Origin of the sequence: Roseospira visakhapatnamensis, assembly GCF_014197915.1 — a bacterium.
GTDB lineage: Bacteria > Pseudomonadota > Alphaproteobacteria > Rhodospirillales > Rhodospirillaceae > Rhodospira > Rhodospira visakhapatnamensis.
The window spans coordinates 1-55,329 of sequence record NZ_JACIGK010000025.1; the positions used below are offsets into that span (position 1 = coordinate 1).

The 55,329-nt window shown below is 68.3% G+C and carries 54 protein-coding genes, 1 tRNA gene and 3 pseudogenes (1 of these 58 only partly in view); 39 read left to right on the forward strand and 19 right to left on the reverse strand.

What is annotated here, in order from left to right; all coding sequences use genetic code 11:
• A partial coding sequence (locus tag GGD89_RS14630) for a LysR substrate-binding domain-containing protein (RefSeq protein ID WP_184046596.1) occupies positions 1 to 801 on the reverse strand: 801 nt, incomplete at its 3' end.
• 132 nt (positions 802 to 933) lie between these two features.
• Between GGD89_RS14630 and GGD89_RS14635 the strand changes: the two genes are divergently transcribed.
• Together GGD89_RS14635 and GGD89_RS14640 are read left to right on the forward strand one after the other, a co-directional pair.
• A complete protein-coding gene (locus GGD89_RS14635) occupies positions 934 to 1,839 on the forward strand; it encodes an EamA family transporter (RefSeq protein WP_184046598.1) in 906 nt (301 codons plus the stop codon).
• Positions 1,836 to 2,267 carry an acyl-CoA dehydrogenase family protein gene (locus GGD89_RS14640; protein WP_184046600.1) on the forward strand — a complete coding sequence of 144 codons (432 nt, stop codon included), beginning with the start codon at positions 1,836 to 1,838 and terminating at the stop codon, positions 2,265 to 2,267. The genes GGD89_RS14635 and GGD89_RS14640 overlap by 4 nt, the downstream gene beginning before the upstream one ends.
• 49 nt (positions 2,268 to 2,316) lie before the next feature.
• On the opposite strand, the pseudogene GGD89_RS14645 reads toward GGD89_RS14640, so the two are convergent.
• Positions 2,317 to 2,676, reverse strand: a pseudogene (locus GGD89_RS14645) (transposase); the annotation flags it as partial.
• Positions 2,677 to 3,245: 569 nt separating this feature from the next.
• Here GGD89_RS14645 and GGD89_RS14650 point away from each other — a divergent pair.
• A complete protein-coding gene (locus GGD89_RS14650; protein WP_184046602.1) occupies positions 3,246 to 3,908 on the forward strand; it encodes a hypothetical protein in 663 nt (220 codons plus the stop codon).
• 121 nt (positions 3,909 to 4,029) lie between these two features.
• Positions 4,030 to 5,079, forward strand: coding sequence for an IS5 family transposase (locus GGD89_RS14655; protein WP_184046604.1), 1,050 nt, complete (start codon positions 4,030 to 4,032; stop codon positions 5,077 to 5,079).
• 381 nt (positions 5,080 to 5,460) lie between these two features.
• On the opposite strand, the gene GGD89_RS14660 is transcribed toward GGD89_RS14655, so the two are convergent.
• Entirely contained in the window at positions 5,461 to 6,228 is a 768-nt protein-coding gene (locus tag GGD89_RS14660; protein WP_246423138.1) for a GntR family transcriptional regulator, read from the reverse strand.
• Between the two features lie 654 nt (positions 6,229 to 6,882).
• On the opposite strand from GGD89_RS14660, the gene GGD89_RS14665 reads away from it, so the two are divergent.
• The 8 genes and pseudogenes from GGD89_RS14665 to GGD89_RS14700 form a co-directional block, all read left to right on the forward strand.
• Positions 6,883 to 7,896, forward strand: a complete 1,014-nt coding sequence (locus GGD89_RS14665) for a TRAP transporter substrate-binding protein (RefSeq protein ID WP_184046608.1) — start codon at positions 6,883 to 6,885, stop codon at positions 7,894 to 7,896.
• A gap of 102 nt (positions 7,897 to 7,998) precedes the next feature.
• On the forward strand, positions 7,999 to 8,520 hold the full coding sequence (locus GGD89_RS14670) for a TRAP transporter small permease (RefSeq protein ID WP_184046610.1): 522 nt from the start codon (positions 7,999 to 8,001) through the stop codon (positions 8,518 to 8,520).
• Positions 8,521 to 8,522: 2 nt separating this feature from the next.
• The gene (locus tag GGD89_RS14675) at positions 8,523 to 9,806 is read left to right on the forward strand and encodes a TRAP transporter large permease (protein ID WP_184046612.1); all 1,284 of its coding nucleotides are present in this window, start codon (positions 8,523 to 8,525) and stop codon (positions 9,804 to 9,806) included.
• Positions 9,807 to 9,898: 92 nt separating this feature from the next.
• On the forward strand, positions 9,899 to 11,923 hold the full coding sequence (tkt, locus tag GGD89_RS14680) for a transketolase (protein ID WP_184046614.1): 2,025 nt from the start codon (positions 9,899 to 9,901) through the stop codon (positions 11,921 to 11,923).
• A gap of 130 nt (positions 11,924 to 12,053) precedes the next feature.
• Positions 12,054 to 12,821, forward strand: a complete 768-nt coding sequence (gene hyi / locus GGD89_RS14685; protein ID WP_184046616.1) for a hydroxypyruvate isomerase — start codon at positions 12,054 to 12,056, stop codon at positions 12,819 to 12,821.
• Between the two features lie 94 nt (positions 12,822 to 12,915).
• The gene (locus tag GGD89_RS14690; RefSeq protein WP_184046618.1) at positions 12,916 to 13,806 is read left to right on the forward strand and encodes a 2-hydroxy-3-oxopropionate reductase; all 891 of its coding nucleotides are present in this window, start codon (positions 12,916 to 12,918) and stop codon (positions 13,804 to 13,806) included.
• A gap of 117 nt (positions 13,807 to 13,923) precedes the next feature.
• Entirely contained in the window at positions 13,924 to 14,733 is an 810-nt protein-coding gene (locus GGD89_RS14695) for a shikimate dehydrogenase family protein (protein WP_184046620.1), read from the forward strand.
• Between the two features lie 252 nt (positions 14,734 to 14,985).
• Positions 14,986 to 15,711: pseudogene (locus GGD89_RS14700) on the forward strand (IS5 family transposase); the annotation flags it as partial.
• A gap of 107 nt (positions 15,712 to 15,818) precedes the next feature.
• Here GGD89_RS14700 and GGD89_RS14705 read toward each other — a convergent pair.
• A pseudogene (locus GGD89_RS14705) lies at positions 15,819 to 16,281 on the reverse strand (transposase); the annotation flags it as partial.
• A gap of 17 nt (positions 16,282 to 16,298) precedes the next feature.
• Here GGD89_RS14705 and GGD89_RS14710 point away from each other — a divergent pair.
• Complete coding sequence (locus GGD89_RS14710; RefSeq protein ID WP_425503045.1) at positions 16,299 to 16,472, forward strand: type II toxin-antitoxin system RelE/ParE family toxin; 174 nt, start codon at positions 16,299 to 16,301, stop codon at positions 16,470 to 16,472.
• A gap of 13 nt (positions 16,473 to 16,485) precedes the next feature.
• Positions 16,486 to 16,626 carry a helix-turn-helix transcriptional regulator gene (locus GGD89_RS14715; RefSeq protein WP_246423139.1) on the forward strand — a complete coding sequence of 47 codons (141 nt, stop codon included), beginning with the start codon at positions 16,486 to 16,488 and terminating at the stop codon, positions 16,624 to 16,626.
• 289 nt (positions 16,627 to 16,915) lie between these two features.
• Here GGD89_RS14715 and GGD89_RS14720 read toward each other — a convergent pair.
• Positions 16,916 to 16,989 (reverse strand) — tRNA-Gln (locus GGD89_RS14720).
• Between the two features lie 477 nt (positions 16,990 to 17,466).
• Here GGD89_RS14720 and GGD89_RS14725 point away from each other — a divergent pair.
• The 3 genes from GGD89_RS14725 (at position 17,467) to GGD89_RS14735 (ending at position 20,424) form a co-directional block, all read left to right on the forward strand.
• The gene (locus tag GGD89_RS14725) at positions 17,467 to 18,012 is read left to right on the forward strand and encodes a hypothetical protein (RefSeq protein WP_246423140.1); all 546 of its coding nucleotides are present in this window, start codon (positions 17,467 to 17,469) and stop codon (positions 18,010 to 18,012) included.
• A gap of 193 nt (positions 18,013 to 18,205) precedes the next feature.
• Positions 18,206 to 18,640 (forward strand): response regulator, encoded by a 435-nt coding sequence (locus GGD89_RS14730; protein ID WP_184046624.1) that lies wholly within the window; start codon positions 18,206 to 18,208, stop codon positions 18,638 to 18,640.
• Entirely contained in the window at positions 18,637 to 20,424 is a 1,788-nt protein-coding gene (locus GGD89_RS14735; RefSeq protein WP_184046627.1) for an Hpt domain-containing protein, read from the forward strand. Before GGD89_RS14730 ends, GGD89_RS14735 begins: the two co-directional genes overlap by 4 nt.
• Positions 20,425 to 20,430: 6 nt before the next feature.
• On the opposite strand, the gene GGD89_RS14740 is transcribed toward GGD89_RS14735, so the two are convergent.
• The 7 genes from GGD89_RS14740 to tssF all read right to left on the reverse strand — a co-directional run bounded on the left by GGD89_RS14740 (position 20,431) and on the right by tssF (position 28,399).
• Positions 20,431 to 21,735: a Ni/Fe hydrogenase subunit alpha gene (locus GGD89_RS14740; RefSeq protein ID WP_184046629.1), complete on the reverse strand. Its 1,305-nt coding sequence runs from the start codon at positions 21,733 to 21,735 to the stop codon at positions 20,431 to 20,433.
• A complete protein-coding gene (locus GGD89_RS14745; protein ID WP_184046631.1) occupies positions 21,728 to 22,534 on the reverse strand; it encodes an NADH-quinone oxidoreductase subunit B family protein in 807 nt (268 codons plus the stop codon). Before GGD89_RS14745 ends, GGD89_RS14740 begins: the two co-directional genes overlap by 8 nt.
• 39 nt (positions 22,535 to 22,573) lie before the next feature.
• On the reverse strand, positions 22,574 to 23,485 hold the full coding sequence (locus GGD89_RS14750; protein ID WP_184046633.1) for an FAD/NAD(P)-binding protein: 912 nt from the start codon (positions 23,483 to 23,485) through the stop codon (positions 22,574 to 22,576).
• Between the two features lie 53 nt (positions 23,486 to 23,538).
• Entirely contained in the window at positions 23,539 to 24,009 is a 471-nt protein-coding gene (locus tag GGD89_RS14755; protein ID WP_184046635.1) for a cyclic nucleotide-binding domain-containing protein, read from the reverse strand.
• A 12-nt stretch (positions 24,010 to 24,021) separates the two neighbouring features.
• The gene (locus GGD89_RS14760; RefSeq protein ID WP_184046637.1) at positions 24,022 to 25,260 is read right to left on the reverse strand and encodes a 4Fe-4S dicluster domain-containing protein; all 1,239 of its coding nucleotides are present in this window, start codon (positions 25,258 to 25,260) and stop codon (positions 24,022 to 24,024) included.
• Between the two features lie 131 nt (positions 25,261 to 25,391).
• A complete protein-coding gene (gene tssG / locus GGD89_RS14765) occupies positions 25,392 to 26,555 on the reverse strand; it encodes a type VI secretion system baseplate subunit TssG (RefSeq protein ID WP_184046639.1) in 1,164 nt (387 codons plus the stop codon).
• Positions 26,552 to 28,399 (reverse strand): type VI secretion system baseplate subunit TssF, encoded by a 1,848-nt coding sequence (gene tssF / locus GGD89_RS14770; protein WP_184046641.1) that lies wholly within the window; start codon positions 28,397 to 28,399, stop codon positions 26,552 to 26,554. The genes tssG and tssF overlap by 4 nt, the downstream gene beginning before the upstream one ends.
• Before the next feature lie 214 nt (positions 28,400 to 28,613).
• Here tssF and GGD89_RS14775 point away from each other — a divergent pair, with 214 nt between their 5' ends.
• On the forward strand, positions 28,614 to 29,234 hold the full coding sequence (locus tag GGD89_RS14775) for a class I SAM-dependent DNA methyltransferase (protein WP_184046643.1): 621 nt from the start codon (positions 28,614 to 28,616) through the stop codon (positions 29,232 to 29,234).
• On the opposite strand, the gene GGD89_RS14780 is transcribed toward GGD89_RS14775, so the two are convergent.
• From GGD89_RS14780 to GGD89_RS14790, 3 genes are all read right to left on the reverse strand, one after another.
• Positions 29,221 to 30,255 carry a lysine-2,3-aminomutase-like protein gene (locus GGD89_RS14780; protein ID WP_221238496.1) on the reverse strand — a complete coding sequence of 345 codons (1,035 nt, stop codon included), beginning with the start codon at positions 30,253 to 30,255 and terminating at the stop codon, positions 29,221 to 29,223. The two genes, GGD89_RS14775 and GGD89_RS14780, sit on opposite strands and share 14 nt — an antisense overlap.
• Positions 30,256 to 30,330: 75 nt before the next feature.
• A complete protein-coding gene (locus tag GGD89_RS14785) occupies positions 30,331 to 31,194 on the reverse strand; it encodes a hypothetical protein (protein ID WP_184046647.1) in 864 nt (287 codons plus the stop codon).
• Between the two features lie 171 nt (positions 31,195 to 31,365).
• Entirely contained in the window at positions 31,366 to 32,346 is a 981-nt protein-coding gene (locus tag GGD89_RS14790) for an HpcH/HpaI aldolase/citrate lyase family protein (protein WP_184046649.1), read from the reverse strand.
• Between the two features lie 369 nt (positions 32,347 to 32,715).
• On the opposite strand from GGD89_RS14790, the gene GGD89_RS14795 reads away from it, so the two are divergent.
• Positions 32,716 to 33,609, forward strand: a complete 894-nt coding sequence (locus GGD89_RS14795) for an IclR family transcriptional regulator (protein ID WP_184046651.1) — start codon at positions 32,716 to 32,718, stop codon at positions 33,607 to 33,609.
• Between the two features lie 7 nt (positions 33,610 to 33,616).
• Here GGD89_RS14795 and GGD89_RS14800 read toward each other — a convergent pair whose 3' ends face one another.
• From GGD89_RS14800 to GGD89_RS14815, 4 genes are all read right to left on the reverse strand, one after another.
• The gene (locus GGD89_RS14800; RefSeq protein WP_184046653.1) at positions 33,617 to 36,013 is read right to left on the reverse strand and encodes a nitric oxide reductase activation protein NorD; all 2,397 of its coding nucleotides are present in this window, start codon (positions 36,011 to 36,013) and stop codon (positions 33,617 to 33,619) included.
• Positions 36,014 to 36,210: 197 nt separating this feature from the next.
• Complete coding sequence (locus tag GGD89_RS14805; protein WP_246423141.1) at positions 36,211 to 37,035, reverse strand: CbbQ/NirQ/NorQ/GpvN family protein; 825 nt, start codon at positions 37,033 to 37,035, stop codon at positions 36,211 to 36,213.
• 220 nt (positions 37,036 to 37,255) lie between these two features.
• Positions 37,256 to 37,609, reverse strand: a complete 354-nt coding sequence (locus tag GGD89_RS14810) for a ribulose bisphosphate carboxylase small subunit (RefSeq protein ID WP_184046655.1) — start codon at positions 37,607 to 37,609, stop codon at positions 37,256 to 37,258.
• Positions 37,610 to 37,700: 91 nt separating this feature from the next.
• Complete coding sequence (locus tag GGD89_RS14815; protein WP_184046657.1) at positions 37,701 to 39,122, reverse strand: form I ribulose bisphosphate carboxylase large subunit; 1,422 nt, start codon at positions 39,120 to 39,122, stop codon at positions 37,701 to 37,703.
• A 182-nt stretch (positions 39,123 to 39,304) separates the two neighbouring features.
• On the opposite strand from GGD89_RS14815, the gene GGD89_RS14820 reads away from it, so the two are divergent.
• From GGD89_RS14820 to GGD89_RS14910, 20 genes are all read left to right on the forward strand, one after another.
• Positions 39,305 to 40,213, forward strand: coding sequence for a LysR family transcriptional regulator (locus GGD89_RS14820; RefSeq protein WP_184046659.1), 909 nt, complete (start codon positions 39,305 to 39,307; stop codon positions 40,211 to 40,213).
• A gap of 51 nt (positions 40,214 to 40,264) precedes the next feature.
• Positions 40,265 to 41,269, forward strand: coding sequence for a pyridoxal-phosphate dependent enzyme (locus GGD89_RS14825; protein ID WP_184046661.1), 1,005 nt, complete (start codon positions 40,265 to 40,267; stop codon positions 41,267 to 41,269).
• Entirely contained in the window at positions 41,266 to 42,429 is a 1,164-nt protein-coding gene (locus GGD89_RS14830; protein ID WP_184046664.1) for a DSD1 family PLP-dependent enzyme, read from the forward strand. The genes GGD89_RS14825 and GGD89_RS14830 overlap by 4 nt, the downstream gene beginning before the upstream one ends.
• A gap of 493 nt (positions 42,430 to 42,922) precedes the next feature.
• Positions 42,923 to 43,672 carry a hypothetical protein gene (locus GGD89_RS14835; RefSeq protein ID WP_184046666.1) on the forward strand — a complete coding sequence of 250 codons (750 nt, stop codon included), beginning with the start codon at positions 42,923 to 42,925 and terminating at the stop codon, positions 43,670 to 43,672.
• On the forward strand, positions 43,669 to 44,244 hold the full coding sequence (locus tag GGD89_RS14840) for a phage baseplate assembly protein V (protein WP_184046668.1): 576 nt from the start codon (positions 43,669 to 43,671) through the stop codon (positions 44,242 to 44,244). The genes GGD89_RS14835 and GGD89_RS14840 overlap by 4 nt, the downstream gene beginning before the upstream one ends.
• A gap of 11 nt (positions 44,245 to 44,255) precedes the next feature.
• On the forward strand, positions 44,256 to 44,435 hold the full coding sequence (locus GGD89_RS14845) for a hypothetical protein (protein WP_184046670.1): 180 nt from the start codon (positions 44,256 to 44,258) through the stop codon (positions 44,433 to 44,435).
• Between the two features lie 3 nt (positions 44,436 to 44,438).
• The gene (locus GGD89_RS14850) at positions 44,439 to 44,822 is read left to right on the forward strand and encodes a GPW/gp25 family protein (RefSeq protein WP_184046672.1); all 384 of its coding nucleotides are present in this window, start codon (positions 44,439 to 44,441) and stop codon (positions 44,820 to 44,822) included.
• Entirely contained in the window at positions 44,819 to 45,703 is an 885-nt protein-coding gene (locus GGD89_RS14855; protein WP_184046674.1) for a baseplate assembly protein, read from the forward strand. The genes GGD89_RS14850 and GGD89_RS14855 overlap by 4 nt, the downstream gene beginning before the upstream one ends.
• The gene (locus GGD89_RS14860) at positions 45,696 to 46,322 is read left to right on the forward strand and encodes a phage tail protein I (protein ID WP_184046676.1); all 627 of its coding nucleotides are present in this window, start codon (positions 45,696 to 45,698) and stop codon (positions 46,320 to 46,322) included. Before GGD89_RS14855 ends, GGD89_RS14860 begins: the two co-directional genes overlap by 8 nt.
• A gap of 3 nt (positions 46,323 to 46,325) precedes the next feature.
• Entirely contained in the window at positions 46,326 to 47,393 is a 1,068-nt protein-coding gene (locus GGD89_RS14865; protein WP_184046678.1) for a phage tail protein, read from the forward strand.
• A 44-nt stretch (positions 47,394 to 47,437) separates the two neighbouring features.
• Positions 47,438 to 47,560, forward strand: a complete 123-nt coding sequence (locus tag GGD89_RS20415) for a hypothetical protein (protein WP_281396726.1) — start codon at positions 47,438 to 47,440, stop codon at positions 47,558 to 47,560.
• A gap of 90 nt (positions 47,561 to 47,650) precedes the next feature.
• On the forward strand, positions 47,651 to 49,111 hold the full coding sequence (locus GGD89_RS14870; protein WP_184046680.1) for a phage tail sheath subtilisin-like domain-containing protein: 1,461 nt from the start codon (positions 47,651 to 47,653) through the stop codon (positions 49,109 to 49,111).
• 168 nt (positions 49,112 to 49,279) lie between these two features.
• Positions 49,280 to 49,789, forward strand: coding sequence for a phage major tail tube protein (locus GGD89_RS14875; protein WP_184046682.1), 510 nt, complete (start codon positions 49,280 to 49,282; stop codon positions 49,787 to 49,789).
• Positions 49,790 to 49,866: 77 nt separating this feature from the next.
• Positions 49,867 to 50,205: a phage tail assembly protein gene (locus GGD89_RS14880; protein ID WP_184046684.1), complete on the forward strand. Its 339-nt coding sequence runs from the start codon at positions 49,867 to 49,869 to the stop codon at positions 50,203 to 50,205.
• 105 nt (positions 50,206 to 50,310) lie between these two features.
• Positions 50,311 to 52,803, forward strand: coding sequence for a phage tail tape measure protein (locus tag GGD89_RS19765; protein WP_221238497.1), 2,493 nt, complete (start codon positions 50,311 to 50,313; stop codon positions 52,801 to 52,803).
• Positions 52,804 to 52,920: 117 nt separating this feature from the next.
• Positions 52,921 to 53,361 carry a phage tail protein gene (locus tag GGD89_RS14890; RefSeq protein ID WP_184046686.1) on the forward strand — a complete coding sequence of 147 codons (441 nt, stop codon included), beginning with the start codon at positions 52,921 to 52,923 and terminating at the stop codon, positions 53,359 to 53,361.
• Positions 53,361 to 54,416, forward strand: a complete 1,056-nt coding sequence (locus GGD89_RS14895) for a phage late control D family protein (RefSeq protein WP_184046688.1) — start codon at positions 53,361 to 53,363, stop codon at positions 54,414 to 54,416. Before GGD89_RS14890 ends, GGD89_RS14895 begins: the two co-directional genes overlap by 1 nt.
• Entirely contained in the window at positions 54,413 to 54,664 is a 252-nt protein-coding gene (locus tag GGD89_RS14900; RefSeq protein WP_184046690.1) for a tail protein X, read from the forward strand. The genes GGD89_RS14895 and GGD89_RS14900 overlap by 4 nt, the downstream gene beginning before the upstream one ends.
• Before the next feature lie 81 nt (positions 54,665 to 54,745).
• Positions 54,746 to 55,078 carry a hypothetical protein gene (locus tag GGD89_RS14905; protein ID WP_184046692.1) on the forward strand — a complete coding sequence of 111 codons (333 nt, stop codon included), beginning with the start codon at positions 54,746 to 54,748 and terminating at the stop codon, positions 55,076 to 55,078.
• A protein-coding gene (locus GGD89_RS14910) for a glycoside hydrolase family 19 protein (protein WP_184046694.1) crosses the window boundary here: on the forward strand, positions 55,075 to 55,329 show its beginning. It continues 453 nt past the right edge of the window; the window shows 255 of its 708 coding nt (coding positions 1-255); the start codon lies at positions 55,075 to 55,077; its stop codon lies beyond the right edge, outside the window. Before GGD89_RS14905 ends, GGD89_RS14910 begins: the two co-directional genes overlap by 4 nt.

Below are 55,329 nucleotides of genomic sequence, written 5' to 3' on the forward strand. Positions count from 1 at the left end.
GAGGACACTGAAGCCGAGGGGGGGCAGGTCAAAGGTCGTCACGTCGCCGTTACAGATGCGGTGCTCCTCGGACATTTGATCGATGGGCAGGACAGAAAGCCCCAAACCGGCCGAAATCGCCTCACGCACGTTGGCATAGCTCTGCCCTGTATAGGCGATACGCCACGGCGTTCCTGTCTGCTGCAGACGGGACAGCATCAGTCGGCGATAAACGCAGCCCTCATGGAAGGCGACCAGAGGCAGTTCCGTTTGCGTCCAGTCGAAGCCCGGCCGGGCGATCCAGGCCAAGCGCTCGACCGCGAGCGCCTCGGGTGGAGGGGCCTGGTTCGGTTCAACCACGGACTTGGTGAGGACGAGGTCCAGTTCACCCTGGCGCAGGCGATTTTCCAGTCGGGACGAGGTATCCGAGGTCGTCGTAACGCGAGCGCCAGGATGGCTCTTCTCAAAGCGTGCGACGACCTGGGTGAGCCCGCTTAGACTGAAGTCATCCATCACCCCCAAGCGGACCGTTCCTGAACACGACGGGCTGGCGCTCACCGCGCACAGCTCGCTCGCCAGGGCGAGAATACGGCGCGCATAGGGCTCGACGTCCTTACCGGCGTCGGTAAGGCCACGAAAGTGCCCTCGGCTTCGCAGGAACAGGCTTTCCCCGAGAATTTCCTCGAGCGCCCGGATTTGATGCGTCACGGCACTCTGGGTGCGCAGAAGGGTCTCGGCGGCGAGGCTGAAGCTCTGTGCGTCGCAGACCGCGACGAAGACCCGGCACTGTTCAATGGAGAGGCGACGGTCGCTTCCTTCCATAATCAAAATCTTTCATTCCGACAGCAAACATATTCATTTTATAAATTTTTGTCCTCATTTCAACCTAGCCGCGCTCGATGAGAGGAGGATAGGTTGTCGAACTCACACACGCTCACCGTAGGCGTCGTTCTCGTGGGACTGGTGTTCAGCCTCCTCTGGGCGTCAGCCTTCGTCGTCGGAAAGGTGGCATTGCAGTACACCGACCCGATGACCCTGCTCAGCGCGCGATTCCTGATAGCGGGCATCACGATGGTGTTCGCGTCTTGGGTGCGTGGCGGGACTCGGCCTTTCACAACCCCAAGGCTATGGCGGGATGGACTCGTTCTCGGCCTCCTGAACAACGCTCTCTATCTTGGTTTGTCGTTCTGGGGACTGCGAACCATCTCGCCCGAAGCGACGATTCTGATCGTCTCGCTGGCGCCCTTCATCACCTCGGCGCTGGCGATGCTACTCGGCGCGCCACATACGGTCCTGCATTTCATCGGCATGGGCGTTGGATTTCTTGGCGTCTACGTCGTGCTGTCCGCGCGGATGCTGGGGGGCGAGGATCATGTAGGCATGTTCTTCGTTCTCGTGGCGACGCTGGCGTTCTCGTTCGGGACGTTGTGGTATCGGCGCTCGGCCACCCATCACGATGCGGTTACGCTCAATGGTGTGCAGAACGTCATTGCTGGGCTCATGCTCGCGCCGTTCGTGCAAGATTTCGTCGGCCTCGTCTCGGCCTTTGAAAGTGTCCCTTTCGTAATCAGTTTTCTTCACCTAGTTCTGGGTGTTTCGATTCTCGACTTCCTCATCTGGCTTGCCTTGCTACGCCGGATTGAGGCGGGGCAGGCGGCCAGCTTCCACCTCCTCAATCCCATCTTCGGCATTGCCTTGTCATGGTTGCTGATCGGCAGCGACATCCATCTTTCGGATCTTGCCGGGGCGATTCTGGTGCTGGCTGGCTTGGCGCTCATTATGCGTGCATCAAGAGTCAACAGGCCGACGCGTTCGGGTCGCTGGCGTCTTCCTCTCCACAGAAGGAACAAGACCTCATGAAAGAGCTACTGACGCAGGTACACCAAGACCTTGTTGAAGAGGTCCGCTCCGTCATGGCCGAGCATATCATACCCCGGCGGGACGAAATTGAGGATTCTGAGACGATCCCGGATGACATCTATCGTCACATGGCACGTGCGGGGTGGTATGGCGTCGCCATCCCGCAGCAATACGGAGGCCGTGGCGCTGGTCATCTGGCCAGACTCTTGATGATCGAAGAAGCGGCCCATGCCAGCGGCGCGATTGGCGGGGCGCTTCAGTCCGCCATTCTGGGCACCGCCATGCTCCAGTTCTATGGAAGTGAGGGACAGAAACAGCACTGGCTGCCGCGGTTTGCCCGCGGCGACGACGTCTGTTCGATCTGCGTGACCGAGCCCGGCTCTGGTTCGCATGTGATGGGTATGAAGACCACGGCGCGGCGCGGCTGACCTGCGTTGAAGACAGGCTTTCCAGCCCGAATTCCTTCATCACCTTGGCGGCATCGCGGGTGGAGACGCCTTGGACGTACATCTCGGCGATCGCCAGCATGATGGCCCGCGAGGAGCGTCGCCCCCGCTCCAGGGACCGCGGGAAGAACGGCTCGTCGCAGCCCCGGCTCTTGGGCACCTGCACGGTGACGGTGCCGGCGGGCGTGTCCACTTTCTTCGGCTTGTAGCCGTTGGCGTAGCCCTGGCGCGCGTTGCTGCGCTCGTAACGGCCGGCGCCGAGGTGCCGGTCGCGCTCCATCCGCATGGCGAGATTGAAGAGCGCGGTGAACGCCTCGGCCATGCCCTCCGGCCCGGTCTGGATGAGCTGTTCCATCAGCGCGGCGATAACCTTACCCTGGGTGTCCTGCATCCGGTTCCTCTTTTTGGCGATTGAGAAAGCCGGAATGGAGGGTAGCCCATCCGTGGGGCGCGCCCCACGGATGGGCACGCAGGTGCGCCCCCACGAACAAAATTTCCAGACCTCAGGTTACACAGCCCTCTACTTCGATGACCCAAATTAGCATTGACATAAAGATGTGTGAATCTGGTAGTCCCATACGTGGGGAGGGTTAGTGAGGGGCAACAGCATGCATGGAAACGCACCGTTTCGGGGGTCACTTCTTCCGGCGCCCCCTTGCCGGGGGAACGAGGCGAGGAACACGACCATGCCGACGCGGGGGTCCCGTGCGGTGACGGAATGGACTACGGAGCAAGCCCAGACCCGAACGTGGAAGGATCGGCGACGAAGAGATCGAAACTGTTTCTGGCGGCGCTGGTGACGGCACGCTGAACCCTGGGAAAGTCGTGGAAATCGAGGAGGTGCATCCCCCGGGAAAAGTGCATACGTAGATCCGAGACGAACCACCTCTGAGTGTTTGTCCCAAATATTATGTGGTGCGAAGTATGACTGGATTTCCATGACTCGGAGTTGTAATGGCCATGAATCGTTTTCTCAATTACTTATTTATCGTTTTTGTTGTTTTGGTAAACATAACAATTGCATCGGCATCCGAACTTGAATCAGAAATACAGAGTATTTTTCAAGAAGAAAATCTGGTATTTTATTTCAATAATGCATCTACCGACGATATACATAATATGAAAAGGCAACTTATGCTTGGCGATCGGCATGTATGGGTGCGTTTTCACAAAAATATTAGTACACAACTTGAGCATATTTTAGATATTCCTATTCCAGGTTACGGAATTATTACTTCATATGCTACGAAATCGAATGAAAGAGAATTGTCATGGATTGTTTCGTTTTATTTTGATTTAGGAGTTATTTTGAGTGTGAATATAAGCGTCATTTGTATGGATGTTCAACATTGTGAGGTTGGGAGGTTTTCTCCGCATTTTTTTAGAGGCAGAGCAAATAGAATTGAGTTCCTAAATAAACGATGTGGTAAAAATTTTAATCTATTTTTCAAAAACTTGTTCGAGGCGTTACGGCCTCAGGACTACTTCATGGTAAAAGAAGAGGGGTGTTGTTACAATTTTTTGTATCTGCCGGAAGATATGATTTCAGGTATTTTGACAGCGGGACAAAGAGTCATGATCACTCTGAGGAAGAACGAAGACGGAAGCGTCGTAGTCGAATAAGGAGGAACACAAGATGGTATCACTGAGTCTCGAGGCGTATAGAGGGCACCTCGAAAAACGCTTGGGGTCGAATCCCGTTTTGATAGAATCCGGATAGGTTTAGGCCACAAGGGGCGATCCGATGGGTCAGATGGGGTTCTTTGACGTCACGAACCGGTACGCCGGCCTGGATGCGAAGGCCGACCCGCTGGTGAAGCTGGCGGAGGTGGTTCCGTGGGAGGACTTTCGGCCCCGGCTGGAGGCCATCTGGCGCGGGTCCTCGGCTGAGCGGCGCACGAAGGGCGGGCGCACGCCCTGGGACGCGATCGTCATGTTCAAAATGATCGTGCTTTGCGCGCTCTACAACCTGTCCGACGAGCAGGTGGAATACCAGGTGCGCGACCGGCTGTCGTTCATGCGCTTCCTGGGCCTGGGCCTGGAGGACCGGGTGCCCGACGCGACCACGGTGTGGCTGTACCGGGAGCAGCTTGTCCGGGCCGGGGCGGTCGAGGATCTGTTCGCGCGGTTCGACGGCTATCCGCGCGACCAGGGCTTTCTGGCGATGGGCGGCCAGATGATCGATGCCTCCATCGTGCCGGTGCCGAAGCAGCGCAACAGCCGCGAGGAGAACGCCGCCCTCAAGGCCGGCGGGACGCCGAAGGGCTGGGACGACAAGCCGGCCAAGCGGCGGCAGAAAGATATCGACGCCCGCTGGACCAAGAAGCACGGCAGGAGCCATTTCGGCTACAAGAACCATGTCTGCGTGGATCGCCGGCACAAGCTGATCCGGCGCTACGAGGTCACGGACGCGGCCGTGCACGACAGCCAGGTGATGGAGGCGGTGCTTGACGCCACCAACATCGCCTCGGATGTCTGGGCCGACAGCGCCTGCCGTTCGGCGGAGACGGAAGAAAAGCTGGCGGACCGGGGCCTGAGGAGCCGCATCCACCGCAAGGCTCATCGCAACCGGCCCCTGGGCGAGCATGAGAAGACGGGCAACCGGACCCGCTCAAAGGTCCGCGCCCGGGTCGAACACGTCTTCGGCGCGCAGACCAACGACATGGGTGGCACCCTGGTGCGCAGCATCGGTCTGGCCCGGGCCAAGGCCCGGATCGGGTTGAAGAACCTCGTCTACAACATGAAGCGGGCAGCTCAGCTGACCGGCATGCCCGGCGCCCCTGCCCCTGCCTGATCGCTGGCCAGGGGAGACGTGTGTCCGAACGGAGGGCAAAATGAGAAACGGTTAAAGAACATGGCGCTCACGAAGGCGTGAAATTCGCTCCTCACGGTGTTCAGGCTTCCGCCGAGGTCGCCAACCCGGCCAAACAGCCGGTTATTCGAGGTGCCCATCAGAAATATCCATGTTTTTCATGGCGGCTGTCATCTCTGGTGGTCTCCCTCGGACAAATGGGTGTCCACGGAAACCGGGGCCAGATCAGGGACGTCGCCAAACGCTTCAAGGAACCACGACATGGTGCCTCCCGCCTGATGCAAGGGAGTCCCCTACAGAATCTATTTCACGCTCGACCGCTACCCCGATTTCTCAAATGCGATTCCCCTGTTTACAATGGGGTCATGACTGGGGCGCGTCGAACGCTCCGCAATCCAGCGCATTGAGAAAATTCTGGCGTGTGCGTCCGATGTGGACCTTCAGGATGTCTCCCAGTCGGTCCATGTGACGCTCTGAAAAGCAGTGGACGATATCCCGGTGCTCTCCCAACGAAAGTGTCTGATCGGCCGGATGGTTCTTTGAAAGATTGTTACGAAGCGCGGCGACTCGTCCGGACATCAGGCTATAGGCGTCCTGGAAATACTTGTTCCCGCAATGATCGAAGAAGACCTGGTGTAGATCGTTGTCCAGCGTGACGTAGGCGAGGCCGTCGCGCTCGGCGAACGCGGCTTCCATTTTCTCCAGGCAGAGGGTCAGGTCCGCCGCGGTCGAGACATGGGCGCGGCGCGCGCACAGTGGCGCCGCGGCGAGTTCCATGGCGATCCGGAAATCACACAGACGTTCAATGTCATCGGGCGTCGGCCGGAACACGAAGCTGCCACGCTGCGGCGCGATTTCAATAAGACCCTGCAACTGAAGCAGACTGAGGGCTTCGCGCACCGGCGTGCGACTGACCTCGAAGGATGCGGCCAGTTTCTCCTCCGACAGGGCTTCCCCAAGCTTCAGTTCAGCATTGACGATGGCCACGCGAAGCCGTTCCGTCACCGCGTGAACCAGGGTGTTGGGCCTCGTCAATTTCAGAGAGCGCACCGAAATTTTCTCCCGCTTTTCATGACGCCATATCCAAGACCGTGATCCGACACCGTGGAAGGCTTCGGAGCGCGAGGCCATCCGTCGCTAACATACGCCCAACACACCACCGTTCAACCGAATGTCTGATCATCGGGCCCGAGAACCGGGCCGTTGCGCCTCCTCAAGGCCCGCCACGGGTCTCGAGTCGGGAGCGTGGAGGAGCAACCACGATCGGCGGTGGATGAGGGGCGAGACCAGCCGTCCTGGGTCCCACCACGACAGGGCCCGAGACGGACGCCACCCGGTGCCACCAGGGGGCGCCCAAACGACATGAGGGGGACAACCGGCACTGTCCCGCCGGTCAATCGGGGCATCCCATGGTCATGATTGAGGACCGCTGTTACACAACAACAGTGAGTCGGCATGATGGCTCGCGAGATCGGGTCATCTTCTGATTGATCATAGATTTTAGAAAGCACTCATTATACCTGCTCCAAGCTATGGTTTTCTGGATATTACTTGCCCCGAAGGTATGCATTCATTTGAGGATTTTACCATATCGCGCACTGATAAATGGTGATGCCCGGCCCACTTCTTGACGGCGGGTCGGGAAGCAGTTGCAAAACCTTAGCAATTCTGTTATCGTACCTTACATTCAGATCGCCACGGAGGGCGTCGATGCTCGAAGCGCCGTCGTGGGGCGCATCTGCTGTATAGCCGGCCCGCGATGTCGGCTCTTTGGGAGGACGGTTGATGACACTTGGTGCTTTTGCGCCGACTGCATTGGTCGCAGCGGCCTTGACGTTGACTGCCTATGGCCCCGCGTTCGGAGAAACCACGCTGCGCTTCGGCCACGTGAATGGATCCGGCGAGATCGCCGCCGATCTGTTCGAGGAGTTTGCCGAGCGCGTAAAGGACAGAACGGATGGAGAGGTTGTCATCAACGTCTATCCGGGAGAACAATTGGGCAAGGAAACGGAACTCGTCCAACAAGCCAAGCTTGGCGCCGTCGACATCACCGCCCCGTCACTGCCGGCTGCCAGCGTCGTTCTGCCGTCCCTGGAAATACCCAGCACACCGTTCCTGTGGGATGACTGGCATCAGGCGCGCGCCGTCATCGAAGGCAAGGCGATGCAGCCGATCTGGGATGAACTCGCCGATCAGCACAATCTCATTCCGCTGACCAAGACCTGGTATTGGGGCTGGCGCAACCTGACCACGCTGTCGGTGGCCGTCGAACAGCCCGAGGATATGGTCGGCCTCAAGATCCGCGTTCCCGAGTCCCCGGTCTGGGTCGAGATGGTGAATGCCATGGGCGCGGCGCCGACGCCGGTTCCCTTCAGCGACGTCTACACGGCGCTCCAGCAGAAGACCGTTGACGGCCAGGAAAACCCGATCCCGACGATCTTCACGCGCCGATTCTACGAGGTTCAGGGTAACCTCGTGCTGACCCGCCATATGCTCCAGAACAACACCATCCTGATTAACAAGAAAAAGTTCGAGTCCCTGGAGCCGCGCCACCAGACCATCCTGATGGAAGAGGCTCATGCGGCTTCGGCGCGGAACACCTTGCTTCAGCAGGCGCGGGAACAGTCGATGCTTGAGCAGATGCGCGACAGCGGCGGCATCACGGTCATCGACTCCCCCGACCGCGCCGCGTTCCGGAAGAAGACGGCGATTGTGATGGACAACCTTCGGGACCGGTGGGGCGCCGAGAACATCCAGCGCATCCGCGACGAGATCGAACGGCTGAACCAAGCCATGTGAGGCTGGACCAACCGAAGCATCCACTTCAATCATGACGGAGGCCGGCGCTTCGAACGTTGCCGCCGGCCTCCGGACCCGCTCTTGTTCGGGGGGTGACGTGTCATGCGAAGAATGGTTATTGTTATCGACGACGCGGTTGTTTCTATAGAACAGGCCCTGAGTTCCGTTTTGTTTCTTTTTGTTTTTCTGACCCTTGTTTCTTCTGTTTTCTTTCGTTACGTTCTGCAATCGCCGTTCACCTGGACCGAGGAACTCGTGACCATCACCTTTTCCTGGGTTATCTTTCTCGGTGCCAGTGCGTGTCTTCGTGATCACGCCCTTCTGCGCGTGGACGCCTTCATCCACCTGCTGCCTCAGCCCCTGCAGGCGGTCGCGGGCGCCGTTGCGGTCGGTATCCTCCTCGTTCTCCTGGCGATGCTGATCTACTACGGGTTCACCTACGCGATCGCTGTCCGGGGCGACCTGTTCCCCATGCTGCGCCTGTCGATGGCCTGGGCGGCGCTCGCCCTGCCGGTCGCATCATGCCTGGCCGTCCTTCACGTTCTCCGACTGGTGATCACCGAAGGCTTCCGCCGGACCCTGATGTCGGTCACCGAGATGGGCGACCTGGCGGAGCAGAGTTAGTCATGGACTTCGCTCTGACACTCCAGATCATCGCCGTCCTCGCGGCGCTTCTGGTCATTGGTGTGCCCATCGCCTATGCGTTGGCCGGCGCATCGATCTTCTTCTTCGTCACGCAGGACATTCCGCTGTCCATCGCCACGCAGCGCATCACGGCCGGTGTGCAGTCGTTCCCGCTGCTGGCCATTCCCCTGTTCGTGATGGCCGGCGCCCTGATGAACGAGTCCGGCATCAGCGAGCGGCTCTTCACCCTGACACGCGCCCTGGTCGGGCACATTCGGGGCGGCCTCGCGCAGGTCAATGTCATCGCCAGCTTTCTCATGGGGGGCATTTCCGGGTCATCGCTGGCCGACTGCGCGGCGACCACGCGCGTTTTCGTGCCGCAGATGGTCCGCAACGGGTACGACAAGCCGTTTTGTGTCGTGCTCACCGCCTCGACCGCCACCCTGGCGCCGATCGTGCCGCCGTCGATCCTGATGGTCGTGTACGGCTGGCAGGCCAACATCTCCATCGCCGACCTGTTCCTGGGCGGCATCGTGCCGGCCATCGTCATCACCATGATCCTGATGCTGACCGTCAGCATTGTGGCCTGGCGCCACAGGTATCCCAAGGACGAGGCCTTTTCCCGGCAGCGCCTGACGGAGGCGTTCCGGCGGTCCACATGGGCGCTGGCGATGCCTGTTCTTATCCTCGTCGGGTTCCGGCTGGGCGTCCTGACGGCGACGGAAGTCGCCGCCGCCGCCGCTGCCTATGCCATGTTCGTCGGTCTTTTCATTTACCGAACGCTGAAGTGGACCCGCATTCCCGAAGTTCTCAAGATCACCGTCAGGGATTCGTCCGCCATTCTCCTCATCGTCGGGACATCGGCGCCCTTCGCGTGGGTCATGGGCATCGCCGAGGCCCCGCAAGCGATGCTTCATTTCATCACCGGTATCTCGACCGACCCCATCGTGGTGCTGCTGATCCTCAATGTCTTCCTGTTGTTGATCGGCACCTTCATGGAAACGATCTCGGTGATCATCATCCTGATCCCGATCCTGATGCCGTTGCTTGAGACGCTGCAAATCGACCTGACGCACTTCGGGTTGATCATGATCTTCAACCTCGTGCTGGGGCAGCTGACGCCCCCGCTCGGCGTCCTGATGTTCATGACCTGCTCGATCGCCAAGATCAGCATCGGCCAGTTCCTGAGCCGCTTGCTGCCCTTCTTCTCCGCGCTGGTCTTCGCCCTGATCATCATCACGTACATGCCGTCGCTCACGCTGTTCCTGCCGAACCTGTTCCGCTGAGGTCTCCGTCTGGGCCGGCGATGAGGCGGTGATCCCGGCACGCCCACTGCTCACACAAATTCGTACCTTAGGTTCCTAAAGACGAGGTTAGAATGGACACCCCATCCTCTTTCGGTTCCCTGAGCGGCCCGCGCCTGCGCCGCATGGCGAATGCGATCCGCGCCCTGTCGGTCGATGCCATCAACAAGATCCAGACCGGGCATCCCGGCCTGCCTCTCGGCGCGGCGGATGTGGCCACGGTCCTGTTCACCCAGCATTTGAAGTTCGATCCCGTGCATCCCGACTGGGCCGATCGTGACCGCTTCGTGCTGTCGGCCGGGCATGGATCGATGCTCCTGTACGCGCTCGGCTATCTGTGCGGCTACGAGGCGATGACGCTCGACGACATCAAGAGCTTCCGCCGGCTGGGCAGCAAGGCCGCCGGCCATCCTGAACTCGACCTTGCGATCGGCGTCGAGGCGACCACGGGTCCCCTCGGCCAGGGACTGGCCATGGCCGTGGGCATGGCCCTCAGTGAACGGATGTTGCGCAGCCGCTTCGGCGCCGACCTCGTCGATCATCACACGTACGCGCTGGTCGGCGATGGCTGCCTGATGGAAGGCATCTCCTACGAAGCCGCCGCGCTGGCGGGTCATCTGGGCCTGGATCGTCTGATCGTTCTGTTCGACGACAACGGGATTTCCATCGACGGCCCGACCAGTCTGGCCACCTCCGAAAACCAGCAGGCCCGGTTCGAGGCGTGCGGATGGCACTGGCAGGCGGTCGACGGGCATGACCCCCAGGCCCTATCCGACGCCATCGACGCGGCGAAGCGCGCCGACCGTCCCAGCATCGTGGCCTGCCGCACCACCATTGGCCTGGGCTTGCCCAACAAGGCCGGGACCAGCGCCGCCCACGGACAGCCACCGAGCATGGAGGAGGCCGCCGCCGCCCGGTTGGCGTACGAGTGGCCCGATGCGCCGTTCGAGGTGCCCGTCGACATCCTGGCCGACTGGCGCGAGAGCGGCCGTCGTGGCGGGGCGGACCACACGCGGTGGAGGCAACGCCTGGCGCGGGCGGACGACACGACGCGCGCCGCGTTCCAGGCCTGGCAGTCGGATGACCTGCCGGAGGGCTGGCGCGACGCGATCAAGGCGTGCAAGCGCCGCTTCAGCGAGGCCCGACCCACCGAGCCAACGCGCCAGTCCTCCAAGACGGTGATGAGCGCCCTGATCCCCGCGATTCCCAATCTCATCGGCGGATCGGCGGATCTCACCCCCAGCAACCTCAGCCGGCCGGACGGCATCACACCCGTTTCGCGCGACAATTTCGCCGGTCGCTACATCCATTTCGGCATTCGTGAACATGCCATGGCGGCCGTCACCAACGGTATCGCCCTTCACAAGGGGTTCCTGCCGTTCTGCGCGACCTTCCTGTGCTTCTCGGACTATTGCCGGCCCGCGATCCGCCTGTCGGCCCTGATGGAACAGAAGGTCCTCTACATCCTGACGCACGACACGATCACGCAGGGACCGGACGGCCCAACCCATCAACCGGTCGAACACTTCATCACCCTGCGGGCCACGCCCAACCTGCTCTTCCTGCGTCCGGCCGACGCCATCGAGGTTGCCGAGTGCTGGGAACTCGCGCTGGAAACCCAGGACCGGCCCGTCGCCCTGATCCTGACGCGCGAGGCCGTGCCCCCGGTGCGCGAGGGCTTCACCACGGACAATCTCTGCCGGCGCGGAGCCTATGAGTTCGCGCCCGCGTCGTCGGGCGCGGCAAGGGTCACCCTCCTGGCCACCGGATCGGAGGTCGCGGTCGCGCTCGGCGCGCGCGCGATCCTGGAAGAGAACGGCGTGCCGACGCGGGTGGTGTCCATGCCCTGCCTGGAGATCTTCGATCAACAGGACGAGGCGTTCCGCCGATCCATCCTGGCCCCCGATACCCTGCGGGTGTCCATCGAGGCCGCGACCACCGCCGGCTGGGAAAAGTACGTCGGACCCGACGGTGTGATCATCGGGCTTCGCGGCTTCGGCGCGGCGGGCATGCCCGACGAATTGATGGACCACTTCGGACTCACGCCGGAGGCCGTCGCCACCGTCATCGAGGACAAGCTGGCCCAAACGAGGGCCTGACCGACGGTCTGAACCCCGAAGGGCGGGTGCGGGTGAACCCTCCGCCCCCGCGAGCGCCTTGCCGGCGCCGGGCCGGACACGGAGGTCGAGGACCAGTCTCACGCACGGATCGTATTCAGGGAGCCGAGATATGCCGAAGTTTGCCGCGAACCTTTCGATGCTGTTCACGGAGCGGCCGTTTCTGGACCGCTTTGGCGCCGCCGCCGAGGCGGGGTTCAAGGGGGTTGAGTTCCTGTTTCCCTATGATTTCGAGGCCGGGCAGATCGCCGACTGCCTGAAGACACACGGGCTCCGGCAGGCCCTGCACAACCTTCCGGCGGGCGATTGGAGCGCGGGGGAGCGCGGCATCGCGTGTCTGCCGGACCGCGTCGGCGAGTTCCAGGACGGCGTCGGCAAGGCGATCACGTACGCCAAGGCCCTGGGGTGTCCCAAGGTCAACTGCCTCGCCGGCAAGCTGCCCCCGGACATGGACCGGACGACGGCAAGGGAGACCCTGGTCGCCAATCTGCGGTTTGCCGCCACAGAGCTGAAAAAGGCCGGCGTCATGCTGGTCGTCGAGGCCATCAACACCGCCGACATTCCCGGCTTCTTCCTGTCGAACACGACACAGACCTTGGGCGTTCTGGACGAGGTCGGGTCGGACAACGTTTTCTACCAGTACGACATCTATCACATGCAACGCATGGAAGGGGAGTTGGCCGGCACGCTCAAGGCCAACATCGGCCGCATCGGCCACATCCAGTTGGCGGACAATCCGGGTCGGCACGAGCCGGGAACGGGCGAAATCAACTACGACTTCCTGCTGCCCTACATCGACACGCTCGGCTACGACGGCTGGATCGGCTGCGAGTACGTGCCCGCCGAGGGACTGGGCTGGATGCAGCGCTTCGCCGCCTGACGGCGTCGAGCTTCAGGACGTCACCGATCGCCACCAAACCAAACGAACGACATGCGGCGCGCCGGTCCCCCCGGCGCCAGGAAAGGCAAGGGACATGAGCAAGCTGGGCTTTGTTGGACTGGGAATCATGGGCGCGCCGATGGCGGCGCATTTGCTTTCGGCGGGCCACGAGCTTTTCGTGAACACGCTCGGGCCCGTTCCGGAAACGCTCACGGCGGCGGGCGCGACCGTCTGCGCCAACGGTAAGGACGTGGCGGACCGCTCCGAGATCGTGTTCATCATGGTGCCGGACACGCCGGACGTGGAAGCGGTGTTGTTCTCCGCCGACGGTGTGGCCGAGGGACTGTCGGCAGGCAAGATCGTGGTCGACATGAGCTCGATCTCGCCGGTGGCAACGAAGGCGTTCGCGGCCAGAATCAACGCGCTCGGCTGCACCTATCTGGACGCGCCGGTCTCGGGCGGCGAGGTCGGGGCGAAGGCGGCTTCGCTGACCATCATGGTTGGCGGACCGGAAGCGGCCTTCGAGACGGTGAAGCCCCTGTTCGCGGTGATGGGCAAGAACATCACCCTGGTGGGCGACAACGGCGCCGGCCAGACCACGAAGGTCGCCAACCAGATCATCGTGGCCCTCACGATCGAGGCCGTTGGCGAGGCGCTGCTTCTGGCGTCGAAGGCCGGGGCCGATCCGGCCAAGGTGCGTCAGGCGCTGATGGGGGGGTTCGCGTCCTCGCGAATTCTGGAGGTGCACGGCCAGCGGATGATCGAACGCAACTTCGACCCGGGCTTCCGCATCACGCTGCATCAGAAGGACCTCAACCTGGCGCTGGACACGGCGCGGGCCCTCGGCGTGGCGCTGCCCAATACGGGCACGGCCCAGGAACTGTTCAATGCCTGCGCGGCCCATGACGGGGCGGCCTGGGACCATTCCGGCATGGTCCGCGCGCTGGAACTGCTGGCCGACCACGAGATCGGCCAGACCGCCTGACCGGGGCGCCTATCGGCGGCGGATGACGATGCCTCATCCGCCAGCCGGCCCCGGTCAACGTCGATGACCGATTGGCACAAGTCACGACCTCTCTCCCATGACCAAGGCTGGAACACAATGAAGCCCGTCATCAGCGGTACGACCAAACTGTTCGGCGTGGTGGCCCACCCCATAGACCACGTCCGCGTTCAGTTTCTGTTCAACGAGTATTTCGACCACCACGGCATGGACGCGGTGTTCATCCCCATCCATGTCACGCCCGACGCGGCGGCCGCGGCGATGGCCGGGTTCCGTGGCATGTCGAACCTGGGCGGGCTGGTGATCACGATCCCGCACAAGTTCCGGTTCGTGGACCTGGTCGACGAGGTCATGCCGGCGGCCCGCCTGGCGGGCGCCACGAACATCATCCGGCCGGAGCCGGACGGCCGTTGGGTGGGAACCAACCTTGACGGCATGGGGTTCGTCAACGGCCTGGCCGACCGGTTCTTCGCGCCGGAGGGGCGGTCCTTCCTGGTGGTCGGCACCGGCGGGGTGGGATCCGCGATCGCGGCGACGCTGGCCCAGTCCAAGGCCGCCCGGCTGACCATCAGCGACGTGGACCGCCCGCGCGCCGAAAGCCTGGCGGCACGTCTGCGGGCGGCGGTTCCCGGCGTTCCGGTGACCGTCGAGGGCGGCAATCCGGACCCCGCCGGCTATGACGTCGTCGTGAACGCAACGCCTTTGGGGATGCACGACGACGATCCGCTGCCGATCGATCTGGAGCGCCTGACGGGCAAGACCGTCGTGGCGGAAGTGGTGCAGGTACCGCCGGAGACCCCGCTTCTGAAACAAGCCGCCCGGCGTGGCTTCGACACCCTGCAGGGTGGCAAGATGCTCGACCATCAGTTTATGGGAATGGCCCGGTTCTTTCGCGTGGCGCCATCTTAAGTGTAGCGCGGCGGCGCCGAGGTCTCCGTCGCGCAGGGATCGATGTCGGTCTTGTCGGTCATGCTCTCTACCTCCTGGGGACCCCCAAGGTAGCGCAGCGCGGTGTCTCGCCAAACCGTGCCCCACCCCACAGAACAACGGCCACGATCTGGCTGCGGATCGTCCTGTCATAGATCCGGATGATAAGACCTCTTGGCGCGTAGACATCCTGCATGGTTTCGCGTCCTTGGTCCGGGGGGAGACGGGGCCCGGATGCCGGCGCCGAAGCGCGTGGGACGGCCGAGGACGACGGACCTGCGCGATGTGCTCGACGCCATCCTGTACATGGCCGCGACCGGGTGCCAGTGGCGGATGGTGCCGAACGACTTTCCGCCGGTCTCCACGGTGCGAGGCTACTTCTATGACTGGCGCAACAACGGCGTGCTTCGCACGATCAACCATCACCTCGTGATGGCGGCGCGGGAGGCGGCCGGGCGGGAAGCGAGCCCGACGGCCGGCGTGATCGACAGCCAGAGCGTCAAAACCACGGAAAGCGGGGGGATTTCAGGCTACGACGCCGGCAAGAAGATCAAGGGGCGCAAGCGTCATATCGTCACCGACACCCTGGGGCTGCTGGTCGGCCTGGCCGTCCACGGTGCCGACATCCAGGACCGGGACGGGGCACCCGGCGTGCTGAAGTCCATCCGGTCGTCCTACCCCTGGCTTCGCCATATCTTCGCTGATGGCGGCTATGCCGGACCAAAACTCAAAGGAGCGTTGGAGAAGATCGGACGCTGGACGATAGAGATCGTCAAACGCTCCGATGCCGCGAAGGGGTTCGAGGTGGTGCCCCGGCGCTGGGTCGTCGAACGCACCTTCGCCTGGCTCGGACGCTGCCGACGCTTGGCCAAGGACTGGGAAAAAACCATCCAGAGCGCCGAAGCCTGGCTGCTCATCGCCCACATCCGGCGCGTCACCCGCCTCCTCGCAAAAACCTGACCGGCTTATCCCCCTGCGTCCGGCAACCCCATGATGTTGGGGTCGCATGGGCACGAACTGCTCTCCATCATGGACCGACCTGAACCAGGGGGATAAGCCTCAAACCTGATATGCCTCACGAAGTTTCGAATCGGACTCTTGGAGACGCCCGACATCCCCAGGGCCTTGACCGGATCGTCCACCGACCGGGTGGAGGTGCCCTGGATAGAGGCCTCCTGGATGACGGCGGTCAGCGCCTTCTCGGCCATCCGGCGCGGTTCCAGGAAGCCCGGAAAATAGCTGCCCTTGCGCAGCTTCGGGATACGCAGGTCCACGGTGCCGGCACGGTTCGGCGGGAAAACGATTCACTGGATCGTTTTCTTCCCCGCCTCACCCCCAGACGCGGTCTCGGTAGCCGTTGCGCTGGGTCAGGCGCTCGGCCGGATTGCGGTCGCCGTGGCCGGCGCCGGTCTTGGCCTCCACCTCCAACTCCATCAGCTGCTGGGTGGCAAAGCCGATCATTTCGCGCAGCACATCGGCGTCGGGCGTCTTGGCGACCAGCGCCTGCAAGTCCATCATGGTATCGGTCATCGTCGGGGCTCCTGTGGTTGGGTTTCGTTTGGCGACAAAACCCTACCGGAGTTCCGCCCGGCAATCGGCTTGAAGCCCTTAAGGGTGATCGCGCCGGACAACACAGCGTACGGTTCAACAATCAGTGGCGTATCTGCTTTGTGTGGTCGGATGGCGGTGCGGAACACGTTGAGATCGTGGACTATCACTGACGGGAGACAGGACATGGACCCACGCGACCTTCCCCCGGTGCATCCGGGCGAACAGCTTCGGGAAGAGTTCATGGCGCCGCTGAACCTATCGGCCTATGCGCTCGCCAAGGTAACCCATGTGCCGGTGAGCCGCATCCAGGCTGTAACGCATTGATTTTATTAGAAGAGAACGTAACGCGAAAACTGACTAACAGCCTTGTATTCACAGGAACCCAAACCGACTCTTAATCAGCGGGTCCAAGGTTCGAGTCCTTGTGCGTCCACCAATTAGATCAAGGGGTTGCGAGATCTCCTGCAACCCCTTTTTCATGTCGAAATCCCTGCCGATTTTTGCCAAATCGACGGCCGCGCTACAAAAACACCGCGCCAACGCAGTTTGCAAAACCGTCTGCAAAACTAAGAAAGGCTTGCTGACCTTTCAGTCTGCAAGCCTTTGAAATTGTTGGCTGGGGGACCTGGATTCGAACCAGGACTGACGGAGTCAGAGTCCGCTGTTCTACCGTTAAACTATCCCCCAGCAGGGAACCTCGGCGCCGGCCGAATGGTTGTTTCGTCGCACCGGTGGCGACGCGGTGTCGCGGGGCGGACGGCCTGGGCTTGTGTCCAGGGCCCAGGGCGCGTCCGCCCGGAAAGGTCTTGTCGACACCCCCTCTTGACGAGGGCGAACTCTGTACCATGGTCCTTCGGCGCTTGGGAAGGGGGCATGGACGGTTTTCTTCACGTCGCCGGGGTCCGGGGCCCCCTCCGGATCGCGCGAGCGCCGTATGGAAGCGCGGTTTCATCTTTTGGGAGCGCGCTCGTCCGTGGGATTCCCCCGTTTGCCCGCAAGTGTTATGATCCCCTGGTCCGTGGCCCCGTGCCGCCGCGCGTCGGCGTACCGCCCGTGTCTTCCGAGACGGAGCGCCGCAGGCGTCCACCCCGGCCCCTCGGTCCGACCGGAGGCGGTGCCACGCGCCATGTCACGCGCCCCGTCGGACGTCCTGGAGGTCTCGCAATGAGTCAGTCGGTCGTCAATCGCCCGTCCTCCCAGCCTCGGGACGCCGTGCCGGTGGAGGACGTGGACCCTCCCCTCTACGAGACCTTCCGCGCCCGGGCCGAGGGCACGAACATCAATCCGGAAACCCTTCTGGCCACCGATTATCTCAATCATTTCAATGAAATCGTGATGCTTCTGGACATGGTGCCGGACATGCCGGATCTGGTCGAGGAGTGCAAGGCATGGCAGCCCAAGAGCTATCAGGCGCATTTCGCGGACAGCTCCTTTCGCGACAAGGATCTGGCGGTGGAAGCCTACGACCACTGTCCGGCGCGGTACCGGCGCCCCTTCGACGCGACCATCGAGCATATGAACCAACTGGCCCTGGCCTCGGTGGCCCGCATGGACGAGGCGCTGGCGGAGGGCAACACCGAGGTGGTGCGGTTGAAGGCGCAGGCGGCCAGCCGGGCCTTGCAGCGGCTGATGGACGCGGCCAGCGCCATCATCCACGGTGCCCAGAGCACCCTGCATCAGGACGAAATCGACGCGATCCTGGACAAGTAGGCGCGCCGGCGATGATGCATGCCCGGGAAGACGGCCGGCCGGCGCTGACATTACTTGCGTGTCCAAGGAGCGGCCTTGCATACTGTGAGAGTGTTGATCGCCACGACCGCCATCACTCGGATGAGGCGGGGTGTATGCCTTGTGGGCCAATCGGCTCGCGGGTCCGGTGACGGCGGGGAATCGGCCAATGGTCATGTCGGTGTCGAAAGAAGACGGCCTGAGTCGCGTTCTGCTGGTGGAGGATGATCGCGACGTACGGGCGATCGCGGAACTGGCGCTTGTGGACCTGGGGGGCTTCGAGGTTCTGACCTGCGCGACGGGCGCCGAGGCCCTGCGCAAGGTGGACGGCTTTCAGCCCGATATTCTGCTGCTCGATCTGGCGTTGCCCGACATGGATGGGCTTGATCTGGCCGAGGCGCTGGTTCAGCCCGACGCGCTTCAGGTGGTGTCGCCGCCGCCGGTCGTGTTCCTGACCGCGCGGCCGGAACGGGCCGAACAGGCGGCCGAAACGCAGCCGGGCATCATCGGCGTGCTGGCCAAGCCGTTCGATCCCATGACCCTGGCCGGGGCGCTTCAGTCCCTGTGGCTGACGTGGAAACGCGACCAGGGGAGGCGATCCCGGGGATGACGGAGGACGGCTCACAGGCTGATCCTGATCCGGTCCTGGGGCGCATCCGACGCATGGTGGCGGACTATCCGGCGGGCGCGCGGGCCCGCGTGGAGTCGCTGGCGCTGGCCGTGGCCCGCCTGCGGGCAACCGGGGGGACCGACGTGGCGTCGCTCTCCGACGCGATGTCGCATGCCCACAAACTCGCGGGGTCGGCGGGATCCCTGGGGTTTCCGGCGTTGGGACAGATGGCGGCGGTGCTGGAGGTCCTGCTCCGCGCCCGGCTGGAGGCGTTCGGCTCGGCCGATCTGTGTGTCGTCGGGCGGGACCGGCCGGGAGCGGCCGGGAGACCGGACAAGACGGCGGCAGGCGAGACGGCGGATCCATCGGGGACCGATGTCCGGGATGAGGGGGACACGACCGGAGACTCCGCGCCGGGAACCCCGGTCGTGGATCAGGCGCGGCTGCTGGTGGAGCGGCTGCGCGCGCAGGCCGCCGGTCTCTCCACCGACGTCTCCACCCTGATGGTGGCCTTGTCGGCCGAGGCGGAGTCCGGCGCCCTCCGGGCACGGGCGAGAGGCCGCCATGCCCTGCTGGTGGGCGCGGAGGACTCCCACGCCTGGCCGGACCTGACCACGCGGCTGCGGGCCTACGGCTGGTCGGCGCGCGAGGTGCGGGACGGGACCGACCTGGAGGCGCTGGCCGCGATGCCCGACGGTCCCGATCCGGCGACGATCCTGGTGGACCTGGACGCGCGCCCGCAGGCGTCGGCGGTCCTCGCCCGTCTGGCCGATGACGCGGGACCCTGGGCCGAGGTGCCGTGGTTCCTGGTCGCCGGGAGCCCGTCGGCCAAGGTCCGGGGGGAGGCGGCGAAACGGGGCGCGGCCGGTGTGCTGGCCGCGCCGGTGTCCGCCGAGAGCGTGCTGGACCGCCATGCGGCCGTGCGCGCCGCGCGTCGCGAGGACATGCCCCGGGCCCTGATCCTGGATCCGGACCCGGCCCTGGCGATCATGGCCCGGCATATCCTCGACGAGGCCGGCCTGTTGACCGAGGTGGCGACAGACCCTGATGCCCTGTGGGCGGCGGCGGATGGGCCGTCCGGCGCGAGCGGCGTGGACGTGGTGGTTCTGGCGGAGCGGCCGGGCGCCGGTGGCCCCCCGGAGACCCCGGATCTGGCCCGGGCCCTGCGCCAGGATCCGGTGTTCGACGGGACGCGCCTGGTGTTGGTGCTGCCGACGGCGCCCCCGGATGGACTCACCGGGGCCTGGGCGCCCTGGGTCGATGTGCTGCTGGTCGGCCCCCTGGATCCGATTCCCTTCGTGACCACGGTTCTCGCCCAGGCCCGGCGAGCCCAGGACCTGCGCAGCCGTCGGCCGCTGGAGGGCGCGGGACCGCTGTTGACGGTACCGGCGTTGGCCGACCTGCTGGCGGACCTCATGGTTCGGGCGCGGCGGCTGGGCATGCCCTTGACGGTGGCGTGGATGGCCACGGACGCGGACCAAGGAGAGGCGGCCGCGCGGGACGAGGCGGTGATCCGCCTGCTGCGGGAGGCCCTGCGGCCGTCGGATCACGTGGGGCGGGGACCGGGGCGGGGGCTGAGTGTCGTATTGCCGTTCACCCCGCTGGACGAGGCGCGGGCGCTGGCCGAGCCGTTGGCGGCGCGGCTGGAGACACTCGTGCCGGGGGCGCGTCTGGCGACGGGATGGGCGACCCTGGAGGACGCCGATCGCGCGGCCGAGGGGGCGGCGTCGGTCGAGGCGCTGCTCGCGCGGGCATGCGCGGCGGCGGACGCGCCGGGTGCCTGAGCAGGTTTACAGCCGCTCCACGTCCAGCGTCAGGAAATGGGTCGCGCAGGAGATGCAGGGGTCATAGTTGCGGATGGCCTGTTCGCAAACCCATTGCAACCGTTCGTCGGGCTCGTCCATGTGCGCGGCGACCACCTCCCGCAGGTCCTCGCCGATGGAGCGCTGATTCTGTGCCGTGGGCGGCACGATGCAGGCATGCAGGATGCGGCCGTCCTCGTCCAGTTCGTAGGTGTGATGGCACAGGCCGCGCGGGGCTTCGGTGCAGCCGTGCCCGATGCCGGGGCCGGGAATGATCTCGGGGCGGGGCGGGGCGGGGGGCGCGTAGCCCTCTACCAGGGCGCGGGCGTCGATGACCGCCTGCAGGGTCTCCAGGGCGCGAACGACGATGCTTTGGAACGGGTTGCGCACCACCCGGGGCAGACCGGCGGCGCGGGCGGCGTCTTGGACCTCCGGCGCGAACTGGTCGAAGTTCAGCGCGTAGCGGGCCAGCGGCCCCACGTGGTAGGTGCGGCCGTCGCGGGTGGCGCCCACGAGCGCGTTGCTGTGCTTCTGGTGGTCCTCGCTGAAGTGATCGTGGAAGGCGGAGACGGGCACGTCCAGGCCGTCGCTGGAGACGAGGGTTCCCTCGGTGATGGCGTAGTCGGTGGGGTGATGCAGGGCGACGAACAGGTAGTCGCGCTCGACCGCGGGGACGGTCAGCCCGGCGGTGAACGCGACCAGCCCGCGCGCCGCCTCCAGCGCCCAATCCAGCTCCGGGCGCAGGGCCAGCACCTCGTCCCGGGGCGGCGACCGGTACACCCCGCCCACCACCAGGTTCACCGGATGGACGGCGCGGCCGCCGATGACCTCCAGGATACGGTTGCCGAGTTTCTTCAGGCGCAACGCGGTCTCGACGATCCGGGGATGGTCCCCGGCCATCTGGATGGCGTCCGGGTAGCCCAGGAAGTCGGGTGCGTGCAGCATGGCCACGTGCAGCACGTGGCTTTCGATCCATTCGCCGCAGTACACCAGCCGGCGCAGGCGGCGCATGTCGTCGTCGATGGGCACGCCCAACGCCGCCTCCATGGCCTGGCTGGCGCCCAGCAGGTAGGCCACCGGGCAGATGCCGCAGATGCGCGCGGTGATGTCCGGGGCGTCGGTGTACATCCGCCCGCGCAACAGGGCCTCGAAGAAGCGCGGCGGCTCGTGGATGGTGAAGGCCACGTCCTTCAGCACGCCATCCTGGATGCGCACCGACAACGCGCCCTCGCCCTCCACCCGCGCCAGGTTCTCCACTTTCAGGCGGCGGGTGGTCGCCCCATCCCTAGCCATGACGCAGGCCCTCCTCGCGGAAACCCGGGGCATTGGTGTTGAAACCGTGGAACAGGTGCCGGGTGGCGGTAGCGTCCAGGCCGGCGCCGCCGTCCTGGACCGGCAGGCGGGCATGGTCGGCCAGGGCGGCGGTGTTGGCGGTCTCGGCCGGGCCGAAGCAGCCGTAGCAACCGCGCCCCACGCGCGGGCACAGAGTGCCGCAGCCGGCCTGGGTGACCGGTCCCAGGCAGGGCGTGCCGGCGGCCACGGTGACACAGACGGTGCCGGCGCGCTTGCACTCCACGCATTGGGAATGGTTGGGCAGGCGCGGCTGCCGGCCGTGCAGCAAGGCCGTCAGCACATGCAGAAGCTGGCCGCGATCGATGGGGCAGCCGCGCAGTTCGTAGTCCACCGGGACGTGATCGGCGATCGGGGTGCTGGTGTCGAGGGTGCTGATGAAACGGGGGTGGGCATAGACGGCGTTGATGTAGTCGTCGGTGTCGGCCAGCGATTTGAGGGCCTGGATACCGCCGCTGGTGGCGCAGGCGCCGATGGTCACCAGGACCTTCGCCTGCCGGCGGACCGCGCGGATGCGCTTGAGGTCGTGCGCCGTGGTGATGGAGCCTTCCACCAGGGCGATGTCGTAGGGTCCCTTGGCGGTGGCCCGGGTGGCCTCCAGGAAATAGGCGATCTCCACCGCCTGGGCGATGTCCAGAAGCTCGTCCTCGCAGTCCAGCAGGCTGAGCTGGCAGCCGTCGCAACTGGCGAACTTGTGCACCGCCAGCGTGGGGCGGCGCGGAGCCGTGGCGGCGGCGGTCATGGCATGGCCCTCCGTTGAAGACCCCGGCGGGGTCGGGGTCTAGATCTCGAAACACCCCAGGCGCTCGGCCACATGGTCGTAGCGGAACACCGGCCCGTCCTTGCAGACGAAGTCCGGTCCCCACTGGCAGTGGCCACACACGCCGATGGCGCACTTCATGTTGCGTTCCATGGACAGGTGGATGCGCCGCGCGGCCACGCCCCGGTCGATCAGCGCCTGGGCGGCGTGGCGCATCATCACCTCCGGGCCGCAGACGAAGGCGGTCGTGTCGCGGGCATCGAACCCACCCCGGGCGATCAGCCGGGTGACCATGCCCACGGGGCCGGCCCAGCGGCCGGTGGCGCGGTCCACGGTGGCGTGTACGGTCATGTCGAAGCGGCCGCGCCAAGCGGTCAACTGGCGGCGGAACAGGATGTCCTCGGGCGTGCGGGCGCCATACAGCAGCACCACGGTGCCGAAGCGCGGGCGCTCGGCCAGCAGCGCGTGGATCAGCGGCCGCAGCGGCGCCAGGCCGATCCCACCGGCCGCCACCACCACGTCGTGGCCGTAGGCGGCCTCCACCGGCCATGGCGTGCCGAACGGGCCGCGCACGCCCAGCGTGTCGCCGACGCGCAGGGCCTTCATGGCGTTGGTCACCTGGCCGACGGCGCGGGTGGTGTGCACCAGCCGCTCGGGATGGGCCGGGTCGCCGCTGATGCTGATCGGCACCTCGCCGGCGCCGAACACATAGAGCATGTTGAACTGCCCCGGCCGGAACGGCGACGGCGGCCCCTCCAGGGGCACCAGATCCACGGTGAAGGTATCCGACAGCTCCCGCGTCCAGCGCTCGATGCGGTAGGGGCGGGGGCGCATGGGATCGGTGCCCGGCGATCCCAGGCGGAGGGCGGCAAGGGTGTCCGGCAGGGGGGCGGATGACGGCGTGGAGCGGGACGCGGCGGGCTGAGCGTCCATGGGGACGGGTCTCCCTGACGCTGACGTCGATGAGGGGATGGGGCGTGGGACGGTCAGTCCGGCGGGGCGTACAGGTCCAGCATCTGCAGGCGCGCGGCGCGCAGGCGTTCGCCCATGACGGGCACGAAGCGGGCCAGCAGGTGATAGGCCAACTCGTGGTCGGTCTCCATCTTGCTGCGCAAGCAGACGCCGTCCAGGCTGATGGCGCGCACCAGGGTCACGGCGCGGGCGTCGAAGGTCCAGTGATACGGGGCCACCAGCCAGGACCAGCCCAGGGTGTCGTCGGCGTGCAGGGTCTCCAGCACCACCCGGTCCTTGTTGGGGACCTTGACCTCGATGGCCACCTGACCGTGGCGGATGATGAAGAATCGGTCGGCCACGCCGCCTTCCTGGAACAGGAAGTCGCCGGACTCGAAACGCTCGTTGCGGGCACAGCCGGCCAGTTCGGACAGGATGCGCTGAGTCAGGCCGGCGAAGAACGGGTGCGATTGCAGCAGGTCGTCCAGGTCCTTGATGTCCGCCATGAACGGGGCTCCCTAGGGGTGTGTCGCGGCGATGGCGGCCGTGCCCGGAGTCGGCGCGCCCGCCCGCGCGTGCGCCTCCGCGTCCAGGGTCGCCGCTTCCGCCGTGATGTCGATGCCCACGGGGCACCAGGTGATGCAGCGACCGCAGCCGACGCAGCCGCTGCCGCCGAACTGGTCGTGCCAGGCCGACAGCTTGTGCGTGATCCACTGGCGATAGCGGTTGCCGCGATCGCCGCGCACGGCGCCGCCGTGGATGTAGGAGAACGCTTCCGTGAAACAGGAACTCCAGCGCCGCCAGCGTTCGGCCGTGCGTCCGTCCAGGCTGGTGGAATCCTCGACGGTGGCGCAGAAGCAGGTGGGGCAGCACAGCGTGCAGTTGCCGCAGGCCAGGCACCGGGCCGCCACCTCGTCCCAATGGCGGCTGTCGATGGCACCGGCGAGCACGCCCCGGATGCCCGGCGGCAGCGCGCGGGTCTGGGTCGCCACCGCGCGATCCCGCTGGCTGGTGGCGGTCTCGCGGTCGGCGTCGTTGGCGGGGGTGCCGGGCAAGCGGTCCAGCAGGTCGGCGCCGGCCGGGCTGCCGGCGCGGGCCAGATACACGGGCCGGCCGTCTTCCGCGACCAGTTCGACCAGGGCCAGGTCAAAACCGTCGCGGGCCGCCGGGCCGGTGTCCATGGTGGCGCAGAAGCAACTGGCGGCCGGGGTGCCGCAGTCCACGCTGACCACCAGCGCGTCGCGCCGCCGCAGGGCATAGGCGGGGTCCGGCTGGTCCGGACCGGCCAGCACGCGGTCGAGGATCTCCAGGGCCGCCAGATCGCAGGGCCGCACGCCCAGGAAGGCGCGTGGCGGGGGCGGCGGCGGCGGATCCTCCAGGGTCAGGTCGCCATGGGCCGGGCGATGGGCGCGCCACAACCGGTCCTCGGGCGGGTGCACGAAGCGTTTCCAGCCCTGGGCCGGTGCCGCGTGGGTGAAGCGGGTCGTTTCACCGGGGGCGGGCGCCAGCCGATAGCGGCCGGCGTCCTGGATGTCGCGCCAGCCGGCGGGCAGGTCCGAGGGGGCGGTGATGGGGGCCAGCACGACGGCGCCGTCGCGGACCGTGGGGCCGATGACCTCGCGGCCGTCCTCGCGCAGGGCACGGATCAGGGCGTCCAGGGCGGACTCGTCCAGGCGCGTCGACCACGCCACGACCGGCCCGATCCAGCCGGCGGCGGCGCCGGCTCCCCCGGCCTCGGTCCCGTGCGGGAACGCCATGCCTTCCTCCCGTGCCCGTTCCGCAGGGTCGATCCGACCGACCCCAGCCGGTTGAAGCGGCCCGCGTCACTCCCCGGGGAAGGTACAGAAGCCGCCGGAGGCTGTCCAAGTTTTCCGCAGATGCGATAGGGTTACCCGGCTTCCCCGGGGGCCGGGCCGAAGGCCGGCGGGGGACGCCCGCCGTCGGCGTAGCGGAATACGGCGTCGTCCCGGTCGGCGCCCGGGGGCGAGTCGCCCAGCCAGGTGGTCCACCCCAGGCGCGGCGGGCAGTCGGCGGCGCCGCCCAGGCGCAACGGGGGCACCTGGTCGGCGCGCAATGTCAACTGGACGTCGAAGTCCAGGTCCGGACCCACCACGCGCCGGGTCATGTCGGCCAGCCGGGCGGCCTCCGGCGCGCCGGGCAGGAAGGCGGTGAAGCGTTGCAGCGACAGCGGTCCGATGCGCAGGCGGAAGGCGCCCTGGACGTCGCGCACCCGGTCGCCGACCACCGCGTCCAGCCCCAGGGCGCAGTACTGCCCCAGGGGCTCGGCGGCCGAGGCAAGGCGGGTCTGGTCCTCAATGGCGAGGGCCATCCAGCGGGCGGCGAACTGCTCCACGCGCACCGGCCGGCCCAGCATGTCGGACAGCAGCGCCTCGACCATCACCGCCGGGCGCTGCCGGCGGGCCAGGGGGCCGCAGTAGTGAATCAGGGCCTCGTCGTCGAAGGCCAGGCGCCCGGCGAGGCCCGGCGTGCCCTGGCCGATCAGGGCGGCCAGCACGGCGGTGACCGGATCGGGCGCGGCGCCGCGCTCCGGCCCGGCGGCCTGTTCGTACTGGGCCGGCAGGCGGTACTTCTTCCAGGCGCGATGGAACAGCGATAGCAGCCGGTGATCGAACAGGTCCAGGAAATCGCGAAGAGAGCGGCTGCGCGCCTTGACGGTATCCACCACCGCGTCGCCCACCAGCGGCGGCAGCACGCCGCTGGGACCGGTGAGGCCCATATAGGTGACGCGCAGGCCGGGTGGGCCGGGGTGATCCTCCCACAGGCCCTTGGCGTGGGCCTCGGCGATCTCGGCGGGGGCGAAGGCGGGCCAGACGGCCGCTCCCAGGCGTACCACCTCCTCGGTCGGGTCATGGCTTTCGCCCACCGGCCGGGGCGCCCGCAGGCGGGGGTCTGCCTCGGCGCGCCGGGCCGCCCATTCCAGCAGGCGCACCGCCTGGAAGGCCGAGAAGCGCTCGGGATGGCGGAACAGGGCTTCCAGCGGCGCCAGGGGGGCGGTGTCTGGATCGCTCCGGGGGCGCGGCGACGCGCTCACAACAGCACCTGGTCGCCGGCCCGGGGTGGCCAGCGGCGCAGCACCCCGGGACGCCCCTTCACCCGCGCCGACAGCCGCGTGAAGGCGTTGATGGAGCAGTACAGCCCCAGGAACCGCTCCAGCACCATGGCCAGCAGGAACAGGCCGTTCCCGGAAAAGCGCTGCTCGTCGAACAGGATGTCCACGTCCAGGCCCCGGCAGAACGCCCCCTGGTCGCGCGAGGGCGCGCGGGCGGCGGCGCGGCGACTGTCCACCGCCAACACCCCCTGGATCACCGCCCGGGTCTCCGCCGAATCGCGGAAGTCGTAGAGCATCAGGATTTCGCGCAGGGCCTCGGCGCCGTGCTCCGGATCGGTGACGGACAGGTGGTTGAGGATCAGGTGCGACACCAGCCGCCAGCGCAGGCCATGGCCGGTCTGCACCCTGAGGGTGGCGGTGGGCGCGGTGACGCAGTGGATGGACTCGACGGCGGCGGTGCCCTCGACGAACGTCAGGCGGGGATGGCCGCCGCCATAGGGCAGCCGCGCGGGCAGATCCCGATTCAGGCAGAGCAGGTCCACCGACAGGGTGTGCCGGGCCGGGGCGGCGGGGTCGAAATCCAGATCGACCAGCGACAGGTAGACGTCGGTGGCGTCGTCCTGGCGTTCGGCGGGTCGCCGGCTGGCGTACCAGTAGGCGCGCGGCGCCGCGTCCGCGTCGTCCTCGTCGCCAGCCCCGGCCCCGCGCGCGTGGGCGGCCGAGTAGAATGGGTGGAAGGTCACCGAACTGCCGTCGGGTCCGGTGGCCCGCGCGCCGAGGATGGAGTGCACCTCGGTGGCCGCCGGACGCCGGGCGTCGGGCACCACCCGGTACTCGGGAACGGCGTGGGACAGCTCCACCGGCTCGGCCTTCTGGCGGAACAGGTTGACCACCGGCGTGCAGCCCAGCGCGAACATGTCCGGTCCCACCGCCCGCTCCAGGTCGGCGACGGTGCGGTCCAGGTACAGGAAGATCTCGATGGCCGGGCTGGTTCCCTTGGCCGCCAGGGCCTGGAGGCCGTCGATCTCAATGAACAGGAACTTCTCGGGGAAGGCAAAGTACTCGGTCAACAGCCGGTAGCCCACGTGCGAGCGCGCCGGGTAGGGCAACACGCCCTCGTCGGCCTCGAACCCCACCGGGCGCACCGCCTCCGGTCCCAGCACCACGGGGTTCGGGTCGGTGGGCGAGTCGGCCAGGGCCACGGCGACGGTGTTGTTCAGCATCAGTTCGTGCAGCGGGTAGACCTGCTGCGGGGGGGCCCTCAGGAACAGCCGCAGGCGGTCGACGCCGAGCTGTTGCAGGGTCATGTCCCCGGCCAGGCACTCCACCCGCAGACGCAGCGAGGCCACGGCGCGGCCCGCGCGCGGATGCGGCGGCGCCACCAGGGGGCGTCCCGTCAGCCGCGCGCCGGTCAGGCGCACCGGCCACAGCGTCGCCGGGTAGCAGGTGCGAAAGCGACAGGGCTCGCCCCCCACCGGCTCGCTGTCCAGTTCGGAGCCGGCCGCCACGGTGTAGGACCCGGTCAGGTCGGCGACCGGGGCGAGACGGACGATGGCCAGGGACGGGATGGGCGCCAGGTAGTGCGGGTAGAGCGCCCCCAGCAGGGCCTCGGACAGCTCCGGGAAGTCGTCGTCCAGCTTGTGGCGGATGCGGGCGGTCAGGAAGGCGAACGCCTCCATCAGGCGCCCCACCATGGGGTCCTCGATGGCGTCGGCGCTCAGCCGCAGGCGGCCGGCGATCTTGGGGTGGGCGGCCGCGAACTCGGCCCCCAGGCGGCGCACGTAGGTCAGCTCTCGATTGTAATAGGGGAGCAGTTCATCGATCATGATACCTCCATCCCCGACGCGTCCGCCGGCCCCGACCCCCGGCCAAACCCCCAGACCCGCGCCGACGCGCGTCCCGGGCCGCCGTCCGGGCCTCGTTTCGGACCGCGTCCCATTGTTGACCAACCGCGCCGCCGGAGGGAACCGCTTTCGGGCGGGAGGGGACCGGTCCCGCAAGCGCCGGGCGGGGCGGCGCGCCAGCCAGGAGAGCCGACCCATGACCAAGGACGACCGATTGCGCCGTGCCTACGCGGTCCAGGGCCCCGACGAGGTCCGGGGCCTGTACCGGGAGTGGGCCGACGGCTACGAGGCCGATGTGGTCGAGGGGCTCGGCTACGTGGCGCCCCGCCATGCCGCCCGGGCGCTGGCCGACGCCCTGCCCGACACCGCGTCGCGGGTGCTCGACGTGGGCTGCGGCACGGGACTCGTGGGCCTGGAACTGCGCGCCCTGGGGTACACGCATGTGGACGGCCTGGATCTGTGTCCGGAAATGCTTCAGGCCGCCGCCGGCAAGGGTCTTTACGATCGCCTGATGGAAGGCGACCTGACCGCGCGCCTGACCATGGACGACGACGCCTATGACGGCAGCATCTGCGTGGGCACCTTCACCCATGGGCACGTTGGCCCCGGCGGTCTGGGCGAGTTGATCCGTGTCACCCGGCCGGGCGGACCGGTGACCTTCACGGTCAACGACGGGGTCTATGACGCCGAGAACTACGACGGCGCGCTGGCTGCCCTGGAGGCGGACGGTCGCGTCCGGGTCACCGATCGCGCGCGTGCCGACTACCTGCCCGGCGAGGACATCCGCTGCCGTCTGATCACCCTCAGGGTGGCGTGATCGGAGGCGGTGGGGGGTAGGCATGCCACGCGCCCGTCCAGGTTCGCGCGCCGCCCGAGGTCAGCAGGTCCCATGTGATGGGGACCTTTCCCCCACCCCCGGGCAAGTCCAGCACATAGGTTGGCTGGGCCAGCCCGGACAGCCGGCCGCGCAGCCCCTCCACGAGCCGCAACCCGGCCTGGATCGAGGTCCTGAAGTGGCCCGTGCCCGGTGCCAGATCCCCGTGATGGAGGTAGTACGGGATAATGCCCCGGTCGAGGAACGCCCTCATCAGGGTTTCCAGGGTCTCGACGCTGTCGTTGATGCCCGCCAGCAGGACGGTCTGGCTGACCAGGACGATCCCGGCCGCGCGCAGGCGCCGCAGCGCGGCGTCGGCCTCGGGCGTGAACTCGTGGGCGTGGTTGGCGTGGATGGAGACGACGACGGTTGTGTCCGTGCCCGCCACGGCCTCCACGAACCGCGCCGAGACTCGGCCGGGATCCGCCACGGGGACCCGGGTGTGCCAGCGGATCACCGAGACATGGTCGATCCCGTCCAGGGCCGATGTGATGGCGGCGGCGCGCGCGCGGGACAGAAGGAAGGGGTCGCCGCCGCTCAGGATGACCTCCCGCACCCGCGGGGTGGCGCGGATGTAGTTCAGGGCCGCGTCGACCTGGGCGTGGGACAGGGTGCGCCGCGCGGCGGGACCCACCATGCCGCGCCGGAAGCAGAATCGGCAGTACACGGCGCAGGTTCCGACGATCTTCAGCAAGACGCGGTCCGGGTAGCGGTGGACGATCCCGGGCAGGGGGCTATGGGCGTCGTCGCCGATCGGGTCCGGCCGCTCGACCGGGTCCACGTCCAGTTCGCGACGGCTGGGGACGAACTGCGCCCGGATGGGGTCGGCGGCCGCGCCCGGCGTCATGCGCGCGCGCATGGTGTCGGTGATGCGGATGGCGAGCCCGGCTTCCACCAGGCGCAGGGCCTCGCGGTCCGTCTCGGCGATCAGGTTGGCCGCCACCAGATCGTCAAGCGACGTCAACGCCCGCCGATGGACGGACGGGGACGGTCGTCCGGATGTCTCTTGAACAGGCATGTGGGTGTCCGCCGCGCTCCGTCAGCCGCCGCCGTGGCTGCGGCCGTCCACGGGGCGGCGCTCGGGACCCAGGTCGGCGACCGATGCGTCGTCGTCCGGCGTCGAGAATCCGCGCAGCCACCCGGCGATCACCCGGTGGCGCACATCATGGGTCCAGGCCTCCTCCGGGCGCGGGGCGATGGCCCACCACCAGGCGTCGCCCTCCACGTCCGGATCGATGCCGTGCAGCAGGTCCACGGCCTCGACCGGCTGGCCGGCCACCACCACCTGACGCTCGGTGTCGGTGATCAGGCACACCGGACAGGGCGCGGCGGAGAGGACCCGCAGGTGGTCGGCGATCAGGCGGCGGCGGAACGGTTCCAGCGCCACGGGGTCCAGGCCGTGGCGGCGCTCCAGCCAGCGGCAGGGCAGCAGCGGCAACTGTGACAGGACGTTGCAGGAGATCACCAGATCGGCGTGGGCCATGTCCGGGATCGCCGGCCGGGGGGCGGGCAGGGGCGCGCCCCTGGGCAGGGTGCGCACGGCCTCCACCACGCCGGTGACGTCGCAGGGCTCCAGCGCCACGGGCGCCATGCGCATGGCGGCGATGCGCACCGCCGGCAGGAACATCAGGTCCACCAGCACCACCCGCCGGAACAGCAGCGCCAGCAGGTCCAGCGGCACGTCGGCCGTCTGGGCGGCGCCCACCACCACCACCTGGTCCCACCGGTCGAGGTGGGCCGCGCAGTCCAGGATCATGCTCTGTGCCGCGCGCAGGTGGGGTGCCCAGGCGCGACGATGGCGACGGCGGCGGGCGTCGATGGCGATCAACTCGCGCAGATAGCCCATGTCGCGCAGGGCGCGCGGCGCCGGGGTGAGCCGGTGGCGGATCCACTCGACGATCATGGGCGGGCAGGGGGAAGGAGGGCGGTGGGCACGGGCAATCCGGTTGGTCGGCGATCAGGCGAACCCCGGACCCTAGCATGGTCCGCCGGCCGGGCGGCACCCCAAACCGCGCCCGCGATGGCGGGACGGGCGCGGCGGGGTGGCGTCCGGTGGCGGGTGCCGGCCCGCCCTTTAGCGCGCGCCGGCGATCTGGGCGGCCTTGTGCACCATCACCTCGGCCTGCTTGATGGAGGCGATGTCGATCAGCCGCCCGTCCAGGGTGACCGCGCCCCGGCCGGCCTTCTTGGCCTCGTCCATGGCGTCCAGGATGGCCTTGGCCTTGGCCACCTCGGCCTCGCTGGGGGTGAACAGGTCGTTGGCCAGGTCGGTCTGCGACGGGTGGATGGCCCACTTGCCCTCGCAGCCCAGCACGCGGGCGCGCCGCGCCTGGGCCTTGTAGCCCTCGGCGTCCTGGATGTCGCCGAACGGGCCGTCCAGCGGACGCAGGCCATGAGCCCGCGCGGCCACCACCATGCGGGCGATGGCGTAATGCCACATGTCGCCCCAGTGGTAGTCACGGTGTCCGTCCTCGGCCGGATCGGTGAGCACGCCGTAGGCCGGGTTGGGGCCGCCGATGCCGGTGGTCGCGGCCTTGGTGGAGGCGGCATAGTCGGCGACGCCGAAATGCAGGCTTTCCATGCGCGGGGAGGCCGCCGCGATGGCGTCGATGTTGGCCATGCCGAGCGCGGTCTCGATGATCGCCTCCAGGCCGATGCGCTTGGGGGCCTTGGTGGCGGCCTCGATCTGGGTGATCAGGCAGTCGACCGTATAGATGTCGGCCGCCGTGCCCACCTTGGGGACCATGACCAGATCCAGCTTGCCCGGGGCGCCTTCCAGCACCTCGACCAGGTCCCGGTACATGTAGTGCGTGTCCAGGCCGTTGATGCGCAGCGAGACGGTCTTGCCGCTCCAGTCCAGGTCGTTCAGGGCGGCGATGATGTTCTTGCGGGCGTTTTCCTTCTCGTCCGGGGCGACCGCGTCCTCCAGGTCCAGGAACACGACGTCGGCGTTGCCCTGGGCGGCCTTCTCGATGAAGCGGGCGTTGGACCCGGGCACGGCCTGTTCGGAGCGGTTCAGGCGCGCCGGCGCCTGATCGTGGACGGTGAAGCTCATGGGGGGCTCTCCTCGTGAACGGCCCGCCGGCGTGGGCGGGCCTGGTGTCGGTGCCGGGCGCCCTGGGGGCGGCCGGGACAAGGGGTGGTCGCGACGACGATGGGACTTCCGGATGCCGGAAGCCTGCTCTACGATCCGGATCGGGCCATGCTGCGGGTCACGCGGCGCGATCCGGCGCGCCCGTCCGCATGGATGGGCGCGGTTCCGGCCCGTGCGGAGCCCAACCGTCGGGCGACCTGTTCCGATGATCCGATCCGTAGCATGGCGCGTGGGCGGGCGGGAAGCACGCGGCGAACGATTTTCCGCAATGCGGGAGAGGCGGGCGCGGCGGCGGCGGACGGCGATCCGTTCCGGGAGGGGAGACCGGCCATGGCGGCGCGAAAGACGCGGACGGTGGCGAGGGGCGCGGCGGTGGCGCGGCCCGAGGAGCGGCCCGAGGAGCGGCGCGCGGGTGGCGTCCAGTCGGTGCGGCGGGCGATGGCCATCCTTACCGCGCTGAGTGCCGCCGAGGATGGCTTGACCCTGACCGAGGTCGCCCAGGCCGTCGGTCTGGCTCCGTCCACGGCGCATCGTCTGCTCACCACATTGCAGGACGAGCGGTTCGCCCGCGTGGATCCGGGCACGGGTCTCTGGTCCGTGGGGGTCGGCGCGTTCTCGGTCGGCAACGGATTCCTGCGCGGGCGCGATCTGGTCGCCCTGGCCCGTCCGGACATGCGCCAGCTGATGTACGACAGTGGCGAGACCGTGAACCTGGCGGTCGCCGAGGAGGGCGAGGCCGTCTATCTGTCGCAGGTCGAATGCCGCGAGATGATGCGGGCCTTCGCCCGGCCGGGATCACGCGTGCCGCTGCATTGCACGGGCGTGGGCAAGGCCCTTCTGGCGGCGCTGGACCCGGGCGAGGCGGAGCGCCTGATCGCCGCGCATCCACCGGCCCCGGTGACCGGGCGCACCCTGGTCTCGTCCGCGCAGTTGCGGTCCGACCTGGCGGCCACCCGCGCGCGCGGTTTCGCCATCGACGATCAGGAACAGGCGGTCGGTCTGCGCTGCGTGGCCGCCGTGATCCGCGATCAGCACGGCGAGCCACTGGCGGCGATGTCCCTGTCCGGACCCATGGCGCGCATCACCGACGCCCGCCTGGAGGCGCTGGGGACCATGGTCATCCGCGCCGCCGATGCCCTGACCGCGCGCCTGGGCGGCGTCTCCGACCGTGCCCCGGCGTCGCCGGCCGCCGATCGGTCCCGGACCCGCGTCCGTCCGGTGTGAGGCGTCCTTACCCCGTCAGGCTGGCGAACAGGGTCGGCAGCTTCTCCGGCAGCCGGCGCACATGATCGACGACGGTGTAGCGGTGCTCGCCGAAGATGCGCTTGACGTAGGCGTCGGCGTGCGGGTCCAGGGTCAGGCAGTAGGTCAGGATCCCCCTGGTGTGCAGTTCCTCCACCGCCTTGCGGGTGTCCTGGCGCAGGTGCTGGGGATCGCGCTCGTCCACGTCCGCCGGTGCGCCGTCGGTGACCAGCAGCAGCAGCTTGCGGCGCTCCGGCCGCTTCAGCAGGTGGGCGGCGGCGTGGCGCATGGCCGCGCCCATACGGGTGGACAGCCCGCCGCGCATGCCCGCCAGCCGCGCCTTGGCGCCCTCGTCCAGGGGGTGCCCGAAATCCTTGAAGCGGGTGTACTGGACGTCGTGGCGGCTGTCCGAGGAGAAGCCGTGGATGGCGAAGGGGTCGCCGATGCCCTCGATGGCCGTGGCCACCAGGGCGGTGGCCTCGCGGGTCAGGTCGAGCACGGTGCGGGGCTGGCCCGGCACGATGCCCTCCGGCGCCTCGGCGGCGTCGCTCTCCGCGTCATCCACGGCGGGCAACAGGTCGTTGGTGGACTCCGACAGGTCCAGCAGCAGCACCACCGCCAGGTCGCGCCGGTTGACCACGTTGCGCAGGGTGATGCGCGGGTCCGGCTGGCGGCCGATGCGGATGTCCACCATGGCGTCTACGGCGGCGTTGATGTCGATCTCGTCGCCATCCTCCAGGTTGCGCAGGCGCTGCACGCCCTGGGGCTGGAGGGTATCGATGATGCGGCGGATGGTGTGGCTGATGGGCCGGTGGGCCTCCAGGATGGCGTCGATGTCGCCGGGCAGGCCGCGCGGCGGGCGACGCTCGTACACCGTGGCCCAGTCCGGCCGGTACAGTTGCACCTGGTGGTCCCATTCCTGGTAGTGGAACGGGTCGGAGACCGGCTCCTTGCCCTCCAGTTCGTTGATGGTGCAGGCCTCCTGGTCCAGCCAGAAGGGCGTTTCCAGGCGCCAGATCTCCTGCGCGTCGTCGCCGGCCAGTTCGCAATCGATCTCGTTGACCATCTCCATGACGCTGACCGTCTTGCGCACCTGGCGCTGGCTGGCGGGCACGTAGTCCAGGGCGTCGCGGGGATCGACGGGCTGGAAGGTCCAGACGATGCGGTTGTCGTCCCGGTGCGGCAGGCGGATGGACTCCAGCACCCGCAGGCTGGGCACGGCGGCCCGGGCGCTCAGGATGGCGAACAGGTCCAGGCCGAGGCCGCGCGCGAAATCCTGCCCCGTCTGGGGATCGCCCGCGGCCCCGTCGATACCGGCGTGGAAGCGATCGGCCAGCGCGTCCAGGTCGGCGTCGCCGGTGCGGGCGTCGCCGTCGATCAGCGCCAGGGCCAGCCGCTCCAGCAGGGGGATGGTGGGATGCTCGGGCGCGGCCGGGTCCAGGTCGAGCGACAGCAGCCGGCGCCACAGGTCGCGCAGGCCGGGGAAGGCGGTGTAGGCCACGTACTCGACGCGGGCGTCTTCCACCAGCGTTACGAGGAACTTCTCGGCCGGCGACAACCCCTCGGCGGGCATGGCGGCGGGAGTATGCGCCAGATGCGCGGCCATATGCGCCGCCATGGCCTTGTAGAGGTCGAAGCCGGAGACGTCGCCCACGCCGTCCACCGCGTCGGGCATGTGCACGACGTGGCCCTCCACGTAGGGGCGGAAGTCCTCGTGGTCGGCGGCGCTGGGGCGCAGGAAGAAGTCGCGGCCCCACAGCGCCCGCAGGTAAAAGTTCAACCGCCGCTGGCTGTCCACGAACAGGGTGCCGCGCCGCTGCTGCTGCAACATGGCGCGGCTGTCCTGGCTCTGAAGGCCGAAATAGCGCACCAGGTTGTCGTGGTCGCGGCGATACGCCTCGATGCCGAAATCCGCCCAGCGGCGCAGCCCCGACAGGGTCAGCTTGGACAGCAGGTCGTCGACGTTCTGGAGCATGGGGCGCAGGCCGCGCGCCGCCCGCGCCGACATCTGGTGCACCAGCGTCAGGTAGCCGCGCAACAGGTCCGGATCACCCAGGCGCCGCGCCGCCGTCGGCAGGCTGGCCAGCAGCAGGGCGATGACCGCGCCCGAGGTCATGGACGACAAGTGCAGGGCGGCGGAGACGCAATCGTCGATCACGTCCTCGCCGCACTCGCGCGCCACGGCCGGCATGTTCGCCAGGAACGCATGCACCGGGTCGGCGCCCCGGCCCAGCGATCCGATGGCCTGGGCGCCGTCGGCGAACGCCTGAAGGCCGGTCGGGGACATGACGCGGGTGGCCTCGTGCCAGGCGGCGGTGAGGGTGTCGCGCACGTCCGGGTGCCTGGCCAGCAGGTCGCCCAGGTGTTGGTCCAGATCGACGGTCATGAGAGGAGGCCTTTTGTCTGGATCGCCCCGGCTCGGTCCTTCGGACCTCGCGGGGCTCCGCCGCGTCGCGGCGCCGGCGCGGTCGCGCCGGTAGGGCATTCCCAAGGGGGACCGAAGCGCCCCCGCCAACTCGGACCCCCCCCGTTAGGACGGCGACGGGGGACGAGCCGTCACCCGCCCCAGAGGGCATGGGCGGCTCACCCCGTGAAGAACGTCGCGACCGCCGCTTCCAGGGTCTCGCGCATGTCCGGATCGTCGGTCAGCGGCGTGACCAGGGTCATCTGGCAGGCATGGGCGGGGTCGATGCCCTCGGCGATCATCTGTCCGGCGTACACCAGCAGGCGGGTGGAGATGCCCTCGTCCAGGCCGTGGCCGCGCAGATTGCGGGCGCGATGGGCGATCTGCACCAGCTTGTCCGCCACGGCGGCGTCGCAGCCGCTTTCGCGGGCGATGATTTCGGCCTCCACCGCCGCCTCGGGGTAGTCGAAGGACAAGGCCCCGAAGCGCTGCTTGGTGGACTGCTTCAAGTCCTTCATCAGGCTCTGATAGCCCGGGTTGTAGGAGATGACGAGCTGGAACGCGTCATGGGCGTGGATCAGTTCGCCCTTCTTGTCCAGCGGCAGCACCCGGCGGTGGTCGGTCAGGGGGTGGATGACGACCACCGTGTCCTGGCGGGCCTCCACCACCTCGTCGAGGTAGCAGATGGCGCCGATGCGCGCGGCCACGGTCAGCGGACCGTCGTGCCACTTGGTGCCGTCGCGATCCAGCAGGTAGCGGCCCACCAGGTCGGAGGCGGTCATGTCCTCGTTGCAGGCCACGGTGATCAGCGGCCGGCCCAGGGTGTAGGCCATGGACTCGACGAAACGGGTCTTGCCGCACCCGGTCGGCCCCTTGAGCATCACCGGCATGCGGCGGGCATGGGCGGCGCGGAACAGCTCCACCTCCGAGCCCACGGGCCGGTAGTAGGGCTCGGTCTCGATGCGGTATTGGGCGGCGATGTCTTCGACCATATCGGGGGACATGCTGGAGCCTCCTGAACGAACGCGTGTCGCCACGCGGGATGGCTGGGCGGCGCCGGTCGCCACCCCCTCCCAACCTCCTCCACGACGGGGGGAGGAGTCTGGCTGGGTGCCCCGCGTTGTCCGCGCCGCACCCCTGTGACGGCCGTGTCGGCCCGGACTCCCTCCCCGTGAACCGGGGAGGGTTGGGACGGGGTCAGGGGCCGGCGTGTCCGGTCCTGTCTCAGTCCATCTCGGCCCGGTGCACCAGCATGTTGGCGCCCTGGGTCTGACGGATGTTGTCGTACCCGATCAGGCGCACATGGTGGCCGGGGTTGTTGGACTTGCACGCCTCGATCTCCGCCAGGATGGCGTCGACGTCGCTCTCGCCGAACATGGGCAGCTTCCACATGTACCAGTAGTTGCTTTCGGCGAACTCGGGCTCGGTGTGCTCGATGGCCGGGTTCCAGCCCTTGGCGACGATGTAGTCGATCTGCTTGCGGATCTGCGCGGCGGTCATCTGCGGCAGATAGGAGAAGGTGCCCAGCTTGCGGCTGTTCGGGTTCGACAGGCGCGAGGGATAGTCCTGCGTGGTCATGGTCGTGATCCTTCGATCCGGCGATGGGTCTGGGAAAGGAGATGCGGGCGGGGCGGCCGGCCGGACGGCCGGCGCCCCCGGGCCCGGCCGATCAGCGGTGCGCGACATCCAGCTTGTCGACGGTGTCGAACTCGAACTTGATTTCCTTCCAGGTCTCCATGGCGATCTTGAGTTCCGGGCTGTGCTTGGCGGCCTCGGTGAGGATGTCCTTGCCTTCCTTCTCCAGGTGACGCCCCTCGTTGCGGGCCTGGGTGCAGGCTTCCAGGGCGACACGGTTGGCGCAGGCGCCGGCGGCGTTGCCCCAGGGGTGGCCGATGGTGCCGCCGCCGAACTGCAGGACCGACTCGTCGCCGAAGATCGACACCAGGGCCGGCATGTGCCAGACGTGGATGCCGCCGGAGGCCACCGGGAACACGCTGGGCATCTGGCCCCAGTCCTGATCGAAGAAGATGCCGCGCGCGCGGTCTTCCTTGACGACGCGCTCGCGCATCAGGTCGATCCACCCGAGGGTGGCGGCGCGGTCGCCCTCCAGCTTGCCGACCACGGTGCCGGAGTGCAGGTGATCACCGCCCAGCAGGCGCAGCAGCTTGGCCAGCACGCGGAAGTTGATGCCGTGCTTGGGGTTGCGGTCGATCACGCCGTGCATGGCGCGGTGCACGTGCAGCAGCATGCCGTTGTCGCGGCACCAGCGCGACAGGCTGGAATGCGCGGCCCAGCCGATGGTCAGGTAGTCGCTCATGATGATCGGCGTGCCGATCTCCTTGGCGAACTCGGCGCGCTTGTACATTTCCTCGACGTTGGGCGCGGTCACGTTCAGGTAGTGACCCTTGCGCTCGCCGGTCTCGGCCTCGGCCTTTTCGATGGCCTCCTGGCAGAACAGGAAGCGGTCGCGCCAGCGCATGAACGGCTGGCTGTTGACGTTCTCGTCGTCCTTGGTGAAGTCCAGGCCACCGCGCAGGCACTCATAGACGGCGCGGCCGTAGTTCTTGGCCGACAGGCCCAGCTTCGGCTTGATGGTGCAGCCCAGAAGCGCGCGGCCGTACTTGTCCAGCTTGTCGCGCTCGACCTGGATGCCATGCGGCGGGCCGTCGCAGGTGGTCACGAACCACAGCGGAAAGCGCACGTCCTCCAGCCGCAGGAAGCGCACCGCCTTGAAGCCGAACACGTTGCCCACCAGCGAGGTGAACACGTTCACCACCGAGCCTTCCTCGAACAGGCCCATGGGATAGGCGATGAAGGCATAGAACGCCTCGTCGTCGCCGGGCACGTCCTCGATGGCGTAGGCGCGACCCTTGTAGTAGTCCAGGTCGGTCAGCAGGTCGGTCCACACCGTGGTCCAGGTGGCGGTGGACGACTCGGCGCAGACCGCCGCCGCCGCTTCCTCGCGGGGCACCCCCTCCTGCGGGACGACCTTGAACACCGCCAGGAAGTCGCTTTCCCGTGGCGTATAGTTGGGATCCCAATAGGTTTCCCGATAGTCCTTCACGCCCGCCTTATAGGTCTTGCCAGCCATTCGCCAGGTCTCCCTCGCCTTTGTTATCGTGCGGCCCCACGTCTGGGCCGGTTCGTGGGACTGGGTTATCCCGATGGCCGTGACTCTACCCTTGCCCGTCCATAAAAGTTAAGTTTATTCTCCTTATGCGATCCATAAACGTTTGTTTATGGGTGTGGCGACGCCGGTGACGGGGGAGGCCCATGCACACCACGCTTCAGCAACTGCGCCTGTTCGAGGCGGTGGCCCGCCACGGCAGCTTCACCCGCGCCGCGCACGAGGCACACCTGAGCCAGCCGGCGGTGTCCATCCAGGTCAAGCGCCTGGAGGAGCAGGTGGGGATGGGGCTGTTCGACAGCGTCGGGCGCGCCCTGGTGCTGACGCCGGCGGGCGAGGAACTGCTGGCGGCCAGCCGCGACATCCTGGACCGGCTGGAGGCCCTGGACACGGCGCTCGACGACCTGCGCGGCGACATGGCCGGGCCGCTGCGGGTGGCGGCGGTGACCACCGCCAAGTACTTCATGCCGCACCTGATGGGGACCTTCCTGCGCCGTCACCCCAAGGTGCGCCCGGTGCTCAGCGTCATCAACCGCGCCAACCTGCTGGAACGCCTGGCCGTCAACCAGGACGACCTGTTCATCACCGGGCGGGTTCCCGGCGGCCTGCCGGTGAAGGCGGTGCCCTTCCTGGACAACGTGATCGTGGCCATCGCCGCGCCCGATCATCCGCTGGCGGCGCGGCCCGGCATTCCGGTGTCCGCGCTGGCGGAGTACCGGGTGCTGAAGCGCGAACTGGGGTCGGGCACCCGCAGCGCCGTGGAGCGCGCCTTCGAGGAGGCCGGCCTCAGCGTCGCGCCGTTCATGGAACTGGGCTCGGACGAGGCCATCAAGCAGGCCGTCCAGGCCGGCCTCGGCATCGCCTTCCTGTCGGCCTATTGCCTGGGTCCGGAACTCCAGACCGGCCGCCTGGTGGTGCTGGACGTGGCCGGCTTTCCCCTGACCCGAAAGTGGTACGCCGTGCAACGGGCCAACCGGCCCCTGTCGCGCGCCGCCGAGGCGTTCCTGGCCTTCATGCGCGACGAGGCGGTGGTGCAGGCGGCCATGCTGCGGTAAGCGTGGATCGTGATAGGGTGGACGTTTTCAGGCCCTCAGGACTCCGTGCCCATGTCCCACGTCCCGTCTCGGCACCCACCGCCGCCCCTGCCCACGCTTCACGATATCCGGGCCGCGCATGATCGCATCCGGCCGCACATCCACCGCACGCCGGTGCTGACCTGCGCGGCGCTGGACGGGCTCAGCGGCGCCCGGCTGCTGTTCAAGGCCGAACCGTTGCAGAAGGGCGGGGCCTTCAAGGCGCGCGGCGCCTGCAATGCCGTGTTCTCGCTCGACGACGTGACGGCCGCCGGGGGCGTGGCCACCCAGAGTTCCGGCAACCATGGGCAGGCGCTGTGCTATGCCGCCGCGCGGCGGGGCATCCCGGCGACGGTGGTCATGCCGCGCACGGCGCCCCGAAGCAAGCGCGACGCCGTCCTGGGGTATGGCGGCCGGGTGATCGCTTGCGAGCCGAGCAACGCCGCCCGCGACGCGACCCTGACCCGGGTGGCGGCCGAGACCGGTGTCGCGGTCGTGCATCCCTACAACGACGTCCGGGTGATCGCCGGGCAGGGGACTTGCGCCGTCGAACTGCTCCAGGAGGCCGGGTCCCTGGACGCGCTGGTGGCGCCCATCGGCGGTGGCGGCCTGGTCTCCGGCTGCGCCCTGGCGCTGGCGGCGCTGTCGCCGGCCACCGCCGTCTATGCCGCCGAGCCGGCCAATGCCGACGATGCCCATCGCTCGCTCAAGGCCGGGCGCCTGATCTCCATGGACGCGCCGGACACTCTCGCCGATGGCCTGAGGGCGTCGATGAGGGACCTCACGTGGGCGGTGGTGTCGCGGCACGTGCGCGATATCCTGCTGGTGACCGAGGACGCGATCGTCGCCGCCATGGCCCTGCTGTGGCAGCGGCTGAAGATCGTGGTCGAGCCCTCCGCCGCCGTGCCCCTGGCGGCGATCCTCGCGCGCCCCGACCTGTTCGCCGGCCGTCGGGTGGGGGTGATCCTGACCGGCGGCAACGTGGACCTGGACGCGCTGCCCTGGACGCGCGCGGCGCCCGAGGAGGTCGCATCATGAGCATCCGATCCCAGCGACTCGAGTCCCTCCGATGGACGGTCGGCGTCGACGTGCCGGCGGTCGCGGGCATGGGCGTGGACGAGATCTGCACGCCGGCGCTGGTCGTGGACCTGACCGCCTTCGAGGCCAACGTGCGTGCCATGAAGGGGTTCGCCGCGGCGCACGGGATGGCGTTGCGAGCCCACGCCAAGACCCACAAGTCCGCCGATATCGCCCTGATCCAGATGGTGGAGGGCGGCGCGCGCGGCGTCTGTTGCCAGAAGGTGTCCGAGGCCGAGGCCCTGGTGGCCGGCGGCGTGCGGGACGTGCTGGTCTCCAACCAGGTGGTCGATGCCCGCCGCGTCGACCGGCTGGCGGCCCTGGCCCAGCGGGCCCGGGTGGCGGTGTGCGTGGACGACGCGGACGCCATCGGTCCCCTGTCCGCCGCCGCCGCGCGCCACCGGGTGATGCTGGAGGTGCTGGTGGAGATCGACGTCGGCAACGGCCGCTGCGGGGTGGCGCCGGGGGCGCCGGCCGTGGAGCTGGCGCGGCGGGTGGCGAACGCCCCGGCGCTGCGCTTCGTCGGGCTGCAAGCCTATCAGGGCGCCGCGCAGCACATCTATGGCCATGACGCGCGCCGGGCGGCCATCGCGGCGTCGGTGGCGCTGGTGCGCGAGACCGTGGCGGCGATCACGGAGACCGGGATGCGCTGCCCGGTCGTCAGCGGCGGCGGCACCGGCACCTGGCCGTTCGAGGCCGAAAGCGGCGTCTATACCGAGCTTCAGTGCGGGTCCTACATCTTCATGGACGCCGACTATCGGCGGGTCCGGGAGGCCGACGGGCGTGGCCTGCCGGCCTTCGCCCACAGCCTGTTCGTGCTGACGTCGGTGATGTCGCGGGCGCGGCCGGGGCATGCGGTCTGTGACGCCGGCCTCAAGGTGCTGAGTGTCGACAGCGGCCTTCCCACGGTGTTCGATCGCGACGACGTGACCTACGCGGTGGCGTCGGACGAGCACGGCACGCTCGTCGACGCCGAGGACCGCTTGCGTCTGAACGACCGCCTGTGGCTGGTGCCCGGCCACTGCGACCCCACCTGCAACCTGCATGACTGGTACGTGGCCGTCCGCGACGGCGTGGTCGAGGCCCTTTGGCCGGTGACCGCGCGCGGCAAGGCGTGGTGACGGGGCGGGAGGCTCCGGGCGATCCCGGCCGGTCAGGCGAACCCGGCCGGAATGTCCTTGACCGGCGAGAGCCTCTTTTGACATAACACCGATATGCGAAGCGGTCGGAGTGTGTTCAGGCTCTGGTCCGGTGTCGCATCTGCCCGTCCCCCGCCGGCGTCGCCGCGCGGGGCTTTTTTTTGGGGTGGCGTGTGGGAGCAAGGGGCCCGGAGCCGTCCGGGTCCCCCCCCTGAGCCTCTCATACCAACGGTCATTGAGAATGACCGTTGCAGTCCGTGGCCGGTGCCGCCCTGGCACCGCTTTGCGGTGCCAAGATCTGGAACATCCGGGCGCCTGCAAGGCGCCCGGGGGCGGATGAGTCACACTCATCCGCCACTGGTATCAGGCGCCTTTCCGACCCTGGCTTTCCGAAGCCCCGCCGGCTGTCCGCCGCGCGGGGTTTTTTGATGCGCCGGGGATGCCCCGTCGTGCCCGTCCCGCGCTGGAGGTCCCCATGAGCCTGTCTTGCCTGGCCCTGCGTCTCGCCACCGTGGCGGCGCTGCGCGGGCGCACCCTGGCGGGCGATGCCGTCGCCGACAGCGCCCGGCCCGCCCTGGAAGGGGTGGCCCCCGATGCCCGCCCGGCAGTGGCGGCCGTGTACACGGACCGCGAGGAGACCGCGCCGCGCGCCGCCGACCTGCTGGCGGGCGCGGCCCGTGGCGTGCTGTCGGTGGAGACGGCGGTGATGGCCCGGGCGGCGCCGGACGGCCCCTGGACGGTTCCGGTCACCGACGCCGACGCGGAAGCCACCCTGGACCGGCTCGACCGCCAGATTCGCCACGCCCTGATGGACGCCCAGAACCCCTGGGCGCGGCTCTGGCGCCGGCTGGTTGCCGACGTCTCGGCGGTCACCCGCCATCGCGACGCCGACGCCGACGCCGAGGCCCGGGATCGGCCGGCGCGGCACCACCTGAGGATCGACCTTGTGCTGCTGGCCGAACCGCCGGCCGGGCATACCGCCACCGGTGTCTGGGCCGACCTGCTGGTCCTGCTGGCCGCCGACACGTCCGGGCTGGCCGCGTGGGAGCCCGTCGTGCGCGCCGAGATCGAGGGGGATGCGCCCACCCCGCGCCCGACCCCCTGGCCGGCGCACTGGGAGCATGACGCCGCCGAGGCGCTGGGCCACGACCTGGGCGACCCGCGCACCACCATCGGTCCGCTCAAGACGGTGGTGACGCATCCGCGCGGACACGCGGACCCATGAGCGACACCTATTTCAGGGCGGTGGAACGCCGCTTCGCCGAGTTGGAGGCCGAGATCGAGGACCTGCGCCGGCGGCTCGCCAACCTTCTGCGCGAGGGCCGGGTGACCGATATTGACTACGACCAGGGCGTGGCCACGGTGGAGATGGATGGCTTGCCGTCCAAGAAAATCCCCTGGGTGCAGCGGGCCGGCGACGTGAGGGACTGGGACCCGCCCACCGTCGGCGAGCGGGTCACCGTCATGAGCCCCACCGGGGATCCCGGCCAGGGGCTGATCACGCCGGGGGGGTGGTCGATCGATCACCCGGCGCCCCACAACAAGGGCGGGGACCGCTACATCAAGACCACCGGCACCATCCACCTGGACGCCGACACCGCCGTGATGGTGCTGGCGGCCGAGCGGGTGGACATCAAGGCCCGGACCATCCGCCTGGAGGCGGAGACGGTGGAAATCGACGGCGAGGTGCCCATCACCGGCGCTCGCCTGGAGCACAACGGCCGCGCCGTCGGCGACGACCACCAGCACACCAACGTCACGCCCGGCCCGTCCCTGACGGGACCGCCGGCCGCATAGGAGACACCGACATGCAGTACCGCGTGATCAAGGCCGGTTGGCTGACGGACGGCCGGGGTGCTGGCGCACGCCATGAGATCGGGGCGGTCGTGGAGATGACCGAGGCCCAGGCCGCCTACTTGGTGCGGGCGGGGCAGATCGCCCCTGACGGTCCCGCCCCCGCCAGACGCAAAACGAAGGTCGAGACCTGATCCGTGGCTGGCATGTGCCGTCACACCGGCCGGCCGCTGGACGGCTGGGAGCATGTGCGCCAGTCCCTGGACGACATCGTCACCACGGCGGTGGGCGAACGCGTGGAACGCCGCCGCTATGGCGCGGACGCCATGGCGTTTCTGGACCGGCCGATGGCTCCGGGACCCTTGATGGACGTCTATGTGGCCATCGCCCAGGCCATCGCTCCTCGGCGGATCAACGGGCGCGAGTATGGCGAGCCCAGGTTTGATCTGGCCGCCATCCTGCCGCGCGAGGCGGGGCCGGACGGCCGTCTCGTGCTGGATTTGGTGGGTCTCTACTACCCGCGCGGTCACCTGGGGGATTTCACCGTGTTCGAGACAACCCGGCACGAGGTGGGGACATGACCCAGGTCCACGCGATCGACCTGTCCCGCCTGACCGCCCCCGATGTGGTCGAGGCGCTGGACTTCGAGAGGATCGTCTCGGCCATGAAGGCGGACTTCGTCGCCCGCTTCCCGGATTTCACCGCCGACCTGGAGAGCGACCCCGCGATCAAGGTCCTGGAGGTGGCGGCCTACCGCGAACTGGTGCTGCGCGCCCGGGTGAACGACGCCGCGAAGGCGGTTCTCCTCGCCCACGCCGGCGGGTCGGACCTGGATCACCTGGCGGCGCTGGTGGGCACGGCGCGGCGCGAGATCGCCGAGGCCACGGACACCGAACCGGCGGTCCTGGAGTCCGACGACGAGCTGCGCGCCCGCGCCCAGTTGGCCTGGGAGGCCCTGTCCGTCGCCGGGCCGGAGGGCGCCTACCTGTACCACGCCCTGGCCGCTGATGGCCGGGTCCGCGATGCCCGCGTCGACAGCCCCACCCCGGGGACCGTGGTGGTCACCCTGCTGGCGCGCGACGGCGACGGATCGGCGCCCGACGACCTGGTGGACGCCGTGCAGGCCTATCTGTCCGCCGAGGACCGCCGCCCCCTGACCGACACGGTGGTGGTCGACGGCGCCACCATCGTCCCCTGGCGGCTGGAGGCCGTGCTGCATTGCTACCCCGGCCCGGCCTCGGCGCCGGTGATCGAGGCCGCGCACCAGGCCGCCGAGGCGACCGTCGCCCGCCTGCACGCCCTGGGCCACGACGTCACCCGCTCCGCCCTGTTCGCGGCCCTGCACCGGCCGGGCGTGCAACGGGTGGACCTGACCAGCCCGGCGGCCGACATCGTCGTCGCCCCCGCCGAGGCGCCGCACTGCACCGCCATCGTCATCACCGAGGGGGCACGCGATGTCTGACCCGTCGTCGCTCCTGCCTCCCAACGCGACGCCGCTGGAACGCGCCCTGGACGGCGCCTCGGCCCGCGTCGGCGACATCCCCGTGGGCGTGGTCCGCACCCTCTGGAACCCCTGGACCTGCCCCGCCGACCGGCTGCCCTGGCTGGCCTGGGCCTGTTCGGTGGACGTGTGGGACGACGCCTGGCCGGAGGCGACCCGCCGCCGCGTGATCGCCGACAGCTACGCGGTGCACAGCGTCAAGGGCACCGTGGGCGCGGTCAGGTGGGCGCTGGCCAGCCTGGGCTATACCACCCGCCTGATTGAATGGCAGCAGGAAGACGGCGCGCCGTTCACCTTCCGGGTGGAGGTGGATGTCCTCGGCCGGCCCGTCACCGAGGCCACCTATGCCGAGATCGAACGCACCGCGCTCGCGGCCAAGAACGTCCGCAGTCACCTCACCGGCATCCGCGCCGTGGGACGCGTGGACGGCACCGTCACCCTCGGCGCCGCCACGCTGGGCGGCGACACCCTCACCGTCCTGCCCTGGACCCCCAGCACGCTCACCGCCCAGGCGCCCGCCCACGTCGGCGCGGCGGCCTGGCTGGTGGACGGCCTCACCGTCTGGCCAAGAGAGGTCTGACTAATGCCCGACTATTACACGATCCTGACCGTTGCCGGTCAGGCGAAAATAGCCAACGCCCTCGCCCTCGGCACCACCATCGCCCTCGATCGCATGGCTGTCGGCGATGGCGGCGGCGTCGCCATCACCCCCACCGAAACCATGACCGCCCTGGCCGGCGAAACCTATCGCGGGGCCATCGAGCGGTTGACCGCCGATCCCGACAACCCGTCCTGGGTCATCGCCGAACTGGTGATCCCGCCCGACGTGGGCGGCTGGTCGGTGCGCGAATTGGGGCTGTTCGACGCGGCCGGCGACCTGATCGCCGTGGCCAACTTGCCGGAGACCTACAAGCCGGTGCTGGCCGAGGGCTCGGCCCGCGACATGATCCTGCGCATGGTGCTGGAGGTCTCCGACACCGCCGCCGTCACCCTGACCCTCGACCCCACCGTGACCCTGGCCTCGCGCGCCTGGGTGCTGTCGGTGCTGCCGGCGGTCATCCAGGCCACGACGGAGGTGCGCGGGGTCGTGGAACTGGCGACAGTGGCGGAGACGCAGGCCGGCGCCGACGCCAACCGCGCCGTCACCCCGGCCGGACTATACAACACTCTCGCTCTGGTGTTGCCGGTGGGCACTATTCTTTGGTCAGGAGCTGCGTTGCCTTCGGCGGGTTGGTTGGTGTGTGATGGCGCTGCGGTTTCAAGGACGGAATACGGCGATCTTTTCGCAGTTCTTGGAACAACTTGGGGTGCGGGTGATGGGAGTACGACGTTCCAAGTCCCCGATCTGCGTGGTGAATTCGTGCGTGGAATAGACCTTGGTCGGGGTATCGATTCGGGACGGACTCCGGGCAGTTGGCAATGTGCTTCACATTTGCCCCATGATACCGACGGGCAGCACATACACAGCATTCCCGACTCTGAGGCGGCAATTGATGCAGGGCTTGAAGCTCCCACGCTTGAATACTTAACACAGATCTGGGTTGACTCTGGGTTAAAAATTCCTCCAGGAGCGCGAGACGATGCTCCGGCTTTCTATTCTTCTACTGTTCGTCCTCGCAACGTTGCTTTGTTGCCAATAATAAGATATTAAGAAAGGATGATGGTGTGTCTCTCATTTCTGGAAATTCCGCCAAAATGTTGTTGTCTGCTATGGTTGCAGGCCGGCAAAGCATCACCGACCCCGACGCCACCGCCGACGCGGTGATCACCACCCACGACACCCACATCGGCCACGGATGGCCACCGGTGGTGGACTGACCGCCGTTGCTCGCGACCCCGCTTGCGGCCCGCCATCGCGCGGGCCTTTTTCATGCCCCCCCCGGAGCCCTCACCTCAGGAGCCCGCTTCATGGACATCTTCCTGCACGGCATCGAGACCCAGGAAAAGGACGCGGGCAATCCGCGCTTCGTCGCCACCATCGAGTCCGGGATCATCTTCCTGGTCGGCACCGCGCCCGACGCCAGCGATGACCTGATCCCCGTCAACCAGCCGCAGGTGGTGCGCGGTTATACCGGCCTGCCGGCCGGCCTGGGCAGCACGGGCACCCTGCCCGACCAGTTGGAGAACATCCTGGCCCAGGCCGGGCGCATGAGCCAGACGGTCTATTTCGTGCGCGTCGCCGAGGGCGCCAACGAGACCGAAACCATGACCAACGTGCTGGGCTCGCGCGCCGCGCGCACCGGTTTGCATGCCCTGTCGCGCATCCGGCCCGAGTTCGGCCAGGCGCCCAGGCTGATCGCGGCACCCGGCTTCACCTCCACCCGCCCGACCGATGGCGTCAGCGCCATCGCCGTCACCGACGGCGGCAATGGTTACACCGAAGCCCCCACGGTCACTCTCACCCGGGGCGCGGGTGACACCACCGGCACCGGCGCCACCGCCGTGGCGGTGCTGGACGGCGGCGCGGTCTCGGCGGTGGTCGTCACCAACCCGGGCGCCGGCTACACCGAGGCGCCGACGGTCGCCCTGACCGGCGACGGCACGGGAGCCACCGCCACCGCGACCCTGGGCACCGTCGCCAACCCGGTCGCCGCCGAACTGGCGGCCTTGTGCACTCGTTATCGGGCCATGGCCGTGGTCAGCGGCCCGAACACCACGGCCGAGGACGCCGTCCAGTACCGGTTGGACTTCGACAGCGACCGCCTGATGATCCTGGATCCCTTCGTGACGGTGTCCAAGGGCGGCGCGCCGGTGGCCATGCCGGCCGACGCCATGGTGCTGGGGCTCCAGGCTCGTGTGGACTACCAGGAGGGCTTCTGGGTCAGCCCGTCCAACCACGTGCTTCAGCGTGTGCTGGGCACCGCCCGGCCGATCGAGCATTCGCTGTCCGACCGCTCGGTCGAGAGCCAGTACCTGAACAGCCAGCATGTCTCGACGGTGGTGCGCAGCCCCACCGGTGGCTGGAAGCTGTTCGGCAACCGGGTGGCCAAGAGCGACCCGCTGCATGTGTTCTGGTCGGTGCGCCGCGCCCACGACGTGATCGTCGAGAGCATCGAGATCGCCCACGAGCCCTTCCTGGACACGCCGTTCAGCAAGCAGGTGCTGGTGGACATCGCCGAGACCGTGAACCGGGCGCTGCGCCGCTGGCAGGCCCTGGGCGCCACGCTGGGGGGGCGCGTGTGGCTCGACCCGGCGCTGAACACCGCCGAGAGCATGGCGAGCGGTCTGCTCTATGTGCACTACGACGCCGAGGCCCCGGCACCCATCGAGCACCTGGTCTTCGTCTTCAACCGCAACACCGGCTACTACGAAACCATGCTGGCCGACGCCGCGCGCGAGATCGCCCGCCTGTCCAGCGTGGCGGCCTGAGTCTTGTCTTGATCGCCGCGGCGGTCCTCTGGACCGCGCGGCTCCGGACCTTCGGTCCGCCGGCCCAGTCGGGCCGGATCGGGTCTCCACGCGATCAAACCATCACCGACCGGCGCGACCGCGCCGGCGCCGCGAAGCGGCGCGGCGATCTCCCTGAAAGGACTCAAAATGCGTCAGATTCTGCGCGGCTTCACCATGTGGGTCGGCGGCGACGACTACGGCTACGAGATCGAGGAGCTGCAATGCGCGCTCCCCGACGAGGTCTACACCGAGCACCAGTACGGCGGCGCCGTCATGACCGCCCAGGTGCCCATGGTCAAGATCGGCCTGCTGGAGCCCACCCTCAAGCTGGCCAGCCATAACCCGCGCCTGGCCGGCCTGCTGATGCGCCCGCCGGGCCAGGTGGACACCTTCACCTTCCGCTCCGCCCTGGTCGACGAGACCGACGGCACCACCCAGCCCAACGTGATCCTGTACGAGGGCCGGCTGGCCTCGCCCAAGGCCGACGCCTGGTCGCGCGAGGACAAGGCCGGCCTGGAGTACACCATCAAGGGCGTGCGCTACTTCCGCTACGAGATCGGCGGCAACGCGATCCACGAGATCAGCCTGTACCCCGCCAAGATGCTGGTGGGCGGCGTGGACCTGCTGGCCGACATCAACGCCGCCCTGGGGCGGTAGAGGGGACCGTCGTCATCCCGGCGGCGGATGAGGAGACCCCGTCCGCCGCGCCGGCGCCATCCGCCAGCGGATCAAGGATGGCGCCGAGAGACACCGATGCGAAAGGACGCACCATGACCAAGGTAACGTTGTCCCGGCCCATTACGCACGATGGCCGCGCCTATGACGCGCTGGACATCGACGAGCCCACCGTGGGGGCCATTGAGGCCTATGAAAACGCCAAGGTCGCTCGCAAGGGTGACATGACCGCCATGATTGAGATGTTGGCCCATGACCTGGATATGCCGGCCGACGCCGTGCGGTGCCTGCGTTCCAGCGACATGGCCAGGATCGCCGAGGTGCTGGGCCCTTTGGCCGCCGGCTTCGCGGCGCGGGGTGCTGGCGCCCCCTCGTCGCCGACTGCGCCCACATCCTGAACACACCGATTCCGGATCTGATGCGCATGACATGGTCGTCGCTGCTGGCCTGGCACGCCGAGGCCCGGCGCATCGCCCGCAACCGTGGCCTGATGGGGTGATGTGATGCCCGACACCGACCCGCTTGCCTCGGTCCAGACCGCTCTCGCGGGGTTGAGGGCCGACCTGAACGCCGGTCTGGGGGGACTCAACAGCATGATGGGGCCCCTGCTGACCGAGGTGTGGGACCTGAGAGCGCGTTTGGACGACCTCGCAACGCGGATGGTTTCCGCGCCCTTCCAGGTTCCTCCGCCGGGCTTCCAGGCCTCAGGTCTCACCCGCGCCCTCTTTACACCTCCCCTTCAGGACGAGATCGAGCGCGCTCATGTCCAGAAAACCAACATCGTTCCAGTATCTATGAGCGGCATTGGAAAAATAACATCAAAAGATGCGTTTGCGGGCCTTTCTTCGGCGTTTAAGGGTATATTAGATAATCCTGTGCGATTCATTTTGGATTCTATTGGCCTTGTATCCGGGGTTATCGCAATCGAGGACGCTGTCTTCGGGGTCGACGATGAACCCTGTCCTGATCCCGATCGCCCCGATCCGATTCAGGTCTTAGAGGCTCTGGAGGCCCTCCGCCCTGGCGGGATGTCGGACGATGCGTTCGCGGCGCTCACGGCCGAGATGCTCAAGATGGTCGCGGCCCTGCCCGTCCGCGTGCACGATCAGATGGCGGTTCTGCTGGCCGGCGGGCGCGCCGGGTTCGCGGGCGATGAGGCCCGGGCTTTTGCCGCACAGGTGGGGCGCCTCACCGTTGCGTCTGGCGGGAACGCCGCAGCGATCGCGCCGGTAGCGGCCGAGATGCTCACCGCGTTCGACATCCAGCCGGACCAGTGGACAGCGGCCTTCGGCGACCTGTACGCGGCGCAGCAGCACAGCGGCGTGACCCTGGAGGCCCTGTTGCATGGCTTTTCGGGTGTTGCCGAAACGGTAGCCGACAGCGGCGTCGCGTTCGACAATTACCTAGCCTCCATCGCGGCCATGACCGACGACGTGACGCCGCCGGAAGAACTGCATACTCGGTTCGGTCGAGCGATTGAAGCCTTGACTGAAGGCGGTGGCGCTCTCGACGCCGTGTTCGAGGCCGCCGGGGTCAGCGATTTCAAGCAGTTAATGGCGGAGGCGAACGGCGACCTGCTTGCCGCCTTCGAGCGTTTGCGCCACGCCACGCACGACATAAAAAATCCAGAATCCGAAGCGTTGGAAGCCCTGAAGGCGACCCCGGACGCTTACGACGCGATCATGGCGGTAACGGCCGCCCACAAGACCGCCCGCGACGAGATCTTGGACGCGATGGACGCCGGGCGTGCCCGTTTGGACGCGGCCACCGCGGCTCGGCGGCGCCATCCGCTCTCGCAGGGGATCCTTGACGAGAACCAAGCGCTTGTCGAGGCGCTACGCGAGAGTCTCGGCGCCATTTACGGTGATGGGGACGTGAGACCGCCAAGTCCCGAGGGTATCTTGTCCGAAGCGGAGATGCTGGACCGGGCCAATCGGGTGGCTCGCAACGCTGTGCCTGTACAGGCAGCACGCCGCCTTGGCCGGACGGAAGAAGGCCGAGCTGTCCTTGCCGAGAAGCGTGCGGCCGCCCGCGAGGCCGAACTCGACCGCCTGCGTGCCCTAAACGAGGAAATAAGACGGCGCCAGGCGTCGCGCGATCAGGCGCGGCTCCAGGCTTCAGAAACAGATCTTGCCCTCGTGGCTGCCTTGACTGGACAACCGAACCCCTCGTTTGCGCACCCATCGTCGTCTGCTACGCCAGAGACGGCGTCTTTTGATACGAATCACGACGAACGACCGCGCCCCGAGACCTTCCCGACAAATGCCGAGTTCGCCGAAGCGATGGCGGCGTTCGAGCGGAACCGCGAAACGGACACCGCATCGTCCCACCAGGCCGCAGCCGTAGCGACGATCGAGGCCCTTCATGTCAACACCGCGCTCGGTCTCGACGGCCCCTTCGTGCCGCCGACCGACGACGGCTTGGCGGGCGTGGTCCAGTCCGCGCTGGACCAGCGGCTCGACCGGCCCGACGCCGCGCTGCCGGACGCCACGCGTCCGGGTGTGGACGGTTCCGAGTCCGGACGGCCTTGCGGCGACCCGGCCGCCCTGCATGCCAAGCTCGATACCCTCGGCGTCAAGCTCGACACCCTCTTGCGGGCGGAATGCGGCGGCTGTCCCACCCCTCTGTCGGAGCCCCGTGCCGACCCGTCGCCAGACTCGCCTCCGGTGCCGGGGCCGCGCCCCGACCCGCCGGCGCTGGATGCCGCCGCCCTTGGGTCCGCGTCGTCCGACACCCTGGCCCTGTCCGCCGAGGGCCTGCGGGCGCATGGAAAGGTCCATCTGGACATGACCGACATCGATGTCCTGATGCGCCGGGTGTCCCAGGCCAAGGGAGCCCTGGCCGAGTTGGCCTCGGCCGCCCGGGCCGCCAGCGGCGGCTTCGCGCCGGGTTCGCCGCCGGGAGGCGGCGGTGACGCCGCGAGCCGCGCGGCCACATCCCTGGATCGCTCGCGGGCCACCAATCTTCAGGACCGACCGACGACGGTGCCCGCCTGATCCGGCGGTGCGCGCCCTCGGTGCGCGCCCTCGGTGCGCGCCCGGCGGGCGGCGTTACCGGGACCACCGCCTGACCGCGCCGCTCCGCCTACGCTTCTTCACACGAGGACCTTGCCCATGCACGTGCTGATGGCCTGGGGCGATGTGCGGTTCAGCATCTCCACGCTGGCTTACGATGAACTGAGCCGCTCGCTGGCGGCGCGCGTCTCGCCCCAGGCGATCGTCGGCGCGCGCCCGACCCTGCACCACATGGGACTGGAGCAGGAAACCCTGGGCCTGTCCGCCACGCTGTTCCCCTATCACCTGCCCAACAACCGGGGCCTGTCGCAACTTCATGTGCTGCGGGCCTCGGTGGGGACGTCCGAACTGCTGATCGCCGGAGCGGGCGGCATGGGGACGGCGCTGGATCACTGGGTCCTGAAGTCGGTGGGTGATACCCAGACGGAGATCCATCCCAACGGCACCGGCCAGAAGATCGCCGTCACGCTGGAACTGCTGTACGACGGCCGCGCCCGCTCTCCGGCGGCGCGGGTGGCCCTGGCCGGGCTGTTCGGCTGATGAAGACCCCGTTCTTGCGCCTTGTGCATGTCTCCGACGCGGGCGACGTGGACCTGACCGAGCGCTGGGGACCCCTGCTGCGGGGCCTGACCGTCACCGACGAACGCGGCCTGGAAAGCGACAAGGTCGCCGTCATCCTGGACGATCGCGACGGGCGCATCGCCTATCCGCCCACGGGCGCGCGCGTGCGGGTCGAGGGCGGTTATGTCGAGGAGGGGGGGACCGTCCAGGGCGACTATGTGATCGACCAGGTGGACCTGAACGGCTGGCCGCAGCAGATCACCCTTCATGGCGCGGCGGTGGACGCCAAGGCGGCCGCCAAGGAGCGCCGCACCGAGGCCCACCAGCCGCCGGTCACCCCCACGCTGGGGGCGCTGGTCGCGGCCCTCGCCGGGCGCAACGGCTGGACGCCGCGCGTGAGCGCGCCGTTGGCCGCCGTCCCCCTGGAGTACGAGGCACAGGCGGCCGAAAGCGACCTGGCCTTCCTGGGCCGGGTGGTGGCGCGGCACGGCGGCCTGGTGACCGTCAAGCAGGGGCATCTGGTGGTGGCGCCCCGCTCGGGCGGGCGCACGGTCTCCGGCGACGGCTTGCCGGTGCTGGTCGTGGCCCCGGGCGTGAACCTGCTGGACTACCGGGTGTCCTGGAAGGACCGGGAGACCCATGGCAGCGTCCAGGCGCGCAGCTTCGATCGCGCCACGGCCCGGCCGGTGACCGTGACCGTCGGCGGCGGGCGTGGCGCCGCCTCCGTCATCCGCGAGCCCTTTCAGAGCGAGGCCGAGGCCCGTGCCGCCGCCACCGCCCGGGCCACCAGCCTCGCGCGGGGGGAAGGGTCGGCGTCGTTCTCCCTGGAGGGCGACCCGGCCATGGGCGCCGAACGTCCGGTGGAGGTGGTCGGCGTACGGGCCGGGGTGGATGGGCGTTGGACCCCGACCCGCGTGGAGCATCGCTGGGACGACGCCGGCTACGCCACCCGGATCGACTGCGAGACGCCGGGTCAGGGGGACAGCCGCGCGGCCGGCGCGGGCGCCGGCGAGACCGAGGAGAGCGGACCATGACCCTGCACGGCGTCACTTGGCGCGACGACGGCACCGCCGCCTATACCACCGTCGACGGGGACATGGTGGACCACCTGTGCTGGCGCCATTACGGCCAGGCATGGGGCACGGTCGAGCAGGTGTTGGCGGGGAACCCCGGCCTCGCCGATCACGGGCCGGTTCTTCCCGCCGGCATTACCATCCTGTTGCCACGCATGGCGCCCCGGTCCGGACCGCCGCGCCGCGAGGTGGTGCGGCTGTTCGATTGACGTCGAGAGCCACGTTTCCGTGGTTCACCGCCGCCCCGCCATCGCGCGGGGTTTTTTGTGTCCCGAGACAGAGGAGGCCCCATGGCCGATCCGATCACCTGGGAGGCCCTCGGCGCCGGCCTGGCCCTGCTGGGGGGTGGTGGCGCCGCGACCGCCTGGATCGTGGCCGAGATCAACCGGGCGCGCCGCGAGTCGTCCGAGGGCCGGGACCGGCTGCACCGGCGGCTGGACGCCCTGACCACGGAGATCGGCCAGACCTACGTGCGGCGCGACCTGCACGTGGCGGACATGCGCACGGTGCACCACGCCCTGGAGGAGACGAACCGCATGCTGGCCTCCATGGCCGGCCGCGTCTGCCCCTATGACGCGTCCGCCGGCGTGTCGCCGCGCCCCGCAGAGAAGTCCCGCCCATGACTCCCCCACCCCCCGTCCTGCCGACCGAGGCCGTGCTGGCCGCCACCGCCGGCGGGCGGCTGTCCGAATGCCAGGCCGCCCTCATCGCCGCCGTGGCCGCCGAGGCGCCGGCCGCGCTGCCCCCCGCCGGGATCGACACGGCCCCGCGCGTCGCCCATCTGCTGGCGCAACTGGCCCATGAGTCCAACCGCTTCCGCACGACGGAGGAATACGCGTCCGGTGCCGCCTACGAGGGCCGCCGCGACCTGGGC

What these genes read in the sequence shown, in the direction of transcription:
- GGD89_RS14840 (WP_184046668.1), top strand. Translation starts at nt 43,669, where the DNA reads ATGAGCGACACCTATTTCAGGGCGGTGGAACGCCGCTTCGCCGAGTTG.
- tkt (WP_184046614.1), top strand. Translation starts at nt 9,899, where the DNA reads ATGGACACCCCATCCTCTTTCGGTTCCCTGAGCGGCCCGCGCCTGCGC.
- GGD89_RS14845 (WP_184046670.1), top strand. Translation starts at nt 44,256, where the DNA reads ATGCAGTACCGCGTGATCAAGGCCGGTTGGCTGACGGACGGCCGGGGT.
- GGD89_RS14870 (WP_184046680.1), top strand. Translation starts at nt 47,651, where the DNA reads ATGGACATCTTCCTGCACGGCATCGAGACCCAGGAAAAGGACGCGGGC.
- GGD89_RS14730 (WP_184046624.1), top strand. Translation starts at nt 18,206, where the DNA reads ATGTCGGTGTCGAAAGAAGACGGCCTGAGTCGCGTTCTGCTGGTGGAG.
- GGD89_RS14900 (WP_184046690.1), top strand. Translation starts at nt 54,413, where the DNA reads ATGACCCTGCACGGCGTCACTTGGCGCGACGACGGCACCGCCGCCTAT.
- GGD89_RS14875 (WP_184046682.1), top strand. Translation starts at nt 49,280, where the DNA reads ATGCGTCAGATTCTGCGCGGCTTCACCATGTGGGTCGGCGGCGACGAC.
- GGD89_RS19765 (WP_221238497.1), top strand. Translation starts at nt 50,311, where the DNA reads ATGCCCGACACCGACCCGCTTGCCTCGGTCCAGACCGCTCTCGCGGGG.
- hyi (WP_184046616.1), top strand. Translation starts at nt 12,054, where the DNA reads ATGCCGAAGTTTGCCGCGAACCTTTCGATGCTGTTCACGGAGCGGCCG.
- GGD89_RS14795 (WP_184046651.1), top strand. Translation starts at nt 32,716, where the DNA reads ATGGCGGCGCGAAAGACGCGGACGGTGGCGAGGGGCGCGGCGGTGGCG.
- GGD89_RS14745 (WP_184046631.1), bottom strand. Translation starts at nt 22,534, where the DNA reads ATGACCGCCGCCGCCACGGCTCCGCGCCGCCCCACGCTGGCGGTGCAC.
- GGD89_RS14675 (WP_184046612.1), top strand. Translation starts at nt 8,523, where the DNA reads ATGGACTTCGCTCTGACACTCCAGATCATCGCCGTCCTCGCGGCGCTT.
- GGD89_RS14740 (WP_184046629.1), bottom strand. Translation starts at nt 21,735, where the DNA reads ATGGCTAGGGATGGGGCGACCACCCGCCGCCTGAAAGTGGAGAACCTG.
- GGD89_RS14725 (WP_246423140.1), top strand. Translation starts at nt 17,467, where the DNA reads ATGAGTCAGTCGGTCGTCAATCGCCCGTCCTCCCAGCCTCGGGACGCC.
- GGD89_RS14785 (WP_184046647.1), bottom strand. Translation starts at nt 31,194, where the DNA reads ATGATCGTCGAGTGGATCCGCCACCGGCTCACCCCGGCGCCGCGCGCC.
- GGD89_RS14805 (WP_246423141.1), bottom strand. Translation starts at nt 37,035, where the DNA reads ATGTCCCCCGATATGGTCGAAGACATCGCCGCCCAATACCGCATCGAG.
- GGD89_RS14650 (WP_184046602.1), top strand. Translation starts at nt 3,246, where the DNA reads ATGAATCGTTTTCTCAATTACTTATTTATCGTTTTTGTTGTTTTGGTA.
- GGD89_RS14890 (WP_184046686.1), top strand. Translation starts at nt 52,921, where the DNA reads ATGCACGTGCTGATGGCCTGGGGCGATGTGCGGTTCAGCATCTCCACG.
- GGD89_RS14880 (WP_184046684.1), top strand. Translation starts at nt 49,867, where the DNA reads ATGGCGCCGAGAGACACCGATGCGAAAGGACGCACCATGACCAAGGTA.
- GGD89_RS14905 (WP_184046692.1), top strand. Translation starts at nt 54,746, where the DNA reads ATGGCCGATCCGATCACCTGGGAGGCCCTCGGCGCCGGCCTGGCCCTG.
- GGD89_RS14895 (WP_184046688.1), top strand. Translation starts at nt 53,361, where the DNA reads ATGAAGACCCCGTTCTTGCGCCTTGTGCATGTCTCCGACGCGGGCGAC.
- GGD89_RS14715 (WP_246423139.1), top strand. Translation starts at nt 16,486, where the DNA reads ATGGACCCACGCGACCTTCCCCCGGTGCATCCGGGCGAACAGCTTCGG.
- GGD89_RS14755 (WP_184046635.1), bottom strand. Translation starts at nt 24,009, where the DNA reads ATGGCGGACATCAAGGACCTGGACGACCTGCTGCAATCGCACCCGTTC.
- GGD89_RS14750 (WP_184046633.1), bottom strand. Translation starts at nt 23,485, where the DNA reads ATGGACGCTCAGCCCGCCGCGTCCCGCTCCACGCCGTCATCCGCCCCC.
- GGD89_RS14865 (WP_184046678.1), top strand. Translation starts at nt 46,326, where the DNA reads ATGCCCGACTATTACACGATCCTGACCGTTGCCGGTCAGGCGAAAATA.
- GGD89_RS14820 (WP_184046659.1), top strand. Translation starts at nt 39,305, where the DNA reads ATGCACACCACGCTTCAGCAACTGCGCCTGTTCGAGGCGGTGGCCCGC.
- GGD89_RS14760 (WP_184046637.1), bottom strand. Translation starts at nt 25,260, where the DNA reads ATGGCGTTCCCGCACGGGACCGAGGCCGGGGGAGCCGGCGCCGCCGCC.
- GGD89_RS14855 (WP_184046674.1), top strand. Translation starts at nt 44,819, where the DNA reads ATGACCCAGGTCCACGCGATCGACCTGTCCCGCCTGACCGCCCCCGAT.
- GGD89_RS14790 (WP_184046649.1), bottom strand. Translation starts at nt 32,346, where the DNA reads ATGAGCTTCACCGTCCACGATCAGGCGCCGGCGCGCCTGAACCGCTCC.
- GGD89_RS14860 (WP_184046676.1), top strand. Translation starts at nt 45,696, where the DNA reads ATGTCTGACCCGTCGTCGCTCCTGCCTCCCAACGCGACGCCGCTGGAA.
- GGD89_RS20415 (WP_281396726.1), top strand. Translation starts at nt 47,438, where the DNA reads ATGTTGTTGTCTGCTATGGTTGCAGGCCGGCAAAGCATCACCGACCCC.
- GGD89_RS14800 (WP_184046653.1), bottom strand. Translation starts at nt 36,013, where the DNA reads ATGACCGTCGATCTGGACCAACACCTGGGCGACCTGCTGGCCAGGCAC.
- GGD89_RS14830 (WP_184046664.1), top strand. Translation starts at nt 41,266, where the DNA reads ATGAGCATCCGATCCCAGCGACTCGAGTCCCTCCGATGGACGGTCGGC.
- GGD89_RS14665 (WP_184046608.1), top strand. Translation starts at nt 6,883, where the DNA reads ATGACACTTGGTGCTTTTGCGCCGACTGCATTGGTCGCAGCGGCCTTG.
- GGD89_RS14690 (WP_184046618.1), top strand. Translation starts at nt 12,916, where the DNA reads ATGAGCAAGCTGGGCTTTGTTGGACTGGGAATCATGGGCGCGCCGATG.
- GGD89_RS14835 (WP_184046666.1), top strand. Translation starts at nt 42,923, where the DNA reads ATGAGCCTGTCTTGCCTGGCCCTGCGTCTCGCCACCGTGGCGGCGCTG.
- GGD89_RS14640 (WP_184046600.1), top strand. Translation starts at nt 1,836, where the DNA reads ATGAAAGAGCTACTGACGCAGGTACACCAAGACCTTGTTGAAGAGGTC.
- GGD89_RS14775 (WP_184046643.1), top strand. Translation starts at nt 28,614, where the DNA reads ATGACCAAGGACGACCGATTGCGCCGTGCCTACGCGGTCCAGGGCCCC.
- GGD89_RS14810 (WP_184046655.1), bottom strand. Translation starts at nt 37,609, where the DNA reads ATGACCACGCAGGACTATCCCTCGCGCCTGTCGAACCCGAACAGCCGC.
- GGD89_RS14670 (WP_184046610.1), top strand. Translation starts at nt 7,999, where the DNA reads ATGCGAAGAATGGTTATTGTTATCGACGACGCGGTTGTTTCTATAGAA.
- GGD89_RS14825 (WP_184046661.1), top strand. Translation starts at nt 40,265, where the DNA reads ATGTCCCACGTCCCGTCTCGGCACCCACCGCCGCCCCTGCCCACGCTT.
- GGD89_RS14660 (WP_246423138.1), bottom strand. Translation starts at nt 6,228, where the DNA reads ATGGCCTCGCGCTCCGAAGCCTTCCACGGTGTCGGATCACGGTCTTGG.
- GGD89_RS14735 (WP_184046627.1), top strand. Translation starts at nt 18,637, where the DNA reads ATGACGGAGGACGGCTCACAGGCTGATCCTGATCCGGTCCTGGGGCGC.
- GGD89_RS14695 (WP_184046620.1), top strand. Translation starts at nt 13,924, where the DNA reads ATGAAGCCCGTCATCAGCGGTACGACCAAACTGTTCGGCGTGGTGGCC.
- GGD89_RS14815 (WP_184046657.1), bottom strand. Translation starts at nt 39,122, where the DNA reads ATGGCTGGCAAGACCTATAAGGCGGGCGTGAAGGACTATCGGGAAACC.
- GGD89_RS14655 (WP_184046604.1), top strand. Translation starts at nt 4,030, where the DNA reads ATGGGTCAGATGGGGTTCTTTGACGTCACGAACCGGTACGCCGGCCTG.
- tssF (WP_184046641.1), bottom strand. Translation starts at nt 28,399, where the DNA reads ATGATCGATGAACTGCTCCCCTATTACAATCGAGAGCTGACCTACGTG.